The organism is Secundilactobacillus silagincola, from assembly GCF_002583405.1.
Classification (GTDB): domain Bacteria; phylum Bacillota; class Bacilli; order Lactobacillales; family Lactobacillaceae; genus Secundilactobacillus; species Secundilactobacillus silagincola.
Map to the genome: position 1 here is coordinate 387,465 of NZ_BCMJ01000001.1, position 47,230 is coordinate 434,694.

A 47,230-nucleotide genomic window follows, 5' to 3' on the forward strand; every position below is an offset into this window, starting at 1 on the left:
GGAGGAGTGCGATTCAGATGACAAAGATGATGGCAGGACAGGCATTAGTTAAAGTATTGGAAGATTGGGACGTTGACCATATTTATGGGATTCCCGGTGGCTCGATTAACCACACAGTTGAAGGGCTATACCTAGAACAAGATAAAATTAAATATATTCAGGTGCGTCATGAAGAAGTTGGTGCCATTGCAGCCTCTGCTGATGCTAAATTTACTGGTAAAATTGGGGTTGCTTTTGGTTCTGCAGGTCCTGGTGCAACTCACCTGTTCAACGGTCTGTACGACGCTAAAATGGACCACGTACCCGTGTTGGCCATCGTGGGTCAAGTTGCTCAGCCGGTTATGAACACGAATTTCTTCCAGGAGATGGATGAAACGCCAATGTTTGAAGATGTTTCGGTTTACAACCGGACAGTAACCACGGCTGAACAGATTCCTTACGTGATCAACGAAGCCATTCGTGAAGCTTACCGACAAAGCGGGGTTGCTGTGGTAATTTTGCCGGAAGACTTAACCACTAAGGAAATCGACTACGAACCAGCTAAGACACCAAAGGTTGTGGCTAATAACTACAGTCAAACCGTTGATTCAAAGGCAATTGCTGACAGCCTTAAGATGATCAAAGAAGCTAAGCACCCGTTGATCTACGCTGGCCGTGGCTTATTAGGCGCGCGTGATGAACTGACTAAGTTCTCAGAACAGTTCAACATTCCTGTCATGAATACAGTACCCGCAACTGGGGTTATTGCAACGGATCATCCTAACTTTATTGGGACCTTTGGCCGGTTAGGTGCTAAATCAGGATTTGAAGCTTTACAACATGCAGACCTGATTCTCTTCCTAGCTTCCGAATTTCCATTCGCTAACTTCTGGCCAAAGGACGTTAAAATTATTCAAGTTAATACCAACGCCTTTGATATTGGTAAGACCGTTGATGTGGACTACGCGATTATTGCGGATGCTAAGGCTTATTTGAATGATATGATTGCGACTGGTGAAACTCGCCCAGCTGATACTTGGCTAAAAGCTAACCAAGAAAACAAGGCTAACTGGGACAAGTGGCTGGATGAACAAGCGGAAGATGACAGTAAGGGCTTGAATCCTGAAGCTGTAACGAAGAAGATTGCTGAACTCGCTGGTCCTAATGATACCTACGCGGTTGATACCGGGAACGTTTCTGAATGGGGCGTTCGTGGATTACCGATGAATAAGAATCAGCGGTTTGCGATTTCCGGCTTATTTGCAACCATGGGCTTTGGCCTACCAGGTGGCATGGCTGGTGCGCTCAGTGTTCCGGACGCTCAGGCATGGTCACTGTCAGGTGATGGTGGTTTTGCCATGGTAGCACCTGACATTATTACTGAAGCTCGTTATGAACTGCCAGTAATTAACGTTGTCTTCTCCAACAGCCGCTTTGGTTTCATTTATTACGAACAGGCTGAATCTAAGCAGCATTTCTATGGTGTCGATTTAACCGATGCTGATTGGGCAAAGGTTGCCGAAGGACTTGGCGGTATTGGTTTCACGGTGAAGAATAAGGCTGATCTGGACGAGGTTTTCGCTAAGGTTAAGGACCTGCAGGCTAACGGTAACAAGAAGCCAATCGTCATTAATGCTTACATCAAGCCAGATGATCCAATCGCTACGGCCTTTATGCCATTAGATGAAAAGCTCTATGGCGCGGATACTGTTAAGGCGTACTCAGAGAAGTACCACATTGATCCAAAGACGCAGCCTTCATTAGGTGAATTACTGCGTGCTCAAGGCGACGAAAGATAGCTTTTAAAGTGTTATAAATAGCGTATTGCACTGAAATAGTTGCAATGCGCTATTTTTGTATCATGGATGCAACACGATATGGGGAAGATTATTTTAAGTTCTGTTATTACAAATTTGCCGTAATACACGCAAGATTAGTGAAATCTGGTATCATACGGGTATACCTATCATGCAGGGAGGAAAAAGCGATGGCGAAGTGGTTGAGTGAAAAACGTCCAAAACGTCGGGTATTTGGGGGAACCAACAGTGATCACGAATTTGATTATGGGGAATTTTACACAAATTACGTCAAAACAAAACAAAAAGATATGTCCCGCCAACGTCAGCAGGCACAGCGGGTATCTGGTCAAATTAAAAAAGAGCAGCAACGTCATTCGTAGGGTATCATCGATTTTAAAAAAGAGGCTGTGCCATAAGTCTATATTGGTAAGTATTTCATTTGGTTTCTTGACTTAAAGACAATTTAAAGTTTGCTTTTGTTCAATACTTTAAGCTAGTCTAAAACTGTTCCACAACTCAGATTCCGGCCATTTAACGCAAAAAAGCGTATTCCGACAAGTTCGACGGAATACGCCTTTTTACGTTAAATTCTGGAATCTACCGAGTTGTATCACACTCTCTTTGTTGGTTATTCGTATCCTAAACCATTCACATTGGCGCGCTGAGTTTTAGTCCCGGCCCAAAATGGGACTTTGACAACGCCAGCCACTTTACTCTTTTTCACGAAGCCCCAGTAACGGCCATCATTTGAAACGCTTCGGTGGTCACCTAAAACGAAGTACTCACCTTTAGGAACAACCGTCACATGTTTACCCCAGCCGTACTGCTTTGCCAGCGTTTGTAATGTCCAGTTATGGTTACCGGTACCAGTAGTTGCTTCACTGTTACTGATAAAGCTTTGATCGACAACTTTATCATTTACGTAAAGCTTGTTGTTAACGAAGGAAACGGTATCACCGGGTAAGCCGATAACACGCTTCACGTAGTCTGTGCCAGCTGTCGCTTCTGGATCAGCGCCATGGGCATCGAATACGATGACACTGAGGTGTTTGATTTTGGCTTGCTTAAACATCCAGACCCGTTCGTTATTGGTCAAGTTAGGTTCCATTGAAGGCCCATCGACACGGACCGGTGATAAAATAAACGTTTTTAAGCCGAATGCCAGTAAGAGACCGATCACTACTGGTATGACGATTTCTTTGATGAATTTCATTGAGTGGTTATATCCCTTCCAGAACCTGTAAACCAAGTCCTGTTATCTTAATTCACTCTATATTACTCTTTTTTGCTTAAAAGTCGCAATATGTCATGGTGATTTATTACAATGTTAATTGGCTTGTAAATGAATTTGCTAGTATTTTTCACGTATTTCCGTATCATTGTAAGTATGATGCCATTTAGAAGGGATGAACTGATAACATGTCTGAAAACCGTCACCGACTTCGCTTTGTTTTAATTTTGGGTACCTTAAGTGCCACGGGGCCATTATCCATTGATTTATACTTACCTGCTTTACCGCAAATGATGCGACAGTTCCAGACGTCAGCATCATTGATTCAATTGAGCTTAACGGCCTGTCTATTAGGGTTGGCATTTGGTCAGCTGATTGCTGGTCCGTTGAGTGATCATTATGGCCGCAAGAAACCGCTGTTGGCCGGTTTTTTAGTGTTTGCGCTGGCGTCGTTTCTGATTGCATTGACCCATTCCATCACTATGTTGATCGTGATGCGGTTTATTCAGGGACTAGCTGGGGCCAGCGGTCAAGTTCTCTCTAGGGCAGTGGCACGTGATCTGTTTAGTGGTCATGCGCTAACTAATTTTTACGCCATCTTAAACGCGGTTAACGGTGTTTTCCCCATCATCGCACCCATTATCGGTGGCTACATGATTCAATTTGTACCGTGGCAGGCAATTTTTATGCTCCTTGGTGCGATTGGCCTAGTACTTTCCGGACTCATCGTGGTTGGAATTCCGGAAACGTTAACACCAGACAAGCGTTTAACGGGGCCAATATTTGCGACTTTTAAGTCCTTTGTTAACTTAGTTAAGATGCCAGGATTTATGCGAAATATTATGATTACCGGATTAGTTTACGGCTGTTTATTCAGTTATATTTCAGCCTCAACCTTTATTTACCAGCAGCTGTTCCACCTGTCTGCCCAAACTTTCAGCCTGATTTATGCCATGAATGGTCTGGGAATCGTCATCGGTAGTGGTTTGCCCAGTCGCATTAATCACGTGTCGGAAGTGCGGCAAATGAAAGTTGGCATGGTAATCGTATTGGTGGATAGCTTAGCACTACTAGTTGGTTCATGGCTCCAGTTCCCGCTGATTGCGGTGGCGGTATTGCTGTGGTTCTTAGTGCTATTTATTGGAATGTTGCTCACCTTGACCACTTCCATCATCATGAATCAAACACCGCAAAATGCCGGTAGCGCGTCAGCATTGGTGGGGTTATCGCAAAATGCGTTTGGCGGTATCTCGTCACCTTTAGTGGGGCTATTCGGTACAGCCAGTTACGCGCCTATGGCCGGGTTAGTGTTGATCTACAGTTTGGGAGCGTTAGGACTTTCTTATCAGCGCCGAATGCATGCGAATTAAAAAAGCAGTAGAATGAGTCTATTTATCAGGAGGAATGAATTGAATGATCAAATTGAATCCATCAGAACTAACAACAGATGATTTTAAACAGTATCATGAAGAATTAATGCAACGACCAGATGCAGCCGTCATCAGTCGTGCTGTAATGACTAATGGGGTCAACGCTGCAGCCACCGATCCGCAAGCTAAAGTGCGGCTTCACCGGGAATTTTCCGTTGAATTAGAAACGGGCACTGTGACCAATCAAAAACAAAGTGGCCGTTGCTGGGAATTCTCGTTGTTGAATACGCTGCGACACAAGTTTGAACAGACCCATCACGTGAAAAACTTTGAACTATCGCAAAACTACCTGTTTTTCTGGGATAAAGTTGAACGGGCAAATATGTTTTACCAGCAGATTATCGCCACTGCTGATAAGGGTCCTAATGACCGTGAAGTTGCTTTTTACCTGAAAATGGCGGGTGGTGACGGCGGTCAATGGCCAATGGCAGCAGCCTTAGTGGAAAAATACGGGGTGATGCCTGCGTATGCGATGCCGGAAACCTACAATACCGACCATACCAATGCTTTTGCGTCAACTTTAGCACTTAAAATGAAGCGGGATGCGGTGATTTTACGTGGTCTCGTTCGTGATGGTGCTAGTGCGGATCAATTGGATGAAAAACGGCGTCAAATGGTGGGTGAAGTTTACCGAATGGCGGCTTATTCCTTCGGTGAACCACCAGCAACTTTCGATTTGGAATACCGAGATAACGATAAAAAGTGGCACCGACAAGCTAATTTAACGCCAACTGCCTTTTTCCAGCAGGAATTTGACGTTGATTTGGAAGATTATGTCGTGGTGACGAATTCACCTGATAAGCCGTTAAACGAACTTTATCGTTTAGCTAGTCAGGAAAATGTCGCTGGTGGCAAGCAGATTCAATTCTTGAACGTGGATATGGCGGTTTTGAAAAAGACTGCGATTGCGCAGCTAAAGGATGGCGAAACGGTCTGGTTTGGCAACGATGTGCTACAGCAGATGAGTCGCGAGCAAGGTTTCTTAGACGCTAAATTATACCGGCGTGCAGAACTATTTGGCATCGATTTATCCATGAACAAAGCACAGCGGTTTGCCTACCATGAAGCTGAGGTGACCCATGCCATGACCTTGACGGGCGTCAATCTTGTAGATGGGCAGCCTAACCGTTGGAAGGTCGAAAATTCCTGGGGTGAAAAGAACGGTGAAAAAGGCTATTTCGTGATGACAGATGACTGGATGGATCAGTTTGTCTACGAAGTCGTTGTGCACAAAAAGTACCTCACGGATGAGCAGCGGGCAATTTTGGCTCATCAGCCAGTTGAACTAGCACCGTGGGATCCGTTGATGTAGCTGGATTTAAAACAGAGTTTCAAGAAATCTAATCTAGATTTCCCGAAACTCTGTTTTTTCTACCATTTTTTCAAAATAACACTACATTCCAGTGACTTTTTTGATAATTGCGCCATTATTATTGTTGTCTTTACGACCATTGATTGTAATCGTTTTCAGTCGAGAGTAGGCTAAATTTAAGTTGAAAATCTTGAATGGAGGCACCGCCATGTTTAATGTCAGACCAACACTATCGCCTATTTCTGAAGCAAAACGTCACGCTATGAAGGTTAAATTGGATGGGCTTGCTAAACCTACCGGAGGACTCGGCAGACTTGAGACACTGATGATTACCCTCGCTGGCATCCAGCAAACTACCAAACCCCGCACAGCAAAAAGGTGTGTGATGGTCTTTGCGGGTGATCATGGTGTTGAACGTGCTGGTGTTTCCGCAACACCGCGAAAAGTCACCTGGGAACAGTCCATTAATACCCTTGAAGGCCACACAACCGTAGCGTCTCTTGCGATAGCTAATCACTGTGACGTAAAAGTCATCGATGTGGGTGTTGACCACGATCTTAGTGGCACAGGCGTCATCGATAAAAAAGTCAATTGGGGGACTAAAAATCTCGCTGAGGAACCGGCAATGACCCGTGATGAGGCTATCCAGTGTCTTCAAGCCGGTTATGACGTTGCCCTAGATACTATTAATGAAGGTAATGACTTATTACTTATTGGTGAACTGGGTGTTGGTAACACGACGCCAGCATCTGCCATTATCAGCGTTTTACTGGGTGTTCCAGCTGCTGACGTTGTTGGTCGCGGTTCGGTCATTTCCACTGAACGAATGGCACACAAAACTAAGGTGGTTGAAAAAGCCATCGCTGATTGGCAGCCTGATCCTAATGATCCAGTTGACGTTTTGAGTAAGGTTGGCGGTTTTGAAATAGGGGCTAAAGCTGGTGCGATACTTTGCGCTGCTGAACATGGTGTACCGTTGATCCTAGATGGTTTCCTCTCCTATGCAGGTGCGGTTATTGCGGAGAAGCTTGATCCCGGTGTGAAAGACCACTTAATTGCTTCTCATCTTTCCCGAGAATTTGGCTCTAAATGTGCGCTGGATTGGCTAGGATTAACACCGATGTTAGATCTCCAAATGGCGGTGGGTGAAGGCAGTGGTGCTGTTTTGGCACTAAGCTTGATTGATGCCATGCAATCTGTATTGACGCATATGAATACTTTAGCGGATATTGACGTTCGCTTTAAGCCATAAGTGTGATAAATGTGTTCAAATAAAGGCTCAAAACAAAAATTCCCCCAAAGTTTGGGGAATTTCCGTTTTGAGCCCTTATGCGCCACTCTTTAGACGCTTATTTCACACTCTATTTTACAAGACTTTATAAGCCGCCAGCAGCGACATGGTGTTAACTTTACTTAAATAGGTCTTTAAATCGTTTAATTGCGCTTTTGACATTTCATGGGTAATGATAACCACTCGGGCAGTCTGATCGTCATTTTTAGTTTGAACGATCTGACTGAAACTAGCGCCAATCTGGGTCATAATTTGCGTGAATTTCAGCATTTGACCTGGAGCATCAAGCATCTTAAGTGATAGATAATAAGGATAAATGACGTTTTTAGGATCAACTTTACCAACTTGGCTTTGGTAATTATTAAAGCCATTACCAGTGGTGCCAAGGACGATGTTTTTAGTGACTGAAACAATGTCACTTAGCACACTGTTAGCAGTTGGTAAGCCACCGGCACCAGGACCATAGAATAGGGTTTCGCCAACGGCTTTACCAGTGACCATGACAGCGTTGTTTTCGTTGTTGATGGTTGCTAGCGGGTGATCCTGAGGAACTAAAACCGGTCCCACTTCGGCAAAAACGCCATCATCGATCCGGCGTGAAATTCCCAGTAATTTGATGGTATAACCAAAAGCATCAGCTTGTTGAACGTCTTCTTGCTGAATGGTTGAAATACCTTCAACAGACATATTGGACATTTTGATGTGAGTGCCATACGAGAATTGGCTAAGAATTACCATCTTGTAGGCGGCATCGATTCCTTCCACATCGTTGGTGGGATCAGATTCTGCAAAACCCAGTTCCTGAGCCTTCATCAGTGCTTGATCATAGGACCAGTGTTTTCGCTGCATCTGGGTCAGAATGAAGTTAGTGGTGCCATTGACGATACCTTTAACTTCCGTGATGTAATCGGCTGCGAAGCTGGTGACAATGGTTCTCAAAATTGGGATTCCACCAGCGACACTGGCCTCATACATCAAATCACAGTGATTTTGTTTTGCGATGACTGCTAGTTCTTCACCAGCGGAGGCAATTAAATCCTTGTTAGCTGTTACCACGTGCTTTTTAGCTTTTAATAATGAGGTAATAATTTCCTTGGCCGGATGAACGCCCCCCATAACTTCGACCACAATTTTGATTTCTGGGTCGTCCACAATGGCAGTCAGGTCGTCAGTGACAGTGACGCCTTCCGGAACTTCCTGTTGATGTTTAGCAACGTTTCTAACCACCACGGTTTTAATGCTAAGGTTTCGACCGGTGATGTTTTGAACCTTATGGGAATTTTCAGTAATCATTTTGAGGACGCTGCTGCCAACGGTCCCTAGGCCAACAAGGCCAATTTTAATTTCATCCATTATCGGGTTCTCCTTGTCTGATTCTATATTTGTCTAGTATAGCAAATAATATGAGAACTTTGTGAAAATTAAAGATGAATTCTCATATAATCACCAAAAGTGAAGATAGAAAAACTCACCTAAACCGATAAGCTTAGGTGAGTTAAGAGATCGTTCATTTAGTGAAAGGGTTAGAAAATTTGTGAAAAAGCTTTTCCAATACCAGCGAAAAGGCGACTAAACCAGTTAGTACCAGTGGCATTACCTTGCTTAGCGACAGGTTTAGCCACCGTTTCAGCAGCCGTACCATTCTGGTTAGTAACGCTTGGTAACCCCGTATGGTTAAAGTTGGTGGTTGTTAGTGGCTGTCCCTTTTTAACGGGTAATTTTGTCGTCATCAACTTGCTAGTGACGTTAATCTTGTTTGGATCTTGACCGATACGGTACCACACCCGTGTTTGCTTTTCGGCGGGATTAACCGTGACCTTGCGTCCTTGAATATCATATGTTTTAGACGCTTCGGTGACGGGTTTGCTTCGTACCGTTTTATCTAAATGCGTAATCAGGCCGTTCATGGCAGAGAAAGTACTTTGGCTGCCAATAATCGTTGCGATAAGCTCTCGACCGTTACGCCAGTACGTTATCGTTAAGCACAGGCCCGCAGTTTCAGTATAGCCGGTTTTTAGACCGGTTAAATGGTTGCTGGCACGATAGTAGTAGCCGGGTTTTAACATGGAATTAGCGTTGACCAAGGTTTGGCCATCCAGCTTATACGTCGCTTTATTGCTCCACTGATTAATTTGCGGGTAAGCCTTGATCAAATGCTGAGCCACGATACTAATGGCTTTAGCGCTGACCATGTTTTGCGCCTTGTCAGAAGTACCTGATAGCTGATAGCCATAATGTTTCAAATCAGTATTATCTAGACCAGAACTGCTGACAAAATTGGCATCAATCCCCCAGGCCTTGGCTTGATGGTTCATCATGCTAATAAACTTGGTGTTATTGCCACCGGTAACGGCTTTGCCAAGCGCAATGGCCGCTGAATTAGAAGAGGCAATCAATGCGGCTTGATAGAGTTCTTTGACGGTATATTGATTCGAGTGTTTAATTTTAAAAGAGCCTAAGGCATAGCTTTTACTCATTTTAATCAGTTGATTATCAACGGGGACTTTATCGTTCCAGTTGAGTTGATGATGCTTAATGGCTTGAGTCGTTAGATATAGAGTCATCATCTTTGATAGACTGGCAATCGGTAATTGCCGATCCGCATGATTTTCATATAGCGTTTGGCCGCTTTTAGCATCCATGACGTAAGCTGATTTGACCTTTGTATAGTCAGACATCCGGGTGTCTTTTTTACTTTTTGCGAAGCTAGGGCTTGCTGGTGCAAACACCAGTAGCATACAAATAAGTGCGATCAGAAAATTTGAAGCGCGCTTTTTTTTGTAAGTATTTAAAATAACGGGTACACCTCCGTTGCACAAAACTGAAACTAGTATAGCAGAAAACACCTATAAAAAGGGTCAAGAAAAGGTTAAATTATAACGAGAGTGGTTTTAACAACTAAAATGATTGGAAATTTTCATATCATATTATTACTATAATATATAGGTTATTAATCATAATTTCCCACAAAAAACGACCGTCTATTGGGGCGGTCGTCTCTTGAGAATATTCTATTTAACCATTATTGTGGCTATAAAAAGAATATAGATTGGTTATTAGGTTATTTGGTATGTGGCTACTATAATCCCAAATAAACGGATTTTCAACTGTTTTGAGGATATTTTTGGCTTTCCTGCAGTAATAAACTATGTATATAATTTAAAATTAATTAAATGCATAAATTGAGGCGAATGTTCCGGTTAACGTTTTTCCACCTAGCCTTAATAATTAATGCTATAATTTTTTTGAAGTGAATAATAAGGGGGCAGACACTTAAGTGAAAGTAAGACCAATGAAACCAAGTGATCGCCAAGCAGTGGCGCAAATTTATTTACGTGACCGTCAGCTGTATTTTCCGTGGGTAGCGCATCCTGATATTACGGATTTTAACCATGATTCGCGGGGAGAAGCGGTCTTTGTCGCAGAAATCGACGGACAAGTTGCTGGTTTTACCAGCCTCTTACCAGTTATGGATTTTATCCATCTACTTTTCGTAGCGCCGGAATTTCGGCATCAAGGAGTTGGTCATGCGCTGATTCAGCGCATGCGCCAAGAGGCTATCGGTAATTTAACCTTAAAATGTGTGATCGATAATGAAGCTGCACTAAAATTTTATGCCCACGAAGGATTTACGATTAGGCGGGAGGACCGGATCGCAGTCCCAGCTAATTACACGCTAATCGACTCAGCACAACAGTAATAACAAGATAGCCTGATCATTTATTGACGATGATCGGGTTATTTATTGGGCTTAAATGAACCATACAAGGCAGATTCTTTGAAAATCGTTCACTGTCCATTGAAATGCATTAACTCGCTGACCTATTATAAAAGTAGCTTTAAAAGGGAGAGTTAGAGGATTTTGAAACGGTTTATTTTGGTCATTATGAGTTTTATTTTATGTTTGGTTTGGGGGCAGTCTACTAAAGCAGCTGCTTCAATCGTGCATTACCAGCATTCATCAGCATTAATTTATCACCCATCTCAAGTGCGTATCGTTGATGATTCAAGCGTACATTTCATCACAGTGCCAGGCAGATATACCCATATGAAAGCTTCTAAAAAAGTCAATTGGGTTAAATCAGTATCTGGGCATCACGTGGCTTTCAAGACGCGACTGTTGTTACCTTACCCTGGTAAAGGTACCGAGCACTGGGGAAATCCGCAAGCTATTGCCATGTCAAAAAACAATCTGATGTATATTGTTTATTGTCCCACTACTTTGCGAAACAGAGGACGCATTGTACAATATGATTTAAAACGGTTAGGGCAATTAGGTGTTTATAAAAAGCCACAAATTTTGCGGACGGTATACGTTAAGCATCATGGTAAGTATTCTAAGCGCCAACGAAAGCTCCAAAAGGCCATTAAAATTGGGCCGCTATTTGATACCGGTCATGGTCAGACACTGGCTTTTAATCCGAGAGACAATGGCCTGTATATGTGGCGTGATAATCGGAAACGAGATAATAATGACAGTCAGACCACTACCCGTTCATATTTGCAACATATTAACACCCAGTCTTTGAAACCAGATCGAGCGATTAGTTTCCATCTGCGGGCTCATGGAAAAACCTTTTACGGTGGTGGCACCCAAACTTTTGACCAGTATGGCAACACTTATTTCTGGTGTTTAAACGGATCAGAAGCTGAGATTTACAAAGGGAGAATATCGGGCCATTCCGTTAAATTCCGACGAACCGATCAAACGCTGAAGCGGGCACCCGGAACGCACGTCCAAAGTATGGGATATAATGCGAAACGTGGCCGGCTATATTTGGTGGCCGATGATTCCATTGTTAGTTTTCCTGCTAAACAGTTAAACGGTCGCGGGTCGTTAACTAAGCATTCTTTTGAATGGTCGCGACTAGTGCCCAGACGTGAGATGGAGGGCTTAACCTTTGATGCATCGGGTCATGCTTATCTACTGGCTAATCACAATCCAGAGGTTCTTCGATCGACATCGGTTTACTAAATTTATGATAACGAGTAAATAGCGGCTGATTTCCATGCAAGGAAGTCAGTCGCTATTTAAATTTTGAGTCATCAAAGTTGTCTCGGTGCTGGTGATTCAAAATTACGGTAATTGCCATCATGCTTAGAGTGGTGACGATGGTGACCATGACCGTGCGGATGATCATTTTGAAGCTGAAGTGCTAACTGTTTGGTTTTTTCACGTTCGATTTGGAGTCTCTTTTTATAAATGTTAGTTTTAACATGACCATGAATCAACAGTGCCAGTGGGATCATTTGAATTGCTAGACCAGCAGGAATCAACCAGGGATTTTCTTTTACAAATTCGGCTCGCTGGTTAGCGAGTTTTGCGAAATCAACAGTAACCGTTTTCTTTGCCATAAAAACCACACTCCTTTTGCCCTAATCATACCGTAAAGTTTGATTAAATGCAGTGGGAAGGTCTGAAGATTTAAGACGCTATGGTGTTAATCATGATTCACCCGCGATACTGCATTGCTAGTTGCCGATAATAGGTGAGCGACTGGGGATCTAGCCGGAGTTTTTGGCTAAGTTGCTGGTCGCTAAGACTGGGATGCTGCAACAGAAAATCGATAACGGCGCTTTGGTATAAACGGGTGGGGGTCAGTGAGAAGCCCAATAGTTTTTCATCGGGTTTTAAATACTTGTGAAGGCCGGCAGCCGTGAGATGCGGATCACCAGCTAATCGTTGTTTTAAAAACAGGTCTGAACTGTGCTGACGCTCCTGCAGCGGTCGAATGAACTGCTGATAAGTTTGCCAAAAAGTCCGTTCATCCGCGTTAAAGTCACTGGTGTTTAACTGCTGATAAAATCCCGGCGTTAAAAATTCTGAGATGGTGTAATAACGGCTAGATAGCAGCATTGTGAGACGAGTATAAACTGCAAGTTGCTGGTTGGCTAAAATAGTTGGCATGAGGTGCAGCCATTTGGTGGTTGGTGCTTTGAGATCATCGTGTGATTTACCCTTTAGCGTTAGAGTGGGGTAGTGTGTGATCAAATCGTGAGTAAAGAGGTATTTAAAGTAAATGTTGATGTGCGACAGCATTTTATTGTAAGTTCCATTAGTGACGTGACGTTGATTCACCAGCATAGCGAGGTACTGTTCAACATCGCGATCCAGTAACGTTGCCACGCGGTGATCAGCCTGATAGCCGGCATTGAAATTACTCAGGAAGTTGAATAGGTCAGTCAAAACTGAACGGTATTCAGCGATGGTAGGCTGTGCGAGTTCTCGCCGATTAAGATATTGTTCAAAAGTTTCCTGGTATGGATAAGCATTGGCGTGTGACAAACGACATACCCCCCTTTAATATAAGATCTTATGATCCATTATACGTTAAAACCTGCGTCATGACGGTATATTCGCCATAGCGCAGGTTTTGTAGTTACTGAGTTTTAATTGATTTAATTGGTTTCAACGAATACCACGTTAGTTTTGTCCATATCGACATCACGTACAGCATGATAACCACTAAGGTGCAGCTTAGTTGCCTTATTAGTTCCCTTGGTTGTATCCTTGACTGTTACGGTTTGGGTCATATCAATGCCTGATAATTTACCAGCCAACTTAATCACGGTCTGATTCTGTTTGTTCTTAGTGAAGGTATACTTAACGGTACCTTCCTTGTTGAGTGCTTTCGCTTTTTTAGCCGCACTATAAGACTTGTAGAATTTATCAACATTGTACATCGTTGCTTTACCAGTCTTTTTATCAAATGCAACGGCTTCAACACCGGAATTACTCTTATGGTTGATCTTACCGGCTAAGTACCAGAAGCCGTCCCCTGATAAAACGGTTGATTTAACGTCTGTATGTTTAGTAGTGGCCGGTTCGTTTTTAAAACTAGCCTGTTCGTGTGACTTTGAAGCTGACTGACTGCCGCAAGCCGTTAGAAAAATGGCTAAAACTGCAATTAAACTCAGTAGCATGACCTTTATTCGGGATGTTTTCATTACTAATCACCTCATTATTCTGTGAATCGAGTATAGCAGTGGGAGTTACAGTAACGCAAGTGTTTGGGGTAAAGTTAAGCATTTTCAAAGAAATGTGATTAACTGAGATCGATTAAACGAGCATTCAAACTATATTACGTGAAAACCTTACCAATTTTTTTAAAAAATCATGAAAAAATGAGAGACACAGTCTAACCAACCTATTATATAATATGGGCATGAGTTGGGGGATATTGATCAGCAAGAGTAGATGGTTAATTATATTAATCATTTTGGCATTCGTCATGGGGACTTATTTAAATTAAAGGGAGGAATCTTGAATGAGTCATTGTATTGATTTAACGCATCAACGATTTGGCCGTTTGGTTGTTGAGAAACGTGCGCAAACTGTCGCACGAAACGGTAACGTCTGTTGGCTATGTCGATGTGATTGCGGTAAACGGGTGGTTGTTGAAGGTTACGCCCTTAGAAAGGGCATTACCCGAAGTTGCGGCTGCCTAAGACGAGAAGTTTCACGTCAGAATGCTCGTCGTAATGAACGGTTTATTGACGCGCAAGGCGGAGCGTTAGTGAACGAACATGGCATTGGCTATTCATCGTTAATTCGTTCCAAACGGAATCATACGGGTGTGATCGGGGTTTCATTTGATAAGAAAACAGGGACTTACATCGCAAGGTTAATGTATCACGGCCGTTACGTGTTAAATCGTTCGACCCAGTCTTTTGATGAGGCGGTTGAACTACGGCGCCAAGCAGAACAGCAGTATTTCAAAGTAAAAGAAATGAATAATTAACTAAACGCTCATCGCATTATTTGAAGATGAGCGCTTTTAATTATGAACTAGACCGAACGTATGTTTATTGGTAAACTGATATTAGTGAACATTTAGGGGGAAGTCTAAAAGATGCCAAGACGTCGACGTAAACGCAGCAGTAATTCGTTTTTTACCTGGCTAGTCATTGCGGTGGCAATCATTGCCGGCATTTCGGCCACAGGGGACAGTAATCAGTCAAAGTCAAATACAGCAAGTTCGGTTAGCAGCCAAACAGAGCTACAGAAAAAAGCCAGTTCAGTTATTGATGCTTTCAAAGGGCATCAAACTAATCAAACAACGACTCAGCCAAACACTGATGGAAAGACGAAAGCTAATAGTACGGCACAATTAGCGGCGCTTAACTATCAGGGTCAGCAAGTGGTCAAGGTCAATAACAACGTACCGACGTTTACTAAACAGGATCTAAGCACGGCTAAGGGGCCATGGCAGGTTTATCATAATTTAGATCAGTATAACCGGGTGACCGGAGCCGATGCGCTACTGTCGAAGTCGCTCATGCCGCACGCCCAGCGAGAACCGTTGTACGTGGATCCTACAGGCTGGCATAACAAACGGTTTACATATCAGGGGAAAACGGATTGGCTTTATAACCGAAGTCATTTGATTGGCTATCAGTTCACGGGTCAGAATAACAACGCTAAAAATCTCATGACGGGGACCCGATCGCTGAATTCACCCGGCATGGAGAATTACGAAACTGAGGTAGCAACCTACCTTAAACTCAGCCCAACGAATTACGTTAGGTATCGTGTGACGCCGGTTTTTCGGAATAATGAACTGTTAGCACGAGGCGTTCAAATGCAGGCACAGTCAATTGGTAACAATACGATTCGGTTCAATGTTTATATCTTTAATATTCAACCAGGCGCAAAGCTTGATTACGCAACCGGACGTTCAACGGTTTCGAACGGGGATTAGAACGTGTCATAGAACGAATGATTTCATGGATGATATTGGAAAAATTTTTGAGATTATATTGAGCAAAGAAGTCATTTTGTTTTATTATTAAAATATATGTTTTAGATTTTGTTTAATCTTTTTTGGGGAGGAAATAACGTGAAACGTTTTATTTTAGGGGTGATCAGTTTTGCCGCCTGCTTAATGTTGGGCCAATTCGCTGTCGCAAATGCTTCTGTTAAAGTATATAACCAGCGTTCCACAGCGTTAATTAACCATCCATCAAGGATGCGCGTACTTAATAACTCAAAGGTTAACTATGTTAAAGCACCCAAAAGTTTTGCACATATGAAACGAACAAATCATATTAATGGGATGAAATCGTATAGCGGTAAGGGAGTTACTTTTAAGACCCGATTTTTACTGCCATACCCGGGTAAAGACAACCAGCCTTGGGGCAATCCTCAGTCAATTGCCATTTCTAAAAGCGGCTATATGTATATCGTTTATTGTCCAACTAATTTAAATAATGAGGGCCGAATTGTTCGATATGATATGAAACGATTAGTACAATTAGGGGTCGAAAAAGATCCGCAGTTATTACAATCGACTTACGTTAAGCATAATGGTCGGTACTCAGACAAACAAAAAGAGGTTCAAAAGGCGATTAAAGTTGGTGGGCTGTTTGATACCGGTCACGGACAATCATTGGCTTATAATTTGAAGAGCCACGCACTATATATGTGGCGCGATAACGAAACGAAGTCAGGCGCACCGACTTCAACTGGCGGTTATATTCAGCATATCAGTGCCAGTTCGCTGAAACCTGATCGTGCCATCAGCTTCCATTTAATTTCGCATGGTTTCATTCACGGCGGTCATACTTTAACCTTTGATAAGTATGGGAATGCCTATTTCTGGAGTAATCCGGGTAATGGCGTGAACGTTTATAAAGGCCGCATTTCTGCCCATCACGTTGTCTTTAGGAGAACCGATCAGGTCTTTAAGCATCTTCCAGGTACCCATATTCAAAGTATGGGCTACAACGAAAAACGTGGTCGGTTATATTTGGTTGCGGATGATTCAGTAGCTAGTTTTCCAGCCAAACAGTTAAACGGACACGGATCATTAACTAACAGCTCGTTTGAATGGTCTGGATTAACGCCCAAGCGTGAAACAGAGGGATTGACCTTTGATTCAACTGGTCATGGCTATCTATTATGCAATCATGATCCAGAAGTGCTGTTGTCGACGACGGTCTATTAGTAATTTAAAAAGGTGACTATTCGTAATTTTCGCGAATAAGCCACCCTTTTAGATTTTAGCGTCTATTATTATAACGATAGATACCATAGAGAATAATAGCCAGTAAGAAGCCAAAACCAATCACTGGATTTTCGCGGAACAACCAGTGAAAAATTCGGATGGTACCGACGCCATGAATACCATATATTGCGGGAACGATTGTAGTGAGCATGTGAAACTTCAACTTCCTTTCTAGGAGCTAATAATGATGCGTGTGCTATAATTTTCCCCATAGTATCACAATTAGAATGCTAAGAGGGAGAATTGTATGGATATTACCATGACAATGATTGGTGAAGGGGTTTATCTCATCAATGTTATTTTAGCAATTATCATTATTTTTAGGCAACGTCGAGATATTGCTGCTATTTGGGCGTGGTTACTGGTGCTTTTTTTGCTGCCAGTGATTGGTTTTGTCATCTACGCCTTTCTTGGCCGGCAATTGCCTAAAAATAAACTGTTTAAGGTTAAAAGTGATGTGCAGCTTCAACTGGATGAATTGTTGGCTCAGCAGCGTCAGGAGTTGGGAACTGAAAACTTACCAGCTGATTTAGTGTCTGATTCGGTGAAGTCGCTAGTCAAGATGTTTCAGACGGCAAACCACGCTTTTTTGGCTCGGAAGAACCGGGTTCGTATTATTGCGGATGGTAAGCAGCTATTTCACGAAATGATTGAGGATATTGAACGGGCTAAAAGCAGCGTTCACATTGAATTTTACGCTTTTAAAAATGATCAAATCGGTAAGCAAATTCGTGACCTGTTAGTTCGCAAAGCCTTGGCGGGTGTTGAAGTGCGCGTGATTTATGACCCATTTGGATCCTTAGGGGCCTTTCGTTCCTTCTTCAAATCACTCATAGACGCTGGCGGCTACGTAGAACCGTTTCTAGCCCGTTCAGCAATCATGGATTTTCGGTTAAACTTTCGTGATCACCGGAAAATTGTGGTGGTGGATGGCAGAGTTGGTTACGTTGGTGGTTTTAATATCGGTGATCAGTATCTAGGTCGAAGCAAAAAGTTTGGCTACTGGCGAGATACGCATTTACGAATTACGGGTTCGGCCGTTTTTGGTTTGCAGGGCAGATTTATTCTGGATTGGAACGCCACAGCCTCAGAAGGCTTATTGCCAGCTGACCATATTGAGACGCGCTATTTTCCATTAACGCATGTGAAGGGTGATACTAACATGCAGATCGTTAGCAGCGGTCCTGATTCAGATTTGCAGCAAATTAAAATGGGCTATATTCGATTGATTCAATCCGCGAAAAAGCGGGTGTGGATTCAATCGCCTTACCTGATTCCGGATGATAGTGTGATGGATGCTATTCGAATCGCTGTGATGGCAGGCGTTGATGTTAGAATCATGATTCCGCAAATGCCGGATCATCCTTTTGTTTACCGAGCGACGCAGTATTATGCCCATGAACTGGCGAAAGATGGCGTGAAAATTTACTACTACGAAAACGGTTTTATCCACTCTAAGACCATGGTGGTGGACGACCGGTTGGCTTCAGTAGGTTCAGCTAATATGGACTATCGGAGCTTTAAACTGAACTTTGAAGTGAACGCTTTTCTGTATGATGAAAAACTAGCGGTTCAGTTAGCCGAATTGTTTGAGAAAGATCAACGCTTAAGTCGGTTGATGACGGCTGAAGCGTTTGATAATCAGTCGTTATATCTACGATTTAAGCAGAGTTTTTGCCGGCTATTATCGCCTATTTTATAGGGTGAGTTTTGGACTCAAAAAGTCAAACATATTTCTTGTAATCGGTTACAAAATAGGTTATTATATCCTTGGAAGGTTAGATAAGACCAATTAGTTTTGTAAGTAGTATCGTTGCTGTGAAGCAACAAAGATTCGACGTTTAGTGATACTAGACCAATCGAGTTGATAGTAGAATCAAATGGGTAATAGACTGTTTCCTTGTTAGGCTGCTAAAATGAGAATTGAGGCATCGAATAACAGGAGATAGAATCGGTATTCGATGGTAACCCTCGAGCCGACAAGAGTGCGAACCCCAGCGGTTAAGATCCAAGATTTACCATTTGTTGGTCGATAACCTTCTACAGGTACGAAAGGGTCGTGAAGTTTGCGACCGGTTTAGATACAGGAGCCGTTTCCCTGACAACGATTGTTGGGGGGCGGCTTTTTTGTGTAGAGTGTGAACGCAAGCGATTAGATAGCGGAGTGTAAGCCAAGCCCCTCATAAATCCACGGGTTTGGGATTTGTGAGGGGCTTGGCTTACATGCAGCTGTCTGCTTGCGTGAGCACGTTTAGGCAAAGTAAAAGGAAAGAAATCCATGGGCTTGGGATTTGTGCTGGGGCCCTTACATGCAGCTGTCTGCCTGCCGGAGCACGTTTCGACAAAAAGAAAAAAAGCATACGAATTGACATGGCCGCCAGCCTGATATATTATCGGAATAAGCCATAATATAAAGAAGGAATAATCATGTTAACCGAGAAATTTCACGATGTATTAAACCACGAAGGTGTCGTTTCCGTTGTCACTTGGACGCCAGCGGAACCGCACATTACGAATACATGGAATTCATATTTAACCGTTACGGATGATGAACGTATCTTAATCCCAGCGGCAGGTTTTACCCATGCTGAAGATGATTTAGCTCAAAATAACCAAGTCTTATTCACGGTGGGTGCGCGAGAAGTTGAGGGCCGCGATGGTTATCAAGGAACTGGTTTCCGGTTAACAGGGACGGCACGCTTTGTTGAAGAGGGTCAAGAATTCGATGATGTCAAAGCAAAGTACCCATTTATTCGTAAAGTGCTAGAAATTACACCAAAGTCAATTAAACAGTTACTGTAATTAAGAAGGCTCACACTGAATTTCGGTGTAGGCCTTTTAAATTAGTTATGATTTAGTTCTTGTTTCGATAATACACCGTCCCTGATTTCGTACAACTGATCCGCAAAGGCCATCAACCGTGAGTCATGGGTCACAATGACCACGGCTTTGTTATGTTTGGTGGCTAGATTTTTAAACAGCTCGCCAACGACTTTTACTCTAGGACTATCAAGTGCTGCAGTTGGTTCATCCGCTAGAATAATGGTTGGGTTTGGATACAGTGCACGCGCAATCGCCACCCGCTGTTGCTGACCGCTGGATAATTCGCCAGGATATTTATGGAGTAGACCTTGGATGCCTAGCGCTTGCAGTACTTCATCTAGTTGAGCCCGAGGCAAATTGCCTTTTGGTTTCACCTTATCTACCAGCGTAAATTGATCGGCAACAGTTAGGTAAGGTAATAAGTGGTATTGCTGTAACACGAACCCGATTTCATCCAAGCGTAAGGCATTACGTTGTCTTTTTGATTGGTGATTATAATCCACACCATTAACAGTTACCGTGCCGCTAGTTGGGGTCAGCAATCCGCCCACAATGGTTAGCAGAGTGGTTTTGCCAGAGCCGGATGGGCCCATGATTAAACTCAAAGTACCAGATTCGGCCTCAAAGTTAACATCGTGTAAGACATGGACTTTAGCGGTCCCAGTCCCAAAGATTTGATTCACATTTTTGACGGCAAATGAACTCATCGTGTTAGCCTCCAATCACTGAAACGGGATCGACTTTGAGAACGGTTCTGACGGGTATGAGACTGCCAACCAAGGCCATGATCAAAATCCCTAAACCAACGGCTGCCAACATTGGGATATCAAACGCCATTGGGACTTGTGCCGGAATGACGAAACCGGTGATCACGGTTAGGATGGTCCCAATAACTAAGCCACTAGCAACCAGTATCAGAGATTGGCTGATCGTTGCGCTGACGAGTACCCGGCTAGGAATACCTTGAGCACGCAGAACAGCGTAGTTGGGTAATTTTTGCATGGTAAGGATGTAGAGGAAAACAGCAATGATGATCAGTGAAATAATCATCAAGAAGCTGATCATCAGCACGAAGGTTAAAATTTGTGCTTGATAACCGGGCAGTTTATTGATAATTTGCTGACGAGTATAGGTCTTGGTTCCTGATTGATTAGACTCGTAACGGCTATTTTTGGAGGCAACCACGCTGGTAATCGGACCCATGGCGATACCTCGAAGCGTGCGCCAGGTCCCTAGCTGGCCGTAAAGCACTGGTGTCACGTTTAGTTTGGCGTTTTTAGTAAATCCAACGATAGTAAACTTGGTTTTGTCGTCAGCTAATTTGAACTTATCCCCCAACTGATAACCCTTTAATTTGAACGAGTCATCTGCCACAACTTCATGGGAATGTTTGACCCAGTGACCAGAGTCAAGTTTGATATTTTTGGCGATAAATTGATTGGCTTTAAGTCCCACAAAGAAGGCTGATTGCTGTTTATGTCCCTTAGCCTCAGCTACGACGGGTGTTTCGCCAAGATAAGCTTCATTTTTCGTTAGTGTGCCAGCTTGCTTTTTAGTTAAAAGTGACTGCCGCATATCAACGTTAGCAGTGGAACTGAGAGTGATTTTTTCGACTCCCCAAGAATTGATGGCATCAGTATTTTCTCGGGCTAAGCCGATTGCTAAACTAGTCAGGATAAAAATCAGATAACTGATGAGGACGATCATGATAATAATTAGCCACGATCTGAACTTTTCTTTTTTGATTTCTTTCAACGCTAGAAACATAAGCCAACTCCCCTTAATGTACAGTTATGGTTATTGCTGACGTAACCATAAAGCAATTTACACTGAGTCGCAACTGAGGGAACTTACGATTTTTAACGAGCAAAAAAATACCCACTGACCACTACGTTTAGCAGTGATCAGCAGGTATTTACAAATTAATCAAACAGTTTATTTAAATCGATTCGCAGACTCATGAGGACTAACAAGATGGCACCAATCGTTAGTGAGATAAACTCACCAATGGCAATGGTGCCCCAGTTGATCCAGAAAGTTGGCCAAAAGGCAGCGTTGCCTAACCAGGCCAGTTCCAACGCGATGGTAAACATTGAAAAGGTGACAATTAAAACGCCAGCAACCAATTTGCCATAGAAATTCGAGATGTGCTTAGCCACATAATAGAGTACCAGCATGGTAACAAAAGTTGATAAGCTGCCCCAGATGATGTCGACGATCCCGTATGGTGAAGCCAGGTTGGAAATGGCAACGCCAAGCGGAACGGCGATCACATAACGCTTGTTATAAATGGCCAATAGATTAAGCATCTCTGCCAGTCTTACCTGGACAGGTCCAAAACTAAAGGCTGCCAAGACCGTCGTAATAACGACATAGAGTGCAGCGATGACGGCGACCCGGGCAATGTCTGCCACTGAGTCGATGCCGAAGTGTGTTGTCTTAGAATTCATCGTAAATTCTTCCTCCGTTTTGAGATATTTAAATGAGTGCTGCATACAGATATACAACAGTGGTATACATTACCGTACTTAAGCCTAAATTTCAAGTTAGGCTTCTGAATCGAACCGCTTTTTTAGTTTGTTTTCGCCGTACTGGAAGACTTCGGCTGGGTCTAAATCGTATTTACTGCAGAGAATTAGCGTCTGGTCAAAAACGTCGCATAATTCTTCCTTGAGATGGTCGCGTAACTCCTGTGCAGTGGCTTTATGTTCTCCAGGGTGGTCGCGTCCTAGTTCAATGGTACGGACGACTTGTGTCAGTTCGCCCATTTCCTCAGTTAAGAAGTTCATCCGAATCAAGGGATTGAACCGGTACCAGTTACGCTCTTCATAAAATTGTTTGATCCATGCTTGGTGTTCTTGGATAGTCACAAATATTGCCTCATTTCTCAGAGAATTTAAAACGGCGTTCCCACTAAAGGAAACCGCCGTTTTATTTGCATAATTGAATTGTACCACATTAGCCAGCTTGCAAGATCCACAGGAAGATGACGAAGACAACGGCTAGACCGTACATAATTGGACTAACTTCCTTACCACGTTTAGCAGCAATCATTGATAGCGGATAAGTGATGAAGCCTAAAGCAATCCCATCTGAAATACTGTAAGTCAGTGGCATACCAACTAAGATCAGAAATGCAGGAGCTGCAATTTCGAACTTTTCCCAGTGAATGTTCTTCAAAGATTGCGCCATTAACGTCCCAACGATGATTAAAGCGGGGGCGGTTACTTGGCTAGTAATGACTGTCAGTAGTGGGGAGAAGAATGAACCTAATAGGAACAATACCCCGACAACCACAGCGGTAAATCCGGAACGGCCACCAACGGCGATCCCAGCTGAGGATTCAACGAAGGCGCCCATTGGTGAGGTTCCTAAGAGTGAACCAACAACCATTGTAGTAGAATCAGCTGTCAAAGCCCGGCCAATACGTGGAATCTTATTGTCCTTAACGATGCCGGCTTGTTCAGTCAAACCAACCAATGTCCCAGTAGTATCAAAGAAGGTCACCAGTAAGAAGGTCAAAACAACCACGGCTAACTGCAAGGTATTGATGTGGCCCACGTTCATCAGTGCCACCCCAAAAGTGGAGTGAAGACTTGGCACACCGGAAACCCATTGAGATGGTGCGTGAATTAAGCCGGTTGATAAACCAACAATGACGTTAATGACCATCCCGATGAAAATCGCACCTGGCACTCTAGCACTCATTAAAATAATGGTGAGGAGTAAGCCGATAATGGTTAACCAAGTTGAGCCAACGTGTAATGAACCCAAACCAATCATGGTTGATTTGTTGGCAGTGACTAAGCCACCATCACTTAAACCGATGAAGGCGATGAATAACCCAATCCCGGCACTGATGGCCATTTTTAAATCACGAGGGATGGCATCAACGACCATTTCACGGATTTTAAAGGCAGTTAAAATCATGAATAGGATGGAAGCCACAAACACACCAGCTAAAGCTGTTTGCCAAGGAATCTTCATCCCTAAGACAACGGTGTATGAGAAGAAGGCGTTGATCCCCAAACTAGCCGAAATGGCGATGGGGTACTTAGCAACGATCCCCATTAAGAAACAGCCAAAGGCACTGGCTAACGCGGTTGCGGTGAAGACAGCACCCTTGTCCATGCCAGAAACCCCTAAAACGTTGGGGTTAACAAACAAAATGTAGACCATTGAAATGAATGTGGTTAAACCTGCTAGGAATTCCTTCTTATACGATGTCCCTAACTCATCGAACTGAAAGTATGACGCAATTTTTTGACCCATAAGAATTAACTCCCTTTATCTAAAATAATAGCCGTAATGTTCGTGTTTCGTAAATAAAAACCAGATATTATCGTAACATTAATTTATAGCATTTGCGATATACGAATAATAATTATTTTAAAAACCAAATGTTCGGAAATGAAGAGAGAAAACAATCGAAAAATAGTGTAAAGTGAGTATCGACATGAACGAAACGAGGTTAGAAGAATGACGAAGTGTTTAATTTTGGGGATTGATCAACCAGTCGCACAATTAGTGGCTAAGCAGCTGAATGATGTGGCAGTAGTTGGTTTTTCCGAAGTAGACGAAACTGCTGACTTTTGCGGGGATGCCCGCAAAGCAGCTACTTATATGGAAGCAGTTAAAGGGGTAGACATCATCTACTCCGATTTCATTGGGATGGATGTGGACTGGAAGCTAGAAGCCGTCTTCACCGCACTTCGAAAGCAGCAGCAAACCGTCAGAACCGTGATGCGCTCGGTTGCTGGTATTGATCAGGAAGTCGATGGTACGCTTACTTATCCTGGAATTATCGATATCAAAGAATTTCTCAAACAGCAACGTTATGGCATTAAAATTGTGGATGAGGCTGAGATGCCGTACACCGTCTTACGACCGATTATTGATGATCAATCTGGGTCTGCGCAAGTCCAGCTTATTAATGAAGGACAGCCAGTTCCAGTAAAGCCGGTTAGCGCTGCAGCATTTGCACAGGTGGTGGTTGATGAGATTCAAAATGGAACTCATGTTAATCAGTCAATAGCGGTAGTTAGTAAGTAATGACAAATCTAAAATGACCTCCTAGTTCAGCAGTAAAAGCTAAACAAGAGGTCATTTTTATATGTGTGTTTGGAGGAACTGAAACTATGTGGTTAATATGTGTGTTTTGAAAGTCTGATATTATGTGTCTTATCATAGGAAATAAACAGTTTATTTTTTCTCAAGGCTAGCTGATGGTTGTAAGTTAAAGAGCTTGGTAATTGCCCAGCTACCCAAGATACCGATCAGCATGAATGGGAAGAAGTCCAAGCCTTGATTGAACAGCGGGATGAAGTTGCCAGCCCAAGCATTGATGGCTTTGAAGAAGCCCATGTTAGCGAAGAATGGTGGCAAGGTGTGAATCGCATCCAAGAAAGCTGGAATGAAGGTCAAGATGATCGTGGTCTTGTAGATGAATTGGTTCTTGCCCATGAATGGATGTAACAAACCTAAGAAGATTAAGGACATTGCTAATGGGTAGATGAAACTAAGTAGTGGTGTGGAGTAAGTGATGATTTGATCCAAACCGAAGTTAGCGATGATGAAGGCACCAATGGAACTGAAAGTCAGGAAGAAGTGGTAGCCGAGTTTTGGAAAACGGTGACCCCAATCTTCGGAAAGGGCGGCCATCAAGCCAATGCATGAAGTGATGCAGGCAAGGAAGGTAACGGCACCGAGGATGGCGATACCAATCATGCCAGTGTAGTGAGCCATAATACCAGAGAAGGCAGTCCCACCATCAGCACTTAACTTGAGGTAACTTAAACTTGAAGCACCAAGAGCAATCAAGAAGATGTAGATGATCGCTTCAAGCCCCATGCTGATAGCACCAACTTTAGCAACCGCCTTAGAACGGGCACCAGTATCGTTCATACCAAAGTACTTAAGCGCGGTAATGATCGTAACACCAAAACCTAATCCGGCAAGAGCATCCATGGTGTTATAACCTTGTAGGAACCCGTTGATCAAGTTGCTGCCGGCACCAGAGCCAGCTGGAAAGATTGAGATTTGACGGATGTCGCCTTTGATGATGAAAGCCATGAAGAAGATGAAAGCTAAGAGAGCAAGTAAGATTGGGTTGAGTAATTTACCAACGTAATCAGTGATTTTGGATTGGTTCCAAGAAAGTAAGAGTGAAATGCCGAAGAACAAGAATGAGAAAATCAGTAGTCCCATTTGATCCCAAGCCTTTGGCAAGAAGGGTTGAATCCCAATGGCGAAGGTAGTGGTGGCTGTCCGTGGTGAAGCAACCAGAATCCCTAAAGTGGCGTGAATCATGATCAGGAAGAAGAGCGCAAATCCTTTACCAGCTGGTCTTGCAAGGTCATAAGCACTGCTGCTGCGAGTTAAACTAATGGCGAGAATCGATAATAACGGTAATAAAATAGCAGTTAACAGAAATCCAATAGCGGAAGGTCCCCAGTTGCCAGCGGCTAATTGACCTAGATGAATCGGGAAGATCAAGTTCCCAGCACCGAAGAAGAGACCGAATAGCAGTGAACCTAATATAATATATTGACGTTTCGTGAGTGATGTTTTCATATATAAAACCTCCTGTGAATTTGGTGAAACAACGGGGTAATAAAAAACGCCCCTAGCTTATAAAAGCTAAGGACGTGTTATCGACGTGTTACCACCTTAATTTTCAACCACCTCGCGATGATTGACTTTGAAAGTACGGCGAACCGATGCGCGGTCGGTCCACGATACTTCATTGCTGTAATGGGCGCATTCCCAGTGACCACTTCGAATTATTCGTCGCGGTCACGACTTGTAGATTACTTTCATCGCTGGGTCGATTACCTCGTCGCACTGATTGAGGCTCCCTGTGAATCTTGCCAGTGACTACTCTTCTACGCATAGTCTTTGAAAAATGATTTAAATATGTGTGAAACAAACTTTGTTTATGTGGATAATAATAGTCAATGGAAAATTAAAAGTCAAGGATAAAATTAGATTTTTTTAATTTAATGTGCTGATTATCTCAGCGGTATTTCATTTTAATAGATGTAAGAAACCGGTTGATACTAGTTGTCAAAAACCGAAAAATAAGCAATAATGATGGGTAATATAGAGATGGTGTTTTAATGAGAAATTATTTGAGACAGAAAGATGGGATAGGTATGGGAGCTCAGCTCAGCAACCGAAAGATGAATGTTAAACGATTAGTCGTTAAAGTTGGGACGAGTAGCTTGGTTTACCCCAGTGGCGGACTTAATTTAAGGGTGATTGATCAACTCGCCTTCGCACTAAGTACGTTATGCGGACAGGGTAAGGAAGTTATTTTAGTTTCGTCTGGGGCGATTGGTGTTGGCTTAAACGCACTTCGGCTGAAGGAGCGACCCAAGGAGATCAGTGAGCAACAGGCGCTGGCTTCGATTGGCCAAAGTAAGCTGATTACGATGTTCAATCAGCGGTTTGCCCACTATAATCAAACCATCGGGCAACTGTTGCTGACTCATGATGTGTTCGATTTTCCGGCCAGCAACCAACACGTTATGGATACCTTTGACCGGTTATTAGCCAAACACGTGGTACCGATTGTTAACGAAAATGACTCCATCGCGGTAGATGAAATGGATCATCGGACCAAGTTTGGTGATAACGATCAGTTGTCCGCTATTGTGGCGACTCACGTAGATGCTGACCTGCTGATCATGTTGTCTGATATTGAGGGCTTTTACGATCAAAACCCACTGAAACATGACGATGCTCAGTTAATTCCAACGATTCATCACATTGATGATGAAACCTATGCTGTGGCTGGCGGTCGCGGCAGCCGGTATGGTACGGGCGGCATGGTGACGAAGCTGACGGCAGCGGAAATTATGCTTAAGGACAATCGTCAAATGGTGTTGGCAAGTGGCAAAGACCCCGCGATTATTTTGGATATTTTAGCTGGTAAACCAGTTGGTACTTGGTTTACTCCCGAAGAAAAAGGAGGAATGAACAGTAACTATTCTGCTGTAAAAGGATATAAATCTTTGTAAAGTGGTGCTGCTATACTATTCCATATTCTTATAAGACTGGCGAAAGATATCACAAGGTTAAAGTTAGCCGTTAAATTTTCCGTATTAGTTTATAGCTTATAAGTAGTGAATTATATGAATTTCATTAAAAGGCTTTTTGGAATAAAGCCATCCCGTATAATATGAAGGACACCTCACCTTGGTGATTAAATTCAATAAGGCGGAACCACTGATATTACTCACATATAAAGTCGAAATTAAGCCGACCGAAAAACAAGCCTGGCAGCTTGATTGTCATATTGGTGGCAGTCGCTGGGCTTATAACCTGTTTTTGGATATCAATCGGCAACGCTACGAAAGGGGGTATTGCTACTTAAACGCTTACGCCTTTAGTAAGTGGTTTAACCATGAATACCTTGAAGCCAATCCTGATGATAGGTGGATCAAGGAATTATATGCCAAATCGGTTAAGCAGGCTTTTATTGACGCTGACACGGCTATGAATCGATTTTTCAAGAAACAGAGTGGTTTTCCCCATTGGCGGTCATTTAAACGGGACCAAGGTAGTTATTACTTTGTTAAGAACAGTAAAACACAGATTATTGCTTGTCAGCGTCACCGCATCAAGTTACCGAAGCTTGGCTGGGTACGTTTGAAAGAGTTTGGCTACATTCCGACAGACTCAGAACACTTCGTTATCAAACAAGGCCGAATTAAATTCAAAGCTGGTCGGTATTACCTGACCTGTTTAGTGGAACAGGCTGAATTACCAAAACTAGCATCAACCGGTGAACCTATCGGCATCGACCTTGGTTTAAAAGAATTTGCCATTTTAAATGATGGTACTTTGTATCCTAATCAGAATAAAAGTAGTCGCGTAAGACGGATCAGAAAACGTCTGCGCAGACTGCAAAGAAAGTTGTCCCGTCAGTATCACGCACTGAAAGCTAGAAGACAGAAAGAAGGGAAATCTGCTACTGATTTAAATCTAGCTAAAACTCAGCGGAAAGTGCAACGCTTGTATCAACGTCTAACTCACATTCAAGCTGATTATCAGAATAAGATTATCGCTGCTGTGGTGAGAACCAAACCACAGTGGGTAGCCTTAGAAGACTTGAATATTAAGGGTATGATGAAAAATCGGCATTTAGCTAAGGCCATTAGTTACCAGGGGTTCTATAATTTCAGAATCAAACTGATTGCTAAATGCCAGCAGTTAGACATTCCGGTACACTTAACCAATCGTTTTGAGCCTACTTCTAAGTTATGCCATCAATGTGGTCATAAAAAAGTTGATTTAAAACTACAAGATCGAGTGTATGAGTGCCAGAATTGTAACTATACCGAAGACCGTGATATTAATGCGGCCCTGAATATCAGGGATACTGAAAACTTTGAATTCGCCTACTAAAATAGGTTTCAAAGCATGTACCGGTGGCTAGCCGGGAATTAACGCTTGTGGACTATCATATCAACTGTATTAGTGAGTTTCATGCGAGGCAGGATAGGGAGAAGCAAGAATGATCTATAACTTTTTATAAGTTATCAGTAGCAGCTGTTCAAAATGGCTAACGAAACGATTAATATGACTGAATTAGAAAAAATGGGTCAGCTTGCAAAGCAGGCGGAGACCCAGTTGGCGCAACTGTCTAATCAGCAGCGTAACGCTGGTTTAACGGCCATGGCGGATGCTTTGGTGGCGAATGCGGCTACCATTTTGGCTGCTAATCAGCAGGATTTGGCAAACGCAACGGATCTGAAGGCCAGTTTTGTAGACCGGCTGACTTTAACGACTGACCGAATCAGCGATATGGCTGAAGGCATGCGCCAAGTAGCTCAATTACCAGACCCAATCGGCAGTGTCGACAAGATGTGGAAGAATGAAGCCGGGTTGATGATTGGCAAGCAGCGAGTGCCATTGGGCGTTATTGGGATTATTTTCGAAGCCCGGCCAAACGTTACGGCGGATGCTTCTGCGTTAAGTTATAAAAGCGGTAATGCCGTGATGTTGCGAGGCGGTAAAGAAGCCATTCAGACCAACATTGCGATTAGTGACGTACTTCGAGGTGCTTTAAAGGAATTGGGCGTGGACGAGAACGCCGTCCAGTTAGTTCACGATACGTCTCACGAAGTCGCTAACGAAATGATGGCATTGACTCAATATTTGGATGTGTTGATTCCCCGTGGTGGCCGTGGCTTGATTCAACGCGTTGTTTCAACAGCCAAAGTACCAGTCATTGAAACGGGCGCTGGTAACTGTCACATTTACGTTGACCAGTATGCTGAATTACAAATGGCAGTTGATATCACTGTTAACGCCAAGGTTCAGCGGCCATCGGTCTGCAACGCGGCGGAAAAGTTAGTGATCCATAGTGCCATAGCTGACGAGTATTTGCCAGTGATTGCAGCAGCGTTGGCGGACCAAGGTGTTCAGCTTCGCGGTGATGAACGGGCTTGCGCCATTGTGCCAAGCATGATACCAGCAACGGATAGCGATTGGGACGAAGAATATAACGATTTGATCATGGCGGTGAAGGTCGTTGATTCTGAAGACGAAGCTATCGCTCACATTAATGCACACAATACGAAACACTCTGAAGCTATCATCACTGACAACTATCAAAACGGTCAGCGCTTCCTGCAGCAGATTGATGCTGCTTGTGTTTATATCAATGCTTCCACTCGGTTTACGGATGGTTTTGAGTTTGGTTTTGGAGCCGAAATCGGGATCAGTACTCAGAAGCTGCATGCTCGTGGGCCGATGGGACTGCACGAACTAACGTCGACCAAGTACATTATCTATGGGGACGGGCAAGTTCGGAAATAATTAAAATGCTTTAAAGGCCTCGTGACACCTCGTTTAACGGATGAAAATTTGTTAAAATGAATGTAAAGAGGTGGTGCGCTGTGACGATTAAGACTAATCCTGAACAATTGGGCATGCTTAAATCGCAAATGGATGAGGCAAACCAAAAGTCTCATTTTGTTATTTTCGAGTCTACTGAATTTTCTAGTGGCGATAATTTGCGATTAATCACCGATTATGAAAGCTTTAAAGAAATTCGTAAGGCTCACGCAGATCAGGCCAAGATGCATATTTTGCAGGACATTGTCCCAATCACGGATAATCTGGCCAAGTGGGCAATCGCGGAAAGTAAAGCGGCACATCAAAGTGATGATCCGGAAGCCTTAGCCGACTTGGAACAATATACCAATGCGGTTTTGAAGGAAAACTTTATTAAAGTGAATCAAGAATAAGAGCGTAACATAACTCGGTAGATTCCAGAATTTAAAACAAGCACCGTTCCGATGGGCCTTATCGGGACGGTGCTTGTTTTAAATTATATTCTAGTTAAGAAACTAGATAAAATTTTTATCAATATAGACTTATACCACAAGCCGTTATTTTGATATACGGTGAATTAAAAGTTTCACGTGAAACAAACTTTAAGCTAACTTAAAGTTACTTTTCAACGCTAATTTTTCTAACCGTTTAGCTCCCCAAGTAAACATTTCTTCAATAATAGGCATTAAACTTTCACCGGTTGTCGTTAAGCTATAATAGACAGCTTTGCGGTTGTTAGAAATTTCTTCACGGCGAGTGACTAGGCCATCAGCTACTAATTCTTTAAGCTGCTGTGCCAGCATCTTATGAGTTGCGTCAGTCAACAAACGTTGGATCTGGCTAAAACGCATGGTACCGTCGTGAGATAAGTGATAGATGATGACAATTTTGTATTTGCCTGAGAACATCGAAAGTGTGTATTCCTTGGCACAATCAAAATCCTTTTTCTGGATTTTCTCTTGCGTGTATTTTCTAAGTGCGTCAGTCATGTCGTCCTCCACAAAGTAATTTGGAATTCGTGAGCGTGTTTTGCAGGTTAAAATCATATCTCAGAGCCGAGAAAGTGGCAACTAAAACGCACTGGGATTCTTTCACTAGCAAAATCTTCATGGGCACAAAAAAGTGCGTTATTGCCGGTTTGCTCGTAAGCCGTAATAATGGACTTACAAACAAAGGAGGAAGATACGATGAAAAAAGTTGCAGTTGTGGTTACTGATTTGGTAGAAGACGTTGAATTTGTGGAACCAGTCAACGCAATTCGTGATGCCGGTCATGAAGTGACCGTTATTGGATTTGAAAAGGGTACCGTAACCGGTAAACACGATACAGCCATTACCATTGATCAGTCGATTGCGGATGTGAAACCAGAAGACTTTGATGCCCTTTATATTCCAGGTGGTTTTTCACCCGACCAATTACGTGCAGACCAGCGCTTTGTCGATTTTACCAAGGACTTCTTAATGACCAATAAGCTGATTTCAGCGCTTTGTCACGGTCCGCAATTAATGATTCAGACCGGCTTGGTTCATGGCCGAACGATGACCGCTTATCTGACGGTTCAGCCTGATCTCTATTACGCTGGTGCTCGTGTTGAGGATCAGCCCGTGGTTGTCGATGGTAATCTAATCACTAGCCGGGAACCCAAAGATATTCCGGTATTTAATCAAACGTTGATTGATGCACTAGCAAAATAGAGTGAATATCCGCACAGCAATGATTAGGATTTTACTGATGAAATAACCGCTATTCAAACAAATACGGCAAGGCCTAGGCAGACCATGATCTGTTGATAGGGCTTTGCCGTATTTGTTTAGAGAGACCAATAGGATGTTTTTGAATTCAAAGGTGATTAGACCAGCCTTTTCAAGACGATAATTATGGCGAAAAACTCCTATAAATTCTTTAAATCTGTTTGGAAACGACTAGAACAGACGTTCAAATATGCTATGATAAAACCAGCAAAATTTGAAGAGGCCCAAGTACAAACCATTTCGCAGTTTCGTGAATGATGTATAGAAAGGAACCAACACGATGACGTTGCAATTTGTAATTGGAAAAGCAAGTGTTAACCATGAAAATAGCCTGTTATCAGAGCTGGCAAAAGCGCAGCAGGAACACCCTGATGACCAGTTTTATTACTTGGTACCAAACCACATTAAATTCGAGTCTGAAGTTCAGGTATTGACACAATTAGCCAAACTGTCTGGAAATGACAATGGTGCCTATGCCCAATCAGGGGTTCAGGTGCTGTCGCTAACCCGGCTGGCCTGGTTCTTTATGAAAAACGCACCGGCTTATCAACTACCCCGGATTTCACAAGCGGGCATGAATATGCTGGTTTATCAAGCCATTTTAGACCATCAAGATGAACTGCAACTATTTGCTGGTGAAGCCGATCGTCCCGGGTTCATTAGTTTGCTGACTCGTCAAATATTGGAGTTAAAAACGGGTCAGGTTAGCGTTTTGGACTTGGATCAAGTTGCCAAGGAAATGACGGGGACCAGTGCAGATTTAGATGCCAAACTACATGATTTGGTGTTGATCTACGATAGTTTTGAGCAGGCGATGACCAATAAGTACGTTGCCAATACCGACTTGCTGAATCAACTGAGTACATACTTAGAAGAGGTTGATTTAAGCCACGCTCATTTCTACTTCGACGGCTTTTCTCAGACCCAGTTCTCAGCACAGGAAATGAAATTGTTATCAACACTGATGAAGCGGGCAGCTGAGGTAAAGATTGCTTTGATTCTTGATCAAGGCACGCCAACAACTGATGCTATTAACGAACAGAGTTTATTCTACCAACCGTCACGGACCTATATGCGACTCTATCAAACTGCACGTGCGCTATCAGTTCCCGTATTACATGATATTAGAGCAACAACTGCTCGGACAACGCCAGAGTTGCAACAACTAGAAACTTATTGGCAAGCAACGGCTACGGGCGTGACGTCAATGAAAGGCGAGACGCTTCAGCAGACTGATCAGATTCAAATTATTCAGGCTGATAACCGTTATGCTGAGGTCGCTCGGGTGGCAACCATGATTCGTCAGTTAGTGGCGGAAAAAGGGTATCGGTACCGCGACTTTTTGATTTTGACCCGTCACCTCGATCAATACGAAACCATCTTGGCACCGATTATGAACGCACAGGAAATACCTTATTTTAGTGATGTCCAGCAATCAATGGCGGACCATCCGCTGGTTGAACTGATTGACGCGATTTTTGAGATTAAGCGCAAGCATTTTCAGTACGCCGATATTATGCGGTTACTAAAAACCGAACTGTTACTTCCAAAAATAGGCGATGGTCAGTATATGGCAATTGATGCCTTTCGTGATGCCCTATTTAAAACGGAAAATTGGGTGTTAAAAATGGGCTATCAGGGATCACGCTGGCTGCAAAAGGAAGATTGGCCTTACGCCCGGCTTCAAAGTGATGATTTAGGCACAGCCACCAGCGCTGACCAAGCAACCTCGGATCAGATCAACGGTATTCGCAGATTTATTCGGGATACGCTAGTACCTTTCTATCAAAAATTGGATCACGTTAAAAATGGCCGTGAAGCGGCAACCTTATTAGTTAACTTCATGACTGAAAACGGGGTAGTTGACCAGTTAATGGTTTGGCGAGATTGCGCCATTGATGCTGGTGACTTGGTACAAGCAGGTCAGCCGGAACAGGTGTGGCAGACGTTTTGTGACCTGTTAGATGAATACGTTACCATTCTCGGTGATCGGCTATTTCGGTCGCAGGATTTCTTATCATTACTGCAAGCTGGTTTTGAAGGCGCCAATTATTCTCAGATTCCTTCAACACTGGATCAAGTAATGATTTCCGAAAGTGGGATCATCCAAATGAACAACCGTAAAATCACGTTTATGATTGGTTCCACCGATAAAACCATGCCGGATACCACTTTGCCGACTCACTTGCTGAATGACCAAGACCGTCAAAAACTGACTTTGCCTGAAGGTGAATATTTAAATGATGATGGCATTATGACCTTACAAGGTGAGCCGTACATCAACTATTTAGCCTTTATGACGCCTAGTGAACGCCTGATTTTTACGTACCCCATCAACGCGGGCGATGATGAGCAAAATCAGATCAGTCCGTATTTGGCGCGGATACAAAAACATTTTAACTTACCAATTATCAGTCACACAGCAACGCCTCAAGCTGATCAGCAGGATTTGACCCCCTATCTGGGCGCTAAGCGGGCAACGTTGCGACATCTGATTCAAGCCAGCAATGACAGCCGTGATCGTAACATTCGGTTAAGTCCCTCGTGGCAGTATGTTTATCAAGTGCTTAGCCAAGGTGACACGCAAGCGTTAACGGAAAAGTTATTAGGTAGTATTTCGTATCGTAACGTGCCTGCGCAGCTAGACGCGGAAATTGTGACCGGACTGTACGGCAACACCATTAACAGTTCAATTTCGAAACTGGAGGAGTTCTACCGTAATCAGTATGCGTACTTCTTGAAGTATGGGTTAAAGTTGCGTGAACGAGACGAGTTTGAACTGTCACCAGCCAACACTGGTGAATTTTTCCATGCCGCCATGGATCAGTTAATGAAACGGGTCAACGCGGAAAAAATTGATTTAGCAGATTTGGATGACCAACAGCTTAACGAGCTGATCGATGAGATTACGGGTCAAATTCTGAATGATCCTAAAAACTTGCAGTACGCCATTTTGAATAGCAGTCACCGAATGGCGTTTATTAAAGGACAGCTGATTGGCGTGGTCCGTCAAATGGCTGTGACGTTCCATAAGCAAAGTCAGTACACCCCAATGCGGGCTCGAAAGACTGAAGTCCTGTTTGGCCACATTGGAGCAGAGGATGGTCTACCACCGCTGGAATTTAATTTACCGAAGAAAAAACAAATTCGGGTTCGTGGGAAAATCGACCGAATCGATACGCTGAAATTGCCGAATAACGAATACATCGGCATCGTGGATTACAAGTCCAGCGAACACACAGTGAAGTTCAACGATATTTACGAAGGTATCGCCATGCAGATGATGACGTATCTGGACGTGGTGCAAAAGAACATGGCGCTGATTGCTGATGATCCGGATGCGCAGCTAGCTGGCGCGCTCTACCTACATTTGCAGAATCCGCGGTTACGTCCCAGCGACATTAGGACGGATATTTCCAGTGCGTTGTTGGCCAAGGAGCGCTATGAAGGCGTCTTAGTTGCTGATGACGAGTTGATTCACGGTCTGGAACCGCAGTTAGCAGTCAGTGAAGCGGCTAAAGTTTTTCCGTTTAAATTAAAAAAAGATGGTTCAGCAGCCAAGTCAAACTCCATCATTACCATGGACCAGCTGCAAAATCTATTACAGTATACCGAAATGAAGATCACCGAAGCCGGCAGCAGTATTTTTGACGGTCAGATCGAGTTGAATCCCTATAAACCGCTGAGTGGTCCAACAGCGATGACGAATTCGCCATATACTGCTATCATGCAGTTTGATCCAATGCTGCCGGAAAATAGTTACCGGGTACAGACGGCACCAGCAAAAGCGGATGAGATCATGAAGCAAATTGCGGAGGAGGTTAAACGCCGTGAAATACACTAAAAGTCAGCAGCAAGTGCTAGACACACACCAAACTAATTTACTCGTATCAGCTTCTGCTGGTTCTGGGAAAACTCGAGTGCTAGTCGATCGAGTGATCAATATGATTTTGGCGCATGAAAGTCTGGAAAATCTCCTCATCGTCACGTTTACTCGAGCTGCCGCTGCCGAAATGAAGCAACGAATCGAGACTGCCCTTCGAGAACAAATCAGTCAAGCTAACGCCACGGAACAGCGGTATTTATCCCGCCAGCTTGCAGTTTTGCCGGTTGCTGACATCAGTACATTGGATGCTTTCTGTCAGCGAATTGTTGAGCGTTACTACTATTTGATCGACCTCGATCCCGTTTTTCGGATCCTGGGTGATCAATCTGAAAGTGCGCTACTGAAAGATGAAGTTTGGAACGATGTGCGCGAACAGCTGTATCAAGATGACGAAGATGGGGTATTTAAACGTCTGGTTCAGAACTTCTCCAACGACCGTTCAGATGACGGCCTCACCGACAAAGTGATGCAAGTCTTTCAGTTTATGGGTGCCAAACCCGACCCCAGTGCGTGGTTAAAGACCCTAGCTGAACCTTATCAGGTGGATGGTCCATTAATGGCAAGTAAAATTGTCCAAGAACAACTCTTGCCTTTGATTCAGCAACAGTTGGATACGGCTAAACGGGAATTGCAGCAGGGACGTGATCTGGCTGAAGATGCCGCAATTGATAAAGCAGTGGCATACATGGACAGTCTGCTGTCACCATTATCAGAGTTCAATATGGACGAGCTATCTTGGAATGGTTTGCGGTTAGGACTCAATGAATTTCCGTGGGGCCGGTTACCATCAATCGGTAAAAAATCGGCTGAATATGATGATTATCAAGAAATCAAAGAGACGTTTGTTTCTCACCGGGATAATGCTAAAGACGCCCTTGAAACGGCAGCTAAATTAATGCCGTTACCTGAAGAAGAAACGGCTGAAGCGATGAATAATAGCCGAGAAATCGTTGAAGAACTAGCTAAGACTGTGGAAAAATTCGCCACTGCTTATGATGCTGAAAAACGTCGCCGACACGTGTGGGAGTTCAGCGATATTGAACACTTTGCGCTGCAAATATTACAAACGGAAACGCCCGAAGCAGTTGCCGTCCGTGAGCAGTTATCCAAGGACTATCACGAAATCATGATCGATGAATACCAGGATACTAACGAATTACAGGAAGCTATCATGACCACGTTGGCACATGATCATCCTGGTAACCTGTTCATGGTGGGGGATATTAAGCAGTCCATCTACCGTTTCAGACTAGCGGAACCCAAGCTGTTTATAGAAAAGTTCAACCGGTATCGAGAAGATCCGAATGCCGGTAAAGAAATTACTTTGGCAGAAAATTTTCGTTCGATGAAAAACGTAGATGATTTTACTAACTTAATTTTTACCCAGATCATGGATGAACAACTGGGACAGATTAAATACGCCGGTTCAGCTAAATTAGTGTATGGTGCCAGCTATCCGGATACATTGCCAAACGTGGCTTCATTAATGATTTATGATACAGAAGCTGCCAGTGAAGCGGGTACGGATGAGGCGCCTGATGGTGATGAGGGTCAGGTGACCTTGATGGCACAAAAGATTCGGGAATTATTAGCCCAAGACACTCAAATTTGGGATCGGTCCAAGCAAGAGCTTCGGTCACTGAAGTACCAAGACATTGCTATTATTGCTTCAACGAAAAAGAATAATCTGGAAATTCAGGATCAGTTTGGCCGAGCCGATATTCCGGTTCAAATCAACGATGCGCAAAGTTACTTTAAAACCACAGAAGTTCAAATAATGATGTCCATGCTGCAAATTATTGATAACCCGTATCAGGATATTCCATTGGCTGCAGTTTTGAGATCGCCAATCGTAGGGTTAAATGAAAATGAATTGGCTTATCTAAGAGTGAGCGACAAAACGGATGATTACTATTCTGCCTTACTGCATTTTTACAATCATTACCACGATGAATATGCAGGTAATCAGTACGCGGATAGCTTGTATCCTAAGATTGAGAAGTTCTTAGAACAGTTGAACCAATTCCAAACCACAGCTCGGCAAAAACAGCTGGCGACCTTGATTTGGCAAATTTATCAAACTACTGGTTTTCTGGACTACGTCGCCGGAATGCCAGCTGGACCGCAGCGACAAGCTAATTTACATGCTCTGTACGAACGAGCTGCTGACTATGAAAAAAACGGGTTTAAGGGCCTGTTTCAGTTTGTTCGGTTTATTGAACGGATGCAGAAAAATGACCATGACCTCGCCGAAGCAAAAACCAGAGCCACCGAAAATGCAGTTCAGGTCATGACGATTCATGGCAGTAAAGGACTGGAATTTCCAGTTGTTTTCTTACTGAATGCTTCGAAGAAGTTTAACCTTCAAGATCTTACTGATAAGGCAATTCTCAATAACCAGCTGGGTATTGGGATTGATTATTTTGATCCTGACAAGCGGGTTGCGGCACCAACCTTACCCAAGTTAGTCATACAGGCAGCTACTCGAAAGGAAGCACTGGCCGAGGAAATGCGGAAGCTCTACGTTGCACTGACTCGTGCTGAACAGCGGCTTTACATCGTGGGTGAGTGCAAGGGCCAAGACAGTTTGCTAAAAAGTTGGAGCGCAGCTAATCACGATGATTCGCTAGTTTTGAATCCTAATTTACGCGAGAAGACGCACAATTTCCTTGATTGGATCGGTTTGACGCTCATGCGGCACCCAAGATTTGAACTGAATCCGGAGAAAAAGGTGCTACCAGCTTTAAAGGACGATAAAACCCAGTTTGATATCAACTTCTATTCTGCGGATGATCTTATTGGTATGGGACCACGATTAAAAGCTGAAACGGGCGAGAAATGGTTACAGGATTTAAAGGAACAGGCGGCTATTTCAGATTACGCGGAGGTCGACGTTGATAAAATCGATCAGTTGATGACCTTTAGTTATCAAAATCAAGCTGAGACGCAGACGACGGCATACCAATCAGTATCCGAAATTAAGCGGCTGTTTGAAGACCCTGATTTGAAGCAGTTAGGGGATTATCAGCCAGATTGGCAAACGGCTCAAGGCGGTAATCGGTTTGTGACTCATGAACTTGAGCAACCTGTTTTTATGCAGACCATTAACGCGCCAACTTCCGCAGAAATTGGGACTGCCACTCATTTGATTTTTCAGGAATTGGATCTATCAAAACCCGTTGACTTGGATGCTGTTCAGACTGTAATTGATCGGTTAGTTGACCAAAAAGTCATGCAGCAGCCGGTTGCCCAGCGCATTAAGCAAGAACAGGTGGTGAACTTCTTTGCCAGCAAATTTGGTCAGACCATTTTACAGCATCAAGATAGTTTAAAACGAGAAACGCCATTTTCACTGTTATTGCCGGCAAAGGACGCCTTCGCAACCGTGCATGATGAAGACGCCAAAATCCTGATTCACGGGATTATTGACGGTTACTTTGTGACTGAAGAGGGCATCACGTTATTTGACTACAAGACCGATTATTTGCAGCCAACGGATAGTGGTATTGAAAAAATAAAGCACCGTTATGAAGGTCAACTGCGATTATACGCACTAGCATTGGAGAAGATGCTGCAGCGGCCAGTGGCTGAAAAGTATCTTTACCTACTGTCGATTAATCAGCTGGTTCAGGTATGATGGTCTAGGCTTGAATAAAAGAAATTGTTATGGGAACGTTATTCTTGAAAGAAAATCTTAATCGAATTGCAAACGGAAGCGTCTGTTTTTCATGTCATAGGTATGGCATAATGGCATAATGTGAACAATTGATTCTAAAACGGAGAGAATAATTTTGAGAAAGATATTTGAAAAAATTCCAATTTGGTTAATTTATACGGTTACTTTTGGCTTTATCATACTTTTTTCTTTTGGTGCTTTGCGCCTCATGGGGCAAACCACGATTTGGAACATGGATGGTATTACGCAGCATTATCCAATATTAGAAGAGTTTTATCGCATACTTCGCGGAACCGGGCATCAGTCGTTATTTAGCTGGTCGTGGAATTTGGGACTTGGTGCCGATCAGATGACCACCTTCTCTTACTATGTGGTGGGAGATCCTTTTAGTTACCTGATTGCGTTGTTCCCAGCTGATAAGATTCAGCTAGGGTACCAGGCACTTACCATTCTACGTGTGTATGCAGTGGGGCTAGCCTTCTTAACTTTTGCGAAGCAGATGAAGTTAAAACGTACTGGTAGTCTTATTTCAACACTGATCTATACGTTCTGCAGTTTTTCATTCTACGTTGCTTATCATCACCCATTTTTCTTGCTACCAATGATCTTCTTCCCGTTACTTTGTACGGCGATTGATAAGATCTATCATGGTCAATCATTTTTATGGTTGGTGGCAATTACAGCAATCGTTTTAATCAGTAACGTTTATTTTGCTTATTTACTTGCAATTGGTTCATTAGTGTTTGCGTTGGTTCGTTATCTCGATCTTAAACGGAAAGATGAATTAGTTCGCACGCTACCGAAATCGTTTGGCTATTTTGTGCTGACTGTCGTCATGGCATTACTGATTTCAGGTGTGATCTTATTACCAAATATTATGTCAATGCTTAATTCCTCAAGGTCAGGATCTAGCATTTTTGCGAACGGCTTAAAACTTTATCCGGCCATTTACTATATGAAGTTACCTAACGTCATTCTGGATTCTAGCGGTTCCAAAATGTACTGGGTCGTTATGGGAACCAGTGGACTAACCCTAATCGCAATCATGTGGTCACTGCGGCATTTTAAAAAGTATTTGATGCTCAATCTCACCCTAATTTTAATTGCGGTTGGATTACTGCTCCCACAATTTGCAGCGGTGATGAACGTCATGAGTACGCCATCTAATCGTTGGGTCTTACTAGCACAGCTCCCGTTTGCTCTGGTTGCCGGACTATTTATTGATCACCTGCATGAACTTGTTCCCGCCGACTTTAAATGGTTTATGTGGGGGACGTTGCTGTTACTGGCATTAGTTTGGGTCGGTAACGGGTTTATTTTCAAAATGCGGGCTCATAATGCCGTGATGTACGGTATTTACTTCGTGACGTTACTAGTGCTTGCTTATGGGTTTATTGGTGGGCTTAAAAGTCAGCGATTAAAGCTTAGTTTGTTTGTGCTAGTAGTTGTGAACGCTGCTAGCATGGGACTTGGCTTTTATAGTAGTAAATACAGTGACACGACATCCTCTCAACTCAGTCGGGGTGTCGCACCACACTGGATCTCGACGTATTATGATTATGCAAACCGGTATCTGGCAAAGCACGACAAGAGTTTTTACCGGACAGGAGAAACGTCTGATTATTACGCGCTGAAGACAGCGGGGAACAACATTCCGATGCTGTTAAATATGCATTCGATCAGTTCCTACTTTTCCGTTCAAAACGGTGACGTTGATGCTGTCAATAAAGAGTTACTTAACAGTGAGAATACCATGAATAACCCCACTCGAAACGTTGATAACCGAACGACATTTTCGTCACTGCTAAACGTCAAATATCTCTTTGTTCGTGAAGATGAAGTGGGTAAGTCGAAAGTTCCTTACGGGTTTGAACCGATCAAAGATAAAGATGGGCAACCTATGATATTCCAAAATCAAGCTGTTTATACCCTGGATAACCATACTGGTACAGCGATTTACCGAAACAAGTACGCCTTGCCACTGGCATATACCCAAAGTCAGCAACTTGATAAACAGTCGTATCAGAAGCTTTCAGCTAGCGATAAAGAACAGGCAATGCTGGATGGCGCCTTAACGGATCACAAAGTAAGTGGTGTTAAGACGGTCAAGGCTGCAACAACGGCGAAGACGGTTCCGTATACTGTTAAAATGAACTATCTGCCAATTACCACGGAAGATCAGGCAATTGCTTATCAAGTCAAACATGATACTGGTCATTCAGTTCTTTCCCAAATTAAGTCGAAAGAACTGACGCCAAAGCAAATTGAAGCGTATGATCAAATTGCAAAAACAAAGAAACCGACTAAGGCAATCACTAATATGATGAAGCAAAATCAGGCGATTGTTAAAAAAGATAGTCAAACTAATCAAAATGGGTTAAAGACCATGACAAGCGACGTTCTTGGTCAAAATGCTGATTATCAAATCACGCTAAAGAATCCTTCTGCATATAAAAACAGTGAACTTTACATTGAATTTGATGGTATTAAAACTAAATTCCCATCAATTTCTGATCGTTTAGATTACACTGCGCGTCGATCAATAATGGGCGATGTTCCGTTTTCACAAGGGGCTAAATTGAACTACTGGCGAGACTTTATGAATAACCAGTACTTCAATTCTTATAATCTTCAAGTGACAACTCAGAACAAAGGCGCTAATATCCTGCAATTAGGGATTAATAATTTGTCGGATTATGAGAAGCGCGATAAAGTCCTGATCAATTTGGGATACGCTAAGCAAGCACGAAAGACCATCAACGTTTCCTTTACTAAAGCTAATCAGATGAGTTTTAAGCACGTACGGGTAATTGCAGTTCCGTTTGGTCAAAGTTACCGTCAAAAGACGACTCAAATTCAAAAGCAAAGTCTTAAGCAGTTAAAGGTAACTAATAACCACGTGTCGGGAACAACTGACCGCACTCAGGCAAGTGTCCTAACCACTTCCATTCCTTACACGAAGGGCTGGCACTTGACGGTGGATGGGCGTAGTACGCCTACTCAACAAGTTAATACTGGGTTTGTGGGTGCTAAGATTCCTGCTGGAAAGCATCAGATCCGGTTAACTTATCAAACACCAGGACTGTCGGCTGGGCGACTGCTTTCAGCTCTTGGACTAGTGCTCTTTGGACTAGGGGCTATATGGAACATTTGGCGCTGGTTGCTTCGTAGGCGAACAGATCGTCAAAAGCAACAGGCTTAATTCATATGTGATATAAAAAGGCTTGATCCTTCAACTTTTATTGTTGAGGATTCAAGCCTTTTTGAGTATCGTTTTTACAGAAGCAATAGGCTGATTAAAACAATCAGCATGAAAAGCGCCACGATAATGAGTGGCAGCGTTGAATTTAAAGCAATTCGGTGATCGTGACGAATGCTAATGATGATGACAGTTAGCAGTGCAATCAGTCCAACTGTAAACAAAATCATTAATTTAATTTGCACTGCGGTATCCGCAATGGTCATAGGAGTTCACCTCGCTGACTATTTGATAAGTAACTGATAGGCATAACGAACCGCGTTGTCTCGTTGCATGTGTACGATACCACGATAATCAAAGCCACTGCTGGTAATGACGTGTTGCATCCCTTTATTTTCCGGGTGGGTGTCAATGCGAATGTCTTTGAACCCCAGTAAACCGGAAATCGTGATAAGGCCGGTCATTAACGTTTCTGACAAGTGATGTCCACGAAAATTACTGGCTACGGCAATTCGGTGAATCGCTGAATAATGATCATCGGTACCGCTGATCCATTGACCATCTTCAATTTTAAGGTAGTTAACGTCGATTCCCTGGTGTAGAGCAGCGGTTCCAGCAATCGTATTATTATAGATTAAAACAAAGGTGATGCCATCTTTGATATCTTGTTTAAGGGTTGCGGGATCCGGATAGCCATCCTGCCACTGATTAATGTGCTGTTCCTTTAAGTAGGCCTTAGCGCCACTAATAATGGCTGTAATTGCGGGTAAGTCTGCTTGAGTTGCCCGTCTTAAGTATGTAGCTGACATGTTTTGCCTCCTAATGAATAGTTAGCCTAAATTTTACCCCTTTAATGGCTTTTTAAAAAGGTCTAGTACAGTGTAAAATGAGGGAGAGGTGGTTGGAATGCAGTATGAAGATGTTAAGTTAGCAACGTTTATTGATCGGCCTAACCGATTTATTGCGCATTGTAAACTAGCGGATGAAATCGTCACCGTCCATGTTAAAAATACTGGGCGAAGTAAAGAACTGCTAGTACCCGGCACGCGGGTTGCGTTAAATTATCAGCCAAAGCAAACACGGAAAACGGATTATGATTTGGTTGCCGTCAAAAAGCGGGGGCGTCACTGGATTAATATTGACAGTCAGCTGCCAAATCAGTTAGTAAAAGAAGCTCAGCTGAATCATCAGCTCCAACTACCAGATTTGCCGGAATTAAGCCATTTTAAACCCGAAACTGTTTATCATGATTCTCGGCTGGATTTTTGGGGTCAAACGACATCAGGGCAAGATCTTTGGATCGAAGTTAAGGGAGTGACCTTGGAAAATAATGGGGTGGCTGCTTTCCCAGATGCGCCAACTGTGCGGGCCGTGAAACACGTTCACGAGTTGACACGTGCGGTTCAAGAAGGAGCAATTGCTTACTTGCTGTTTGTTGTTCAACTGGATTATGCACGGCTCATGACCATTTATCGGAAACGGGCCCCTAAATTAGCGGCTGCAATTGACGCTGCACAGCAAGCCGGTGTTCGCGTAGTGGCATTGGATTGTCAGGTAACACCGGATACAGTCACGTTAAGACGGCAGGTGCCTTTTAATCTGTACGCTGATTTTGAAGAGGCTAAATAGCTAGGGTAGATATCAAAAAGTCCCACGACCGCTGTTAGGTCATGGGGCTTATTTTAGCGCGTTTAGTTTCGGTGAACAGACAGTGCAATCCCCATTCCGCCACCGATACAAATGGCAGCCATGCCGGATTCAAGTTGTTCACGCTGTAAATCATGAACGAGCGTTGTCAAAATTCGGGCACCAGAAGCACCAACGGGATGACCTAGGGCAATAGCGCCACCGTTAACGTTGAGTCGCTCTGCCGGAATTTTTAGGTCACGGGAAACGGCTACTGATTGCGCAGCAAAGGCTTCGTTTAGTTCATAACGGTCAAAATCTGTGATTGTTTTGTTCTGTTTCGCCAATAACTGTGAAATGGCGTAGTAGGGTGCGTACCCCATGATGCTTGGATCGATGCCCACTTCCTGATAGCCATCAAGCACGGCTAAATAGTCTAGTCCAGCAGCATCAGCGGCTTCCTTTGACATCAGTACCAACATACTGGCACCGTCGTTTAAACCGGCGGAGTTACCAGCAGTCACAGTACCATTAGATTTAAAAGCCGGCTTTAAGTGACTAAGGGCTTCAAGGGAGGTATCGGGACGGATGGCTTCGTCTTGGGTCATCTCAGTGGTAGTTTTTCCAGCTATGGTGATTGGAATCATTTCATCTTTAAAGTAGCCAGCTTGAGTGGCAGCCTGTGCTCGTTGATGAGAACGTAGAGAAAAGGCATCTTGCTCTGCCCGGGAAACGTGGTACTTTGTAGCAACGTTTTCTGCCGTAATTCCCATCAAATCCTGGGTAAACGCATCGCGCAAGGCATCGTGTTCAATGCCATCCAGTACTTTTTTCTCGCCGTATTTAGTTCCCTGACGCATATCGGGTAGTAGATAAGGGACGTTAGACATGCTTTCGGTACCGCCGGCAAGAACGACGTCAGCATCGCCCATAACAATAGCTGATTGCGCCAAACGTATCGCCTTGATTCCAGAGCCGCATACTTGGTTGATGGTCATGGCAGTGCTGGTGACTGGTAGACCACTATTGAGACTGATCTGACGGGCAACGTTTTGACCAGAACCTGCTTGCAACACGTTACCGATAATAGTCTGGTCGATTATTTCGGGTTGAATTTTTGCTTGCTGAATAGCGGCCCTAGCAGCCAGTGTTCCCAATTGAACGGATGAATACTTTGCTAATTGGCGGCCCATTTTCCCAATTGGGGTCCTGACCGCACTTAGGATAACGACTTCTTTCATGATTAACTTCCTCTTTAAATTAAATATACGTTTGATAAGGATACATGATAATCGTTAAAATGTCTTTAGCTTTGATTTTGCTTTTCCATAATTTTAAAGGTTTGTATTATAGTAGAAACTCTCATATAATGATAAAACTGAATTAGGAGGTAGATTATGGCACAGTTTGATGAACAGCTAGATAGCTGGCTTGATCAGGTTGCTGAGGTGCCGCTTGTTAATAATATGAGTGAAGCAGATCAGCAAAAAGTATTCTTAATTGATTCGCTGGTGTTACAAGTATCTATAGAAGGTTATGGTAAACAACCTTCCGAATGGACGACAGAAATGTTTGCCGACTTGTTTTTTAACCGTTTTGTGAGGTTATTGGAAGATCACGAAAAGCAGCAGCAATTATTCGAATTAATTCCAACGGCGATGGTGGTTTTATTAGACATCGTTCAACCGTTTCACCAGGCGAAGCTAGTTAGTTGGATTAAGGGTAACCATGATCAACTTGTACATTTATATGATCCTGTTGCCGATAAATTCTATTCTCAACTGACTAAAGCAATGGCATCGGCTAATGTAAATACTAATAATAAAGAAGAAGTTGCGGCATTTACCAAGCAATATTTGCGTAAACACCCAGCACAAAGCAGAGCGTTCTTCACAAAGGACGATGGTCATGAGAAATAGATGTGGGATTGTTTTAATGTGTTAACTGGCTATAAAGTTAGATTTGGCAGGTATCTAGACAGGTATTGTGGCTATAATTCGCAACTAATAAATGTGATTACCATTAAAAGTGATTATTTCCGTTGACACATGGTTATACGGATGATATATTAGTTAAGTTGCTTCGCGAGGAAAGCACAAACGTGATTATAAATAATTATAAATTGTGTTTGACATTTTCCAAACAAAGCGGTATATTAATTAAGTTGCTTGCGACGGATATCAAAATTCAAAATTATAAAATTTTAAGTTTTGGTTGACAAGTTAAAAGCAATGAGATATGATTAAAAGGCTGGTTCATAAGTGATCAGCTCAGTAGGCCTTTGAAAACTGAACAAAGTTTTGTTTCACAAATGTGCAGGGTATATCAATTTCGGTTGATATCAAATGTAATTTGCGAAGTCAATTTCGCTAGTA

At 43.1% G+C, this 47,230-nt stretch carries 40 protein-coding genes; 23 read left to right on the forward strand and 17 right to left on the reverse strand.

Features of this window, described 5'->3' with window-relative positions; genetic code table 11:
• Nucleotides 1-17: 17 nt before the first annotated feature.
• Together spxB and CES82_RS01665 are read left to right on the forward strand one after the other, a co-directional pair.
• Complete coding sequence (spxB, locus tag CES82_RS01660) at nt 18-1,778, forward strand: pyruvate oxidase (protein WP_098823571.1); 1,761 nt, start codon at nt 18-20, stop codon at nt 1,776-1,778.
• A 188-nt stretch (nt 1,779-1,966) separates the two neighbouring features.
• On the forward strand, nt 1,967-2,158 hold the full coding sequence (locus tag CES82_RS01665) for a hypothetical protein (RefSeq protein ID WP_098823572.1): 192 nt from the start codon (nt 1,967-1,969) through the stop codon (nt 2,156-2,158).
• 248 nt (nt 2,159-2,406) lie between these two features.
• Here the strand turns inward: CES82_RS01665 and lepB are convergent, their stop codons facing one another.
• Nucleotides 2,407-2,991 carry a signal peptidase I gene (lepB, locus tag CES82_RS01670; protein WP_098823573.1) on the reverse strand — a complete coding sequence of 195 codons (585 nt, stop codon included), beginning with the start codon at nt 2,989-2,991 and terminating at the stop codon, nt 2,407-2,409.
• A 206-nt stretch (nt 2,992-3,197) separates the two neighbouring features.
• Between lepB and CES82_RS01675 the strand changes: the two genes are divergently transcribed.
• The 3 genes from CES82_RS01675 (at nt 3,198) to cobT (ending at nt 7,003) form a co-directional block, all read left to right on the forward strand.
• A complete protein-coding gene (locus tag CES82_RS01675) occupies nt 3,198-4,379 on the forward strand; it encodes a multidrug effflux MFS transporter (protein ID WP_098823574.1) in 1,182 nt (393 codons plus the stop codon).
• A 43-nt stretch (nt 4,380-4,422) separates the two neighbouring features.
• Nucleotides 4,423-5,751 (forward strand): C1 family peptidase, encoded by a 1,329-nt coding sequence (locus CES82_RS01680; RefSeq protein ID WP_098823575.1) that lies wholly within the window; start codon nt 4,423-4,425, stop codon nt 5,749-5,751.
• Between the two features lie 208 nt (nt 5,752-5,959).
• On the forward strand, nt 5,960-7,003 hold the full coding sequence (gene cobT, locus CES82_RS01685) for a nicotinate-nucleotide--dimethylbenzimidazole phosphoribosyltransferase (RefSeq protein WP_098823576.1): 1,044 nt from the start codon (nt 5,960-5,962) through the stop codon (nt 7,001-7,003).
• Between the two features lie 114 nt (nt 7,004-7,117).
• Here the strand turns inward: cobT and CES82_RS01690 are convergent, their stop codons facing one another.
• Both CES82_RS01690 and CES82_RS01695 read right to left on the reverse strand, forming a co-directional pair.
• Nucleotides 7,118-8,395: a homoserine dehydrogenase gene (locus CES82_RS01690; protein ID WP_098823577.1), complete on the reverse strand. Its 1,278-nt coding sequence runs from the start codon at nt 8,393-8,395 to the stop codon at nt 7,118-7,120.
• 170 nt (nt 8,396-8,565) lie between these two features.
• Nucleotides 8,566-9,780, reverse strand: coding sequence for a D-alanyl-D-alanine carboxypeptidase family protein (locus CES82_RS01695; protein ID WP_098823578.1), 1,215 nt, complete (start codon nt 9,778-9,780; stop codon nt 8,566-8,568).
• Nucleotides 9,781-10,319: 539 nt separating this feature from the next.
• On the opposite strand from CES82_RS01695, the gene CES82_RS01700 reads away from it, so the two are divergent.
• Nucleotides 10,320-10,742, forward strand: coding sequence for a GNAT family N-acetyltransferase (locus CES82_RS01700; protein WP_225364807.1), 423 nt, complete (start codon nt 10,320-10,322; stop codon nt 10,740-10,742).
• A 186-nt stretch (nt 10,743-10,928) separates the two neighbouring features.
• Entirely contained in the window at nt 10,929-12,017 is a 1,089-nt protein-coding gene (locus tag CES82_RS01705) for a hypothetical protein (protein WP_225364808.1), read from the forward strand.
• Between the two features lie 71 nt (nt 12,018-12,088).
• Here the strand turns inward: CES82_RS01705 and CES82_RS01710 are convergent, their stop codons facing one another.
• The 3 genes from CES82_RS01710 to CES82_RS01720 all read right to left on the reverse strand — a co-directional run bounded on the left by CES82_RS01710 (nt 12,089) and on the right by CES82_RS01720 (nt 13,990).
• Entirely contained in the window at nt 12,089-12,397 is a 309-nt protein-coding gene (locus tag CES82_RS01710; protein ID WP_098823580.1) for a hypothetical protein, read from the reverse strand.
• A 97-nt stretch (nt 12,398-12,494) separates the two neighbouring features.
• Nucleotides 12,495-13,328 carry a phage integrase N-terminal SAM-like domain-containing protein gene (locus CES82_RS01715; protein WP_098823581.1) on the reverse strand — a complete coding sequence of 278 codons (834 nt, stop codon included), beginning with the start codon at nt 13,326-13,328 and terminating at the stop codon, nt 12,495-12,497.
• Nucleotides 13,329-13,441: 113 nt separating this feature from the next.
• Entirely contained in the window at nt 13,442-13,990 is a 549-nt protein-coding gene (locus CES82_RS01720; protein WP_098823582.1) for a hypothetical protein, read from the reverse strand.
• Between the two features lie 320 nt (nt 13,991-14,310).
• Here CES82_RS01720 and CES82_RS01725 point away from each other — a divergent pair, with 320 nt between their 5' ends.
• From CES82_RS01725 to CES82_RS01735, 3 genes are all read left to right on the forward strand, one after another.
• Nucleotides 14,311-14,784, forward strand: coding sequence for an AP2 domain-containing protein (locus CES82_RS01725; protein WP_098823583.1), 474 nt, complete (start codon nt 14,311-14,313; stop codon nt 14,782-14,784).
• Nucleotides 14,785-14,895: 111 nt separating this feature from the next.
• A complete protein-coding gene (locus tag CES82_RS01730) occupies nt 14,896-15,744 on the forward strand; it encodes a DNA/RNA non-specific endonuclease (RefSeq protein ID WP_098823584.1) in 849 nt (282 codons plus the stop codon).
• Between the two features lie 138 nt (nt 15,745-15,882).
• A complete protein-coding gene (locus CES82_RS01735) occupies nt 15,883-16,989 on the forward strand; it encodes a hypothetical protein (RefSeq protein ID WP_225364809.1) in 1,107 nt (368 codons plus the stop codon).
• A 55-nt stretch (nt 16,990-17,044) separates the two neighbouring features.
• On the opposite strand, the gene CES82_RS12420 is transcribed toward CES82_RS01735, so the two are convergent.
• A complete protein-coding gene (locus tag CES82_RS12420) occupies nt 17,045-17,200 on the reverse strand; it encodes a hypothetical protein (RefSeq protein ID WP_180245625.1) in 156 nt (51 codons plus the stop codon).
• A gap of 96 nt (nt 17,201-17,296) precedes the next feature.
• Here CES82_RS12420 and cls point away from each other — a divergent pair, with 96 nt between their 5' ends.
• Together cls and CES82_RS01745 are read left to right on the forward strand one after the other, a co-directional pair.
• Nucleotides 17,297-18,751, forward strand: a complete 1,455-nt coding sequence (cls, locus tag CES82_RS01740) for a cardiolipin synthase (RefSeq protein WP_098823585.1) — start codon at nt 17,297-17,299, stop codon at nt 18,749-18,751.
• 725 nt (nt 18,752-19,476) lie between these two features.
• Complete coding sequence (locus CES82_RS01745) at nt 19,477-19,851, forward strand: pyridoxamine 5'-phosphate oxidase family protein (protein ID WP_098823586.1); 375 nt, start codon at nt 19,477-19,479, stop codon at nt 19,849-19,851.
• A gap of 41 nt (nt 19,852-19,892) precedes the next feature.
• Here the strand turns inward: CES82_RS01745 and CES82_RS01750 are convergent, their stop codons facing one another.
• The 5 genes from CES82_RS01750 to CES82_RS01770 all read right to left on the reverse strand — a co-directional run bounded on the left by CES82_RS01750 (nt 19,893) and on the right by CES82_RS01770 (nt 24,144).
• On the reverse strand, nt 19,893-20,579 hold the full coding sequence (locus CES82_RS01750) for an ABC transporter ATP-binding protein (RefSeq protein WP_098823587.1): 687 nt from the start codon (nt 20,577-20,579) through the stop codon (nt 19,893-19,895).
• 4 nt (nt 20,580-20,583) lie between these two features.
• Nucleotides 20,584-21,639, reverse strand: a complete 1,056-nt coding sequence (locus tag CES82_RS01755) for an ABC transporter permease (protein WP_098823588.1) — start codon at nt 21,637-21,639, stop codon at nt 20,584-20,586.
• A gap of 155 nt (nt 21,640-21,794) precedes the next feature.
• On the reverse strand, nt 21,795-22,322 hold the full coding sequence (locus CES82_RS01760) for a QueT transporter family protein (protein ID WP_098823589.1): 528 nt from the start codon (nt 22,320-22,322) through the stop codon (nt 21,795-21,797).
• A gap of 96 nt (nt 22,323-22,418) precedes the next feature.
• Entirely contained in the window at nt 22,419-22,742 is a 324-nt protein-coding gene (locus CES82_RS01765) for a MazG nucleotide pyrophosphohydrolase domain-containing protein (RefSeq protein WP_098823590.1), read from the reverse strand.
• Between the two features lie 88 nt (nt 22,743-22,830).
• On the reverse strand, nt 22,831-24,144 hold the full coding sequence (locus CES82_RS01770; protein ID WP_098823591.1) for an NCS2 family permease: 1,314 nt from the start codon (nt 24,142-24,144) through the stop codon (nt 22,831-22,833).
• A 207-nt stretch (nt 24,145-24,351) separates the two neighbouring features.
• Here CES82_RS01770 and CES82_RS01775 point away from each other — a divergent pair, with 207 nt between their 5' ends.
• Nucleotides 24,352-24,924, forward strand: a complete 573-nt coding sequence (locus CES82_RS01775) for an NAD(P)H-binding protein (RefSeq protein ID WP_098823592.1) — start codon at nt 24,352-24,354, stop codon at nt 24,922-24,924.
• 150 nt (nt 24,925-25,074) lie between these two features.
• On the opposite strand, the gene brnQ is transcribed toward CES82_RS01775, so the two are convergent.
• Nucleotides 25,075-26,445: a branched-chain amino acid transport system II carrier protein gene (gene brnQ, locus CES82_RS01780; protein ID WP_098823593.1), complete on the reverse strand. Its 1,371-nt coding sequence runs from the start codon at nt 26,443-26,445 to the stop codon at nt 25,075-25,077.
• A gap of 581 nt (nt 26,446-27,026) precedes the next feature.
• Here brnQ and proB point away from each other — a divergent pair.
• The 4 genes from proB to CES82_RS01800 all read left to right on the forward strand — a co-directional run bounded on the left by proB (nt 27,027) and on the right by CES82_RS01800 (nt 31,130).
• A complete protein-coding gene (gene proB / locus CES82_RS01785) occupies nt 27,027-27,893 on the forward strand; it encodes a glutamate 5-kinase (RefSeq protein WP_098823594.1) in 867 nt (288 codons plus the stop codon).
• Between the two features lie 181 nt (nt 27,894-28,074).
• Complete coding sequence (locus CES82_RS01790; RefSeq protein ID WP_225364810.1) at nt 28,075-29,283, forward strand: RNA-guided endonuclease InsQ/TnpB family protein; 1,209 nt, start codon at nt 28,075-28,077, stop codon at nt 29,281-29,283.
• Between the two features lie 153 nt (nt 29,284-29,436).
• Nucleotides 29,437-30,699 carry a glutamate-5-semialdehyde dehydrogenase gene (locus CES82_RS01795; protein WP_305792667.1) on the forward strand — a complete coding sequence of 421 codons (1,263 nt, stop codon included), beginning with the start codon at nt 29,437-29,439 and terminating at the stop codon, nt 30,697-30,699.
• Between the two features lie 80 nt (nt 30,700-30,779).
• Entirely contained in the window at nt 30,780-31,130 is a 351-nt protein-coding gene (locus tag CES82_RS01800; RefSeq protein WP_098823595.1) for a hypothetical protein, read from the forward strand.
• 189 nt (nt 31,131-31,319) lie between these two features.
• Here the strand turns inward: CES82_RS01800 and CES82_RS01805 are convergent, their stop codons facing one another.
• A complete protein-coding gene (locus CES82_RS01805) occupies nt 31,320-31,706 on the reverse strand; it encodes a winged helix-turn-helix transcriptional regulator (protein WP_098823596.1) in 387 nt (128 codons plus the stop codon).
• Between the two features lie 198 nt (nt 31,707-31,904).
• On the opposite strand from CES82_RS01805, the gene CES82_RS01810 reads away from it, so the two are divergent.
• The 4 genes from CES82_RS01810 to CES82_RS01825 all read left to right on the forward strand — a co-directional run bounded on the left by CES82_RS01810 (nt 31,905) and on the right by CES82_RS01825 (nt 43,232).
• Nucleotides 31,905-32,411 (forward strand): type 1 glutamine amidotransferase domain-containing protein, encoded by a 507-nt coding sequence (locus tag CES82_RS01810; protein ID WP_098823597.1) that lies wholly within the window; start codon nt 31,905-31,907, stop codon nt 32,409-32,411.
• A gap of 337 nt (nt 32,412-32,748) precedes the next feature.
• Entirely contained in the window at nt 32,749-36,312 is a 3,564-nt protein-coding gene (locus tag CES82_RS01815) for a PD-(D/E)XK nuclease family protein (RefSeq protein ID WP_098823598.1), read from the forward strand.
• Complete coding sequence (gene addA, locus CES82_RS01820; protein WP_225364811.1) at nt 36,299-39,991, forward strand: helicase-exonuclease AddAB subunit AddA; 3,693 nt, start codon at nt 36,299-36,301, stop codon at nt 39,989-39,991. Before CES82_RS01815 ends, addA begins: the two co-directional genes overlap by 14 nt.
• 154 nt (nt 39,992-40,145) lie before the next feature.
• Nucleotides 40,146-43,232 carry a YfhO family protein gene (locus CES82_RS01825; protein ID WP_098823600.1) on the forward strand — a complete coding sequence of 1,029 codons (3,087 nt, stop codon included), beginning with the start codon at nt 40,146-40,148 and terminating at the stop codon, nt 43,230-43,232.
• A 74-nt stretch (nt 43,233-43,306) separates the two neighbouring features.
• Here CES82_RS01825 and CES82_RS01830 read toward each other — a convergent pair whose 3' ends face one another.
• Entirely contained in the window at nt 43,307-43,495 is a 189-nt protein-coding gene (locus tag CES82_RS01830; protein ID WP_098823601.1) for a hypothetical protein, read from the reverse strand.
• Nucleotides 43,496-43,513: 18 nt separating this feature from the next.
• Nucleotides 43,514-44,038, reverse strand: coding sequence for a GNAT family N-acetyltransferase (locus CES82_RS01835; protein WP_098823602.1), 525 nt, complete (start codon nt 44,036-44,038; stop codon nt 43,514-43,516).
• Nucleotides 44,039-44,135: 97 nt separating this feature from the next.
• Between CES82_RS01835 and sfsA the strand changes: the two genes are divergently transcribed.
• Complete coding sequence (gene sfsA / locus CES82_RS01840; protein WP_098823603.1) at nt 44,136-44,858, forward strand: DNA/RNA nuclease SfsA; 723 nt, start codon at nt 44,136-44,138, stop codon at nt 44,856-44,858.
• Between the two features lie 62 nt (nt 44,859-44,920).
• Here sfsA and CES82_RS01845 read toward each other — a convergent pair whose 3' ends face one another.
• Nucleotides 44,921-46,096, reverse strand: coding sequence for a thiolase family protein (locus CES82_RS01845; RefSeq protein WP_098823604.1), 1,176 nt, complete (start codon nt 46,094-46,096; stop codon nt 44,921-44,923).
• A 156-nt stretch (nt 46,097-46,252) separates the two neighbouring features.
• On the opposite strand from CES82_RS01845, the gene CES82_RS01850 reads away from it, so the two are divergent.
• Nucleotides 46,253-46,774, forward strand: coding sequence for a hypothetical protein (locus CES82_RS01850; protein ID WP_098823605.1), 522 nt, complete (start codon nt 46,253-46,255; stop codon nt 46,772-46,774).
• Nucleotides 46,775-47,230: the final 456 nt, after the last annotated feature.

Excerpts from the sequence above, each read along its gene's own strand:
- CES82_RS01810 (WP_098823597.1), top strand. The coding sequence starts at position 31,905 with ATGAAAAAAGTTGCAGTTGTGGTTACTGATTTGGTAGAAGACGTTGAA.
- CES82_RS01760 (WP_098823589.1), bottom strand. The coding sequence starts at position 22,322 with ATGAATTCTAAGACAACACACTTCGGCATCGACTCAGTGGCAGACATT.
- CES82_RS01720 (WP_098823582.1), bottom strand. The coding sequence starts at position 13,990 with ATGAAAACATCCCGAATAAAGGTCATGCTACTGAGTTTAATTGCAGTT.
- spxB (WP_098823571.1), top strand. The coding sequence starts at position 18 with ATGACAAAGATGATGGCAGGACAGGCATTAGTTAAAGTATTGGAAGAT.
- cls (WP_098823585.1), top strand. The coding sequence starts at position 17,297 with ATGGATATTACCATGACAATGATTGGTGAAGGGGTTTATCTCATCAAT.
- CES82_RS01775 (WP_098823592.1), top strand. The coding sequence starts at position 24,352 with ATGACGAAGTGTTTAATTTTGGGGATTGATCAACCAGTCGCACAATTA.
- CES82_RS01730 (WP_098823584.1), top strand. The coding sequence starts at position 14,896 with ATGCCAAGACGTCGACGTAAACGCAGCAGTAATTCGTTTTTTACCTGG.
- lepB (WP_098823573.1), bottom strand. The coding sequence starts at position 2,991 with ATGAAATTCATCAAAGAAATCGTCATACCAGTAGTGATCGGTCTCTTA.
- CES82_RS01850 (WP_098823605.1), top strand. The coding sequence starts at position 46,253 with ATGGCACAGTTTGATGAACAGCTAGATAGCTGGCTTGATCAGGTTGCT.
- CES82_RS01845 (WP_098823604.1), bottom strand. The coding sequence starts at position 46,096 with ATGAAAGAAGTCGTTATCCTAAGTGCGGTCAGGACCCCAATTGGGAAA.
- CES82_RS01665 (WP_098823572.1), top strand. The coding sequence starts at position 1,967 with ATGGCGAAGTGGTTGAGTGAAAAACGTCCAAAACGTCGGGTATTTGGG.
- CES82_RS01755 (WP_098823588.1), bottom strand. The coding sequence starts at position 21,639 with ATGTTTCTAGCGTTGAAAGAAATCAAAAAAGAAAAGTTCAGATCGTGG.
- CES82_RS01710 (WP_098823580.1), bottom strand. The coding sequence starts at position 12,397 with ATGGCAAAGAAAACGGTTACTGTTGATTTCGCAAAACTCGCTAACCAG.
- CES82_RS01750 (WP_098823587.1), bottom strand. The coding sequence starts at position 20,579 with ATGAGTTCATTTGCCGTCAAAAATGTGAATCAAATCTTTGGGACTGGG.
- CES82_RS01690 (WP_098823577.1), bottom strand. The coding sequence starts at position 8,395 with ATGGATGAAATTAAAATTGGCCTTGTTGGCCTAGGGACCGTTGGCAGC.
- sfsA (WP_098823603.1), top strand. The coding sequence starts at position 44,136 with ATGCAGTATGAAGATGTTAAGTTAGCAACGTTTATTGATCGGCCTAAC.
- CES82_RS01725 (WP_098823583.1), top strand. The coding sequence starts at position 14,311 with ATGAGTCATTGTATTGATTTAACGCATCAACGATTTGGCCGTTTGGTT.
- CES82_RS01705 (WP_225364808.1), top strand. The coding sequence starts at position 10,929 with ATGAGTTTTATTTTATGTTTGGTTTGGGGGCAGTCTACTAAAGCAGCT.
- CES82_RS01675 (WP_098823574.1), top strand. The coding sequence starts at position 3,198 with ATGTCTGAAAACCGTCACCGACTTCGCTTTGTTTTAATTTTGGGTACC.
- brnQ (WP_098823593.1), bottom strand. The coding sequence starts at position 26,445 with ATGAAAACATCACTCACGAAACGTCAATATATTATATTAGGTTCACTG.
- CES82_RS01795 (WP_305792667.1), top strand. The coding sequence starts at position 29,437 with ATGGCTAACGAAACGATTAATATGACTGAATTAGAAAAAATGGGTCAG.
- proB (WP_098823594.1), top strand. The coding sequence starts at position 27,027 with ATGGGAGCTCAGCTCAGCAACCGAAAGATGAATGTTAAACGATTAGTC.
- CES82_RS01695 (WP_098823578.1), bottom strand. The coding sequence starts at position 9,780 with ATGCTACTGGTGTTTGCACCAGCAAGCCCTAGCTTCGCAAAAAGTAAA.
- CES82_RS01830 (WP_098823601.1), bottom strand. The coding sequence starts at position 43,495 with ATGACCATTGCGGATACCGCAGTGCAAATTAAATTAATGATTTTGTTT.
- CES82_RS12420 (WP_180245625.1), bottom strand. The coding sequence starts at position 17,200 with ATGCTCACTACAATCGTTCCCGCAATATATGGTATTCATGGCGTCGGT.
- CES82_RS01680 (WP_098823575.1), top strand. The coding sequence starts at position 4,423 with ATGATCAAATTGAATCCATCAGAACTAACAACAGATGATTTTAAACAG.
- cobT (WP_098823576.1), top strand. The coding sequence starts at position 5,960 with ATGTTTAATGTCAGACCAACACTATCGCCTATTTCTGAAGCAAAACGT.
- CES82_RS01770 (WP_098823591.1), bottom strand. The coding sequence starts at position 24,144 with ATGGGTCAAAAAATTGCGTCATACTTTCAGTTCGATGAGTTAGGGACA.
- CES82_RS01835 (WP_098823602.1), bottom strand. The coding sequence starts at position 44,038 with ATGTCAGCTACATACTTAAGACGGGCAACTCAAGCAGACTTACCCGCA.
- CES82_RS01805 (WP_098823596.1), bottom strand. The coding sequence starts at position 31,706 with ATGACTGACGCACTTAGAAAATACACGCAAGAGAAAATCCAGAAAAAG.
- CES82_RS01745 (WP_098823586.1), top strand. The coding sequence starts at position 19,477 with ATGTTAACCGAGAAATTTCACGATGTATTAAACCACGAAGGTGTCGTT.
- CES82_RS01815 (WP_098823598.1), top strand. The coding sequence starts at position 32,749 with ATGACGTTGCAATTTGTAATTGGAAAAGCAAGTGTTAACCATGAAAAT.